Origin of the sequence: Alcanivorax sp. P2S70, from assembly GCF_000475295.1 — a bacterium.
GTDB lineage: Bacteria > Pseudomonadota > Gammaproteobacteria > Pseudomonadales > Alcanivoracaceae > Alcanivorax > Alcanivorax profundi.
The window spans coordinates 115,343-173,013 of the sequence record NZ_AXBZ01000023.1; the positions used below are offsets into that span (position 1 = coordinate 115,343).

50 protein-coding genes and 1 other RNA gene (2 of these 51 running past the window's edge) are annotated in these 57,671 nt (G+C 58.4%); 22 read left to right on the plus strand and 29 right to left on the minus strand.

Annotation, left to right across the window (positions count from 1 at the left end; all coding sequences use genetic code 11):
* The 7 genes from carA to hrcA all read right to left on the minus strand — a co-directional run.
* Positions 1-360, minus strand: the beginning of a protein-coding gene (carA, locus tag Q672_RS25615; protein ID WP_022985325.1) for a glutamine-hydrolyzing carbamoyl-phosphate synthase small subunit. The gene continues 765 nt to the left of window position 1, outside the view; 360 of the gene's 1,125 nt are visible here — the first part of the coding sequence; it begins with the start codon at positions 358-360; the stop codon falls past the left edge of the window.
* A gap of 302 nt (positions 361-662) precedes the next feature.
* Positions 663-1,490 (minus strand): 4-hydroxy-tetrahydrodipicolinate reductase, encoded by an 828-nt coding sequence (gene dapB / locus Q672_RS25620; protein ID WP_031226430.1) that lies wholly within the window; start codon positions 1,488-1,490, stop codon positions 663-665.
* 73 nt (positions 1,491-1,563) lie between these two features.
* Positions 1,564-2,721, minus strand: a complete 1,158-nt coding sequence (locus tag Q672_RS25625) for a hypothetical protein (protein ID WP_022985327.1) — start codon at positions 2,719-2,721, stop codon at positions 1,564-1,566.
* Between the two features lie 242 nt (positions 2,722-2,963).
* Entirely contained in the window at positions 2,964-4,094 is a 1,131-nt protein-coding gene (dnaJ, locus tag Q672_RS25630; RefSeq protein ID WP_022985328.1) for a molecular chaperone DnaJ, read from the minus strand.
* A gap of 86 nt (positions 4,095-4,180) precedes the next feature.
* On the minus strand, positions 4,181-6,106 hold the full coding sequence (dnaK, locus tag Q672_RS25635) for a molecular chaperone DnaK (RefSeq protein WP_022985329.1): 1,926 nt from the start codon (positions 6,104-6,106) through the stop codon (positions 4,181-4,183).
* Positions 6,107-6,243: 137 nt separating this feature from the next.
* Positions 6,244-6,819, minus strand: coding sequence for a nucleotide exchange factor GrpE (grpE, locus tag Q672_RS25640; protein WP_022985330.1), 576 nt, complete (start codon positions 6,817-6,819; stop codon positions 6,244-6,246).
* Between the two features lie 368 nt (positions 6,820-7,187).
* Positions 7,188-8,237 (minus strand): heat-inducible transcriptional repressor HrcA, encoded by a 1,050-nt coding sequence (hrcA, locus tag Q672_RS25645; RefSeq protein ID WP_022985331.1) that lies wholly within the window; start codon positions 8,235-8,237, stop codon positions 7,188-7,190.
* A gap of 139 nt (positions 8,238-8,376) precedes the next feature.
* Here hrcA and recN point away from each other — a divergent pair, with 139 nt between their 5' ends.
* Positions 8,377-10,044, plus strand: a complete 1,668-nt coding sequence (gene recN / locus Q672_RS25650) for a DNA repair protein RecN (RefSeq protein ID WP_022985332.1) — start codon at positions 8,377-8,379, stop codon at positions 10,042-10,044.
* A 467-nt stretch (positions 10,045-10,511) separates the two neighbouring features.
* Here recN and fur read toward each other — a convergent pair whose 3' ends face one another.
* On the minus strand, positions 10,512-10,913 hold the full coding sequence (gene fur / locus Q672_RS25660) for a ferric iron uptake transcriptional regulator (RefSeq protein ID WP_022985334.1): 402 nt from the start codon (positions 10,911-10,913) through the stop codon (positions 10,512-10,514).
* A gap of 109 nt (positions 10,914-11,022) precedes the next feature.
* Between fur and Q672_RS25665 the strand changes: the two genes are divergently transcribed.
* A complete protein-coding gene (locus tag Q672_RS25665) occupies positions 11,023-11,430 on the plus strand; it encodes an outer membrane protein assembly factor BamE (protein ID WP_022985335.1) in 408 nt (135 codons plus the stop codon).
* Between the two features lie 51 nt (positions 11,431-11,481).
* Here Q672_RS25665 and Q672_RS25670 read toward each other — a convergent pair whose 3' ends face one another.
* Both Q672_RS25670 and Q672_RS25675 read right to left on the minus strand, forming a co-directional pair.
* On the minus strand, positions 11,482-11,784 hold the full coding sequence (locus tag Q672_RS25670) for an RnfH family protein (protein WP_022985336.1): 303 nt from the start codon (positions 11,782-11,784) through the stop codon (positions 11,482-11,484).
* Positions 11,784-13,343, minus strand: coding sequence for a sodium-dependent transporter (locus Q672_RS25675; RefSeq protein WP_022985337.1), 1,560 nt, complete (start codon positions 13,341-13,343; stop codon positions 11,784-11,786). Before Q672_RS25675 ends, Q672_RS25670 begins: the two co-directional genes overlap by 1 nt.
* Before the next feature lie 143 nt (positions 13,344-13,486).
* Here Q672_RS25675 and smpB point away from each other — a divergent pair, with 143 nt between their 5' ends.
* Complete coding sequence (gene smpB / locus Q672_RS25680) at positions 13,487-13,966, plus strand: SsrA-binding protein SmpB (RefSeq protein WP_022985338.1); 480 nt, start codon at positions 13,487-13,489, stop codon at positions 13,964-13,966.
* A gap of 79 nt (positions 13,967-14,045) precedes the next feature.
* Here the strand turns inward: smpB and Q672_RS25685 are convergent, their stop codons facing one another.
* Complete coding sequence (locus Q672_RS25685; RefSeq protein ID WP_022985339.1) at positions 14,046-14,324, minus strand: hypothetical protein; 279 nt, start codon at positions 14,322-14,324, stop codon at positions 14,046-14,048.
* A gap of 414 nt (positions 14,325-14,738) precedes the next feature.
* Between Q672_RS25685 and ssrA the strand changes: the two genes are divergently transcribed.
* From ssrA to Q672_RS25700, 4 genes are all read left to right on the plus strand, one after another.
* Positions 14,739-15,095: a transfer-messenger RNA gene (gene ssrA / locus Q672_RS33955) on the plus strand.
* A gap of 213 nt (positions 15,096-15,308) precedes the next feature.
* Complete coding sequence (locus tag Q672_RS25690) at positions 15,309-15,566, plus strand: type II toxin-antitoxin system ParD family antitoxin (protein WP_022985340.1); 258 nt, start codon at positions 15,309-15,311, stop codon at positions 15,564-15,566.
* On the plus strand, positions 15,567-15,875 hold the full coding sequence (locus Q672_RS25695; protein WP_022985341.1) for a type II toxin-antitoxin system RelE/ParE family toxin: 309 nt from the start codon (positions 15,567-15,569) through the stop codon (positions 15,873-15,875).
* 369 nt (positions 15,876-16,244) lie between these two features.
* On the plus strand, positions 16,245-19,319 hold the full coding sequence (locus tag Q672_RS25700) for a DUF3427 domain-containing protein (RefSeq protein ID WP_022985342.1): 3,075 nt from the start codon (positions 16,245-16,247) through the stop codon (positions 19,317-19,319).
* A gap of 1 nt (position 19,320) precedes the next feature.
* On the opposite strand, the gene Q672_RS25705 is transcribed toward Q672_RS25700, so the two are convergent.
* Complete coding sequence (locus tag Q672_RS25705) at positions 19,321-19,614, minus strand: hypothetical protein (RefSeq protein ID WP_022985343.1); 294 nt, start codon at positions 19,612-19,614, stop codon at positions 19,321-19,323.
* Positions 19,615-19,982: 368 nt separating this feature from the next.
* Between Q672_RS25705 and Q672_RS25710 the strand changes: the two genes are divergently transcribed.
* From Q672_RS25710 to Q672_RS25725, 4 genes are all read left to right on the plus strand, one after another.
* A complete protein-coding gene (locus Q672_RS25710; RefSeq protein WP_022985344.1) occupies positions 19,983-20,225 on the plus strand; it encodes a helix-turn-helix domain-containing protein in 243 nt (80 codons plus the stop codon).
* On the plus strand, positions 20,225-21,478 hold the full coding sequence (locus Q672_RS25715; RefSeq protein WP_022985345.1) for a HipA domain-containing protein: 1,254 nt from the start codon (positions 20,225-20,227) through the stop codon (positions 21,476-21,478). The genes Q672_RS25710 and Q672_RS25715 overlap by 1 nt, the downstream gene beginning before the upstream one ends.
* Before the next feature lie 79 nt (positions 21,479-21,557).
* Positions 21,558-21,914 (plus strand): hypothetical protein, encoded by a 357-nt coding sequence (locus tag Q672_RS25720; RefSeq protein WP_022985346.1) that lies wholly within the window; start codon positions 21,558-21,560, stop codon positions 21,912-21,914.
* Between the two features lie 210 nt (positions 21,915-22,124).
* Positions 22,125-23,930, plus strand: a complete 1,806-nt coding sequence (locus tag Q672_RS25725) for a S8 family serine peptidase (protein WP_031226436.1) — start codon at positions 22,125-22,127, stop codon at positions 23,928-23,930.
* 132 nt (positions 23,931-24,062) lie between these two features.
* Here the strand turns inward: Q672_RS25725 and Q672_RS25730 are convergent, their stop codons facing one another.
* The 7 genes from Q672_RS25730 to Q672_RS25755 form a co-directional block, all read right to left on the minus strand.
* A complete protein-coding gene (locus Q672_RS25730; RefSeq protein WP_022985348.1) occupies positions 24,063-25,568 on the minus strand; it encodes an FAD-binding domain-containing protein in 1,506 nt (501 codons plus the stop codon).
* Positions 25,565-26,986: a DASH family cryptochrome gene (locus Q672_RS25735; RefSeq protein ID WP_022985349.1), complete on the minus strand. Its 1,422-nt coding sequence runs from the start codon at positions 26,984-26,986 to the stop codon at positions 25,565-25,567. Before Q672_RS25735 ends, Q672_RS25730 begins: the two co-directional genes overlap by 4 nt.
* The gene (locus Q672_RS34400) at positions 26,983-27,177 is read right to left on the minus strand and encodes a DUF2256 domain-containing protein (RefSeq protein WP_081703636.1); all 195 of its coding nucleotides are present in this window, start codon (positions 27,175-27,177) and stop codon (positions 26,983-26,985) included. Before Q672_RS34400 ends, Q672_RS25735 begins: the two co-directional genes overlap by 4 nt.
* Positions 27,174-28,733, minus strand: a complete 1,560-nt coding sequence (locus Q672_RS25740; protein WP_022985350.1) for a cryptochrome/photolyase family protein — start codon at positions 28,731-28,733, stop codon at positions 27,174-27,176. The genes Q672_RS34400 and Q672_RS25740 overlap by 4 nt, the downstream gene beginning before the upstream one ends.
* Positions 28,734-28,855: 122 nt before the next feature.
* Positions 28,856-30,472, minus strand: coding sequence for an alkyl hydroperoxide reductase subunit F (ahpF, locus tag Q672_RS25745; RefSeq protein ID WP_022985351.1), 1,617 nt, complete (start codon positions 30,470-30,472; stop codon positions 28,856-28,858).
* A 126-nt stretch (positions 30,473-30,598) separates the two neighbouring features.
* Positions 30,599-31,162 (minus strand): alkyl hydroperoxide reductase subunit C, encoded by a 564-nt coding sequence (ahpC, locus tag Q672_RS25750; protein ID WP_022985352.1) that lies wholly within the window; start codon positions 31,160-31,162, stop codon positions 30,599-30,601.
* Between the two features lie 432 nt (positions 31,163-31,594).
* Entirely contained in the window at positions 31,595-34,168 is a 2,574-nt protein-coding gene (locus tag Q672_RS25755; protein WP_022985353.1) for an EAL domain-containing protein, read from the minus strand.
* Between the two features lie 314 nt (positions 34,169-34,482).
* On the opposite strand from Q672_RS25755, the gene mtgA reads away from it, so the two are divergent.
* The 3 genes from mtgA to Q672_RS25770 are packed head-to-tail and all read left to right on the plus strand — an operon-like array spanning position 34,483 to position 37,459.
* Positions 34,483-35,412 (plus strand): monofunctional biosynthetic peptidoglycan transglycosylase, encoded by a 930-nt coding sequence (gene mtgA / locus Q672_RS0117165; RefSeq protein ID WP_233552429.1) that lies wholly within the window; start codon positions 34,483-34,485, stop codon positions 35,410-35,412.
* Positions 35,409-36,752 carry an META domain-containing protein gene (locus Q672_RS25765; protein ID WP_022985356.1) on the plus strand — a complete coding sequence of 448 codons (1,344 nt, stop codon included), beginning with the start codon at positions 35,409-35,411 and terminating at the stop codon, positions 36,750-36,752. Before mtgA ends, Q672_RS25765 begins: the two co-directional genes overlap by 4 nt.
* Before the next feature lie 17 nt (positions 36,753-36,769).
* On the plus strand, positions 36,770-37,459 hold the full coding sequence (locus Q672_RS25770) for a type 1 glutamine amidotransferase (RefSeq protein ID WP_022985357.1): 690 nt from the start codon (positions 36,770-36,772) through the stop codon (positions 37,457-37,459).
* A gap of 225 nt (positions 37,460-37,684) precedes the next feature.
* On the opposite strand, the gene Q672_RS25775 is transcribed toward Q672_RS25770, so the two are convergent.
* The gene (locus tag Q672_RS25775; protein ID WP_022985358.1) at positions 37,685-39,367 is read right to left on the minus strand and encodes a 2-isopropylmalate synthase; all 1,683 of its coding nucleotides are present in this window, start codon (positions 39,365-39,367) and stop codon (positions 37,685-37,687) included.
* Between the two features lie 319 nt (positions 39,368-39,686).
* Between Q672_RS25775 and Q672_RS25780 the strand changes: the two genes are divergently transcribed.
* Positions 39,687-40,181 (plus strand): Lrp/AsnC family transcriptional regulator, encoded by a 495-nt coding sequence (locus tag Q672_RS25780; RefSeq protein WP_031226446.1) that lies wholly within the window; start codon positions 39,687-39,689, stop codon positions 40,179-40,181.
* A 48-nt stretch (positions 40,182-40,229) separates the two neighbouring features.
* The gene (locus tag Q672_RS25785) at positions 40,230-40,691 is read left to right on the plus strand and encodes a flavodoxin family protein (protein ID WP_031226448.1); all 462 of its coding nucleotides are present in this window, start codon (positions 40,230-40,232) and stop codon (positions 40,689-40,691) included.
* Between the two features lie 137 nt (positions 40,692-40,828).
* Here the strand turns inward: Q672_RS25785 and Q672_RS25790 are convergent, their stop codons facing one another.
* Positions 40,829-41,590, minus strand: coding sequence for an enoyl-CoA hydratase-related protein (locus Q672_RS25790; protein ID WP_031226449.1), 762 nt, complete (start codon positions 41,588-41,590; stop codon positions 40,829-40,831).
* A gap of 134 nt (positions 41,591-41,724) precedes the next feature.
* Here Q672_RS25790 and Q672_RS25795 point away from each other — a divergent pair, with 134 nt between their 5' ends.
* Positions 41,725-42,528, plus strand: coding sequence for an ATP-grasp domain-containing protein (locus Q672_RS25795; RefSeq protein ID WP_022985362.1), 804 nt, complete (start codon positions 41,725-41,727; stop codon positions 42,526-42,528).
* On the opposite strand, the gene Q672_RS25800 is transcribed toward Q672_RS25795, so the two are convergent.
* Positions 42,474-43,673, minus strand: a complete 1,200-nt coding sequence (locus tag Q672_RS25800) for a hypothetical protein (RefSeq protein WP_022985363.1) — start codon at positions 43,671-43,673, stop codon at positions 42,474-42,476. The two genes, Q672_RS25795 and Q672_RS25800, sit on opposite strands and share 55 nt — an antisense overlap.
* 237 nt (positions 43,674-43,910) lie before the next feature.
* Between Q672_RS25800 and serB the strand changes: the two genes are divergently transcribed.
* Positions 43,911-45,146, plus strand: a complete 1,236-nt coding sequence (serB, locus tag Q672_RS25805) for a phosphoserine phosphatase SerB (protein WP_022985364.1) — start codon at positions 43,911-43,913, stop codon at positions 45,144-45,146.
* Positions 45,147-45,279: 133 nt separating this feature from the next.
* Here serB and Q672_RS25810 read toward each other — a convergent pair whose 3' ends face one another.
* The 3 genes from Q672_RS25810 to epmB all read right to left on the minus strand — a co-directional run bounded on the left by Q672_RS25810 (position 45,280) and on the right by epmB (position 50,531).
* A complete protein-coding gene (locus Q672_RS25810; RefSeq protein WP_022985365.1) occupies positions 45,280-47,352 on the minus strand; it encodes an EAL domain-containing response regulator in 2,073 nt (690 codons plus the stop codon).
* Positions 47,353-47,544: 192 nt separating this feature from the next.
* Complete coding sequence (locus Q672_RS25815; protein WP_022985366.1) at positions 47,545-49,317, minus strand: hypothetical protein; 1,773 nt, start codon at positions 49,315-49,317, stop codon at positions 47,545-47,547.
* Between the two features lie 206 nt (positions 49,318-49,523).
* The gene (gene epmB / locus Q672_RS25820; RefSeq protein WP_031226451.1) at positions 49,524-50,531 is read right to left on the minus strand and encodes an EF-P beta-lysylation protein EpmB; all 1,008 of its coding nucleotides are present in this window, start codon (positions 50,529-50,531) and stop codon (positions 49,524-49,526) included.
* Positions 50,532-50,576: 45 nt separating this feature from the next.
* Between epmB and efp the strand changes: the two genes are divergently transcribed.
* Positions 50,577-51,146, plus strand: coding sequence for an elongation factor P (gene efp / locus Q672_RS25825; RefSeq protein WP_022985368.1), 570 nt, complete (start codon positions 50,577-50,579; stop codon positions 51,144-51,146).
* A gap of 2 nt (positions 51,147-51,148) precedes the next feature.
* On the plus strand, positions 51,149-52,084 hold the full coding sequence (gene epmA / locus Q672_RS25830; protein WP_022985369.1) for an EF-P lysine aminoacylase EpmA: 936 nt from the start codon (positions 51,149-51,151) through the stop codon (positions 52,082-52,084).
* A 521-nt stretch (positions 52,085-52,605) separates the two neighbouring features.
* On the opposite strand, the gene Q672_RS25835 is transcribed toward epmA, so the two are convergent.
* Positions 52,606-53,523 (minus strand): alpha/beta fold hydrolase, encoded by a 918-nt coding sequence (locus tag Q672_RS25835; RefSeq protein WP_022985370.1) that lies wholly within the window; start codon positions 53,521-53,523, stop codon positions 52,606-52,608.
* A 196-nt stretch (positions 53,524-53,719) separates the two neighbouring features.
* Here Q672_RS25835 and Q672_RS25840 point away from each other — a divergent pair, with 196 nt between their 5' ends.
* Positions 53,720-54,610, plus strand: a complete 891-nt coding sequence (locus Q672_RS25840) for an alpha/beta hydrolase (RefSeq protein ID WP_022985371.1) — start codon at positions 53,720-53,722, stop codon at positions 54,608-54,610.
* Positions 54,611-54,698: 88 nt separating this feature from the next.
* The gene (locus Q672_RS25845) at positions 54,699-55,949 is read left to right on the plus strand and encodes an alpha/beta hydrolase (protein ID WP_022985372.1); all 1,251 of its coding nucleotides are present in this window, start codon (positions 54,699-54,701) and stop codon (positions 55,947-55,949) included.
* Between the two features lie 148 nt (positions 55,950-56,097).
* Here the strand turns inward: Q672_RS25845 and Q672_RS25850 are convergent, their stop codons facing one another.
* The 3 genes from Q672_RS25850 to Q672_RS25860 all read right to left on the minus strand — a co-directional run.
* Positions 56,098-56,733, minus strand: a complete 636-nt coding sequence (locus tag Q672_RS25850) for a DUF502 domain-containing protein (RefSeq protein ID WP_022985373.1) — start codon at positions 56,731-56,733, stop codon at positions 56,098-56,100.
* A gap of 98 nt (positions 56,734-56,831) precedes the next feature.
* Complete coding sequence (greB, locus tag Q672_RS25855; protein WP_022985374.1) at positions 56,832-57,335, minus strand: transcription elongation factor GreB; 504 nt, start codon at positions 57,333-57,335, stop codon at positions 56,832-56,834.
* A 2-nt stretch (positions 57,336-57,337) separates the two neighbouring features.
* On the minus strand, positions 57,338-57,671 hold the 3' portion of the coding sequence (locus tag Q672_RS25860) for a VOC family protein (RefSeq protein WP_022985375.1). The gene runs 89 nt beyond the window's last position; the window shows 334 of its 423 coding nt (coding positions 90-423); the start codon falls outside the window, past its right edge; it ends in the stop codon at positions 57,338-57,340.

The window sequence follows — 57,671 nt, forward strand, 5'->3', positions numbered from 1 at the left end:
GCGGGTCAGGCGGCGGGTATCGATATCGGCGATAGCAACAATGTTGTTTTCACGCAGGTAGTCCGGCAGGGACTTTTCGCTACGCCAGTTGCTGACCGTCATGGCCAGATCGCGAATCACCAGGCCGGCGGCCCAGATTTGGCTGGACTCTTCGTCCTCGGCGGTCACACCGGTGTTGCCGATGTGGGGATAGGTCAGGGTCACAATCTGTTTGGCGTAGGAGGGATCCGTCAGGATCTCCTGGTAGCCGGTCATCGCGGTGTTAAACACCACTTCACCCACGGTTTCACCCGTGGCACCGATAGCAACACCCCGAAAGATGCTTCCGTCTTCGAGAGCGAGAATGGCGGGAACCGTCAACGCAACCTCCAGGCTGGCAGAAATAAAGGGAGATATGCGGCAGGGCACCGTGACCGGATACAGCTTTCCGGTCGCAAAAAAGCGAGATGGATTGCTCCACCTCGCTTTTTCGTGAAATTCTTCATTCGTGTGCCCCGCACGCCCATCACGGGCTGCGCGCTATTTTAGGGCTTTGGAGAACAAATGTCACCCTCAAAGCCGCCAGCACACGACGAGCTGCAGGAAAGGCCTCCGTGGGAGCTTGCCTGCAAGCGATAATTGCCTGCAGGCAAGCTCCCACGATCGATTTTGGCTCGACCCTCTTAGCCCTTGCCCCAGCCCACCGAATCACCGGCAAGACCCAATACGTCCTGCATATCGAACAGCCCCTTGTCCTGACCGCCCAACCAGGCCGCGGCCCGCACCGCACCACGGCCAAAGGCCATGCGGCTGGAAGCTTTGTGGGTAATCTCTACCCGTTCGCCATCGGCAGCGAACAGTACCGTATGATCCCCAACGATATCGCCGGCACGAATGGTCTCGAAACCGATGGTCTGGCGGTCACGCTCGCCGGTGCGACCTTCGCGGCCGTAGACCGCCACCTCCTTGAGGTTACGCCCCAGGGTCTGGGCCACCACTTCGCCCATGCGCAGGGCGGTACCGGAAGGGGCATCGATCTTGTGACGGTGGTGAGCCTCGATCACTTCGATATCCACCTCGTCCTGCAACACCGCAGCCGCCGTTTCCAGCAGCTTGAAGCACAGGTTCACACCAATGGAGTAGTTGGGAGCGTAGCAAATGGCGATCTCTTCGCTGGCCGCACGCAGGCCCGCGATCTGCTCGTCATCCAGGCCCGTGGTACCGATAACCAGCTTGGTACCCGCCGCACGACACACCTCAATATTCTTTACGGTGGCTTCCGGCACGGTGAAATCGATGAACACATCCGCATCGTTAACCACTGCCGCCAGGTCATCCGCCAACGCCACACCCGCATTACCCTGCCCCACCAGCTCTCCGGCATCGGCGCCAATCAGGCTGGACCCGGGCACATCCACCGCTGCCGCCAGAGTGGTATCCGGGTTGGCAAGAGTTGCCTCGATAAGAATACGGCCCATGCGGCCGGCAGCGCCGATAATGCCTACTTTCATGCTGAATTCCTTGAACATCGCACCGGGCAGCAACTGCTCAACCACACAGCCCCGCCAATATTGTGAAAGGCGGCTAGTCTACCAGAAAGGGGGGCTGATTCACTGCGTAGAGGTTGCGATCCTCCTTCTCCATGAACTTGCGGCGCTTGCGGTCAAAGCGCTTGAAACTCATGCCGCTGGCCTGCCAGGCCTGGATTTCCTTCAGGCGCTTGCGAGCATAGGCCCGATCCAGCCATTCCATGGAAAAACGGGCAGGCAACTGCGCCGCCAGCATCAATTGCGCCAGTGCCTGCTGCGCCTGATCGCCCTGGTAGGTGTAAAGCAGACTATTGGCATACTCATAGCGCACAATGGCCAGATCCGGCACCTGCTCCACCGATACTTCGAACGGGCGGATCGCATCCTGACTGTCGGCCGCCAGGGTCAGCCGCCCTGCCGCCTTGCCCACCCGCCGCAGCACATTGGCTTCGAAGGCGGCGCTCAGCGACAACGCCAACGGGTGCTGCGGTTCTACTGCCAGCATCTCTGTGGCCGCATTGATAACCATGGCTGCATAGTTGCGCTGCAGGGTGGCCGGCACCGATTCATCCTCGGCCAACCGCGCGACCGCGTAGCCAAAGCCGAGGCGCATCATGCAGTAATCCGACTGCATGCCCTTATCCCCCGGCAGCACGGGCGCATTGCGGCCGAACCACTCCATCTCGTTAATCACTTCCTGAAGCAATTGCTGCTTCTGGGTGTGGGTCGGCGCCAGATAGGTGGCGTAGACGATTTGCGCCACCACCGCAGGCACCCGGGCATAGCCCCCATAGCGCCGCCCAAGATCCCGGGCGTGACGCAGATCACCGCGAAAAAAGGCCTGCCAGACCTCCAGCACATTGCGACTGTGCTGCTGCCAGTCAGCATCCTGATAGCGCAGATCACGATACAGGGCCGGGAAACGCTGATAGCGGGACTGAAGGTACTCTGCAGACGGATAGGGCAACTGCAACCCACGCATGAAGGTCGCCCAGTGTTCGCGAATCTCGTCGTAGGTATAGGTGTAAGGCGCCTGGTCGAAGGGTACTGACACCCAGACCCCATTAATGACAGCATCCTCCAGCGGCAAGGGGGCTCGCTGGGAAAAGGTTTCCTCCACCCGCTGGTAAGCCTGATCCACAGGCGCCGCCGAAAGAGAAACCGGAAACATCAGGATCGCCCCCAGCATCCATGCCAGTCGCCACGCACCCATAACTGCCTCGATATTTGTTGTTGTTTTTTATGCAGAATATAGCAGCGAACAGAAGCGGGACAATGAACCCGGTCAATTTTCATACTATCGGCTGAGCCCGTACCGGAACGCCTCCACACAGTGGATCGTCCCTGCGGGAGTGATCGTCAGACCACCAAAAGGGCCGCCTCCCCGATTCGTCGGCACAAAAAAGCGGAGCCGGCTGCCCGGCTCCGCTTTACCCGATTCACTGAGCACCACACTTACTTGGTGTCGAAGAACCGTTTCACGCCTTCAAACCAGCTGCTCTTTCGCGGATTATGACGATCGCCACCGTTTTCCAGCGAATCCTGGAACTGACGCAGCAGGTCTTTCTGCTCACTGGACAGCTTCACCGGCGTTTCGATCACCACCTTGCAAAGCAGATCCCCGGGGGCGCCCCCCCGCACAGAGGTCACACCCTTGCCGCGCAGACGGAACATTTTTCCGCTCTGGGTTTCGGCCGGCACTTTCAGCTTTACCTTGCCGTTCAGGGTCGGCACATCCAGCTCACCACCGAGAGTGGCATCCACAAAGCTGACGGGTACCTCGCAATAGAGATTGGTGCCATCGCGCTGGAAGATGTCGTGTTCGCGTACCGCTACCTGAACGTAAAGGTCACCGGACGGCGCACCGTGCATCCCCGCCTCGCCCTCGCCAGCCAGACGAATGCGATCACCGGTATCGACACCGGCCGGAATCTTCACAGAGAGGGTCTTGGTGTTTTGCACCCGGCCCTGGCCACCACAACTGCCGCAAGGGTCCTTGATGATCTGACCTTCGCCCTTACAGGTCGGGCAAGCTTGCTGCACGGTGAAAAAGCCCTGCTGCATGCGCACCTGACCGGCACCACCACAGGTGGTACAGGTCACCGGCTGCGAGCCTTCCTTTGCCCCGGAGCCATGACAGACGCCGCAGCTATCCCAGGTGGGCACACGAATCTTTTCTTCGCAGCCTCGCACCGCCTGTTCCAGCGTCAACTCCAGGGTATAACGCAGATCGGCACCACGGGCCGGGCCACGACGGCCACCGCCGCCGCCACCACCAAAAATATCACCGAAAATATCGCCAAAAATATCGCCAAAGCCGCCAGCACCGCCGCCACCGAAACCGCCAGCGCCGCCCTGACCATTCACACCGGCGTGGCCGAATTGGTCGTAAGCCGCACGTTTCTGCTCATCGGCGAGGACTTCGTAGGCTTCCTTGGCTTCCTTGAATTTGGCCAATGCCTCTTCATCATCCGGATTACGGTCCGGATGGTATTTCATCGCCAGTCGGCGATAAGCTTTTTTCAGATCCTGCTGGCTGACATCCTTGGACACCCCCAGCACTTCGTAATAATCGCGTTTGGACATATACAGGTCCGTATTCTGGGCTCAAACCACGACGCCGGGCAGGGCCCGGCGTCGTTCGTCTGACGTCAACGTCCGACGCCTTTCGCTTACTTCTTCTTGTCGTCGTCGACTTCTTCGAACTCCGCGTCGACAACGTCATCACCCGCCTTTTGCTGACCCGCGTCGGCATCAGCGGCGCCTTCGGCTTGCTGAGCCTGCTCGGCATACAGCTTCTGGGCCAGCGGCGCAGACACTTCAGACAGCGCCTTGATCTTGGCTTCGATGTCGTCCTTGTCGCTGCCCTTGGCGGCTTCTTCCAGTTCGTCACAGGCCTTGGTGATGGACTCTTTCTCTTCGTCCGTGGCCTTGTCGCCTGCTTCGTCGAGGGTCTTGCGAGTCGCGTGCACCAGATGGTCGGCCTGGTTGCGAGTCTGCACCAGCTCTTCGAACTTCTTGTCTTCGTCCGCGTGCGCTTCGGCATCCGCGACCATTTGATCGATCTCTTCATCGGACAGACCGGAAGAGGCCTTGATCTGAATGGACTGCTCTTTGCCAGTGGCCTTGTCTTTCGCGCTTACGTGCAGGATACCGTTGGCATCGATATCGAAGGTCACTTCGATCTGCGGCATGCCACGAGGCGCCGGCGGAATGTCTTCCAGGTTGAACTGACCCAGAGACTTGTTCTGCCCGGCCTGCTTACGCTCACCCTGCAGCACATGCACGGTTACCGCCGTCTGGTTGTCGTCCGCGGTGGAGAACACCTGCGACGCATTGGTCGGGATGGTGGTGTTCTTCTCGATCAGCGGAGTCATCACGCCACCCATGGTTTCGATACCCAGGGTCAGCGGCGTCACGTCCAGCAGCAGTACGTCAGTTACATCGCCGCTCAGTACCGCACCCTGAATGGCCGCACCCATGGCAACCGCTTCATCCGGGTTCACGTCCTTGCGCGGCTCTTTGCCGAAGAACTCGGCCACTTTCTTCTGCACCATCGGCATACGGGTCTGACCACCCACCAGGATCACATCGGTGATCTCGGCACCGCTCACACCGGCGTCTTTCAGCGCGGTCTTGCACGGCTCCAGGGAACGGGTCACCAGATCGCCCACCAGTGACTCGAGCTTGGCGCGGGTCAACTTCACCACCAGGTGCTTGGGACCGGTGGCATCGGCAGTGATATACGGCAGGTTCACTTCCGTCTGCTCACTGGAAGACAGCTCGATCTTGGCTTTCTCGGCGGCTTCTTTCAGGCGCTGCATGGCCAGCGGATCGCCACCCAGATCGATACCGGAATCTTCCTTGAACTGGGCCGCCAGATAGTTGATCACGGCCAGGTCAAAGTCCTCACCACCCAGGAAGGTGTCACCATTGGTGGCCAGCACTTCAAACTGGTGCTCGCCATCCACTTCGGCAATCTCGATGATGGAAATATCGAAGGTACCACCACCCAGGTCGTATACCGCGATGGTGCGGTCGCCGCCCTTCTTGTCCATGCCGTAGGCCAGGGCCGCAGCAGTGGGTTCGTTGATGATACGCTTCACGTCCAGACCGGCGATGCGACCGGCATCCTTGGTGGCCTGACGCTGGGAATCGTTGAAGTAAGCCGGCACGGTGATAACGGCCTCGGTGACGGTCTCACCCAGGTAATCTTCCGCGGTCTTCTTCATCTTTTTCAGCACCTGCGCAGAGATCTGCGGCGGCGCCATCTTTTCGCCCTTCACTTCTACCCAGGCGTCACCGTTGTCGGCCTTGGCAATCTTGTAAGGGACCATCTTGATGTCTTTCTGAACCACATCGTCTTCAAAACGACGACCGATCAGACGCTTCACCGCGTACAGGGTGTTTTCCGGGTTGGTCACGGCCTGACGCTTGGCTGCCTGACCGACCAGGGTTTCCTTGTCGTCGGTGTACGCGATGATGGAAGGCGTCGTACGGGCGCCTTCGCTGTTCTCGATAACCTTGGCCTTGTCGCCTTCCAGTACCGCCACACAGCTGTTGGTCGTACCCAGGTCAATACCGATAATCTTGCCCATGTGTCTCTTTCTCCTTCACACCACCCGAATCCCTTTCGGCGATTCGGTCAGTTGAACTTGTTAACTCGTCTGGCTCCTATATGGCGGTATTTCATACCGTTTCAAGGGGCCTTCACGCATTTATCGCCACCCCTGTGTCAGGGCGCCTTGCTGACCACCACCCGCGCCGGGCGAATCAGACGGCCATTGAGCTGATAGCCTTTCTCCAGCACCTCAATCACCGTGTTCGGATCCACATTGGGTACCGGCACCATGGTCATGGCTTCATGCAATTCCGGATTGAACGGTTCATCGCTGGGGTTGATCTGCTCCAGGTTGTACTTGCCGAACACATCCAGCAGGGACTTGAGGGTCAGCTCGATGCCCTCACGGGCCGGCTTCAGGGCCTCGTCTTGCGCATCCAGCGCCGCCAGCCCACGCTCCAGGTTGTCTGCCACACTCAGCAGATCACCCGCGAATTTTTCCAGCGCGAACTTGTGGGCGTGCTGCACATCACGCTCGGCACGCTTGCGCACGTTCTGCACTTCGGCCTGGGCACGGATATCCGCCTCACCCAGTGCCTTCTTTACCTTCGCCAGTTCGGCTTCCAACTCTGCCAGCGCCTCTTCGGCGGTGGGCTCGGCGGCCTCTGCCTCGGCCTGAGCAGCCTGCTGCTCTTCCACGGTTTCTACCTGCGGCTCGGCGGCCTTCTGGTCTTTTTCCTGCTCACTCATTTGTCACTCCACATCCCTAAACCGGGCTTTTCCAGGAAAGCCGGCAAAGATATGGGAACTGTTGGTGGGGATTCAAGGGAAAGGCAGTGAATAGTTAATAGTGAACAGTTAACAGCGCCGCGAGAGGGGTTGGTGGGTGCCAGGACGGCGCAGGGCGCGTTCAGGCGGCTGTCAGCGCATCCTGTGGGAGCTTGCCTGCAAGCGATGGCCCTCCGCCCCCTGCCCGCGTCAGATCATGCTGTGGGAGCGGTGGTTCCACCGCGATTTTCAGCACCCTGCCGAGGGACCGTGGTCGAACGACCACTCCCACAGAGCTTTCGACTACAGGCAGTTAGCGATCAACTGTCCACTCTCAACTGTCAACTGAATTACAGCTGGGTGAGGGCCGCCGAGAGGATCTTGGCGGTGATATCCACGGTGGGGATCACTTTTTCGTAGTCCATGCGGGTGGGGCCCACCACGGCGAGGACGCCCACCGGGCCGTTCTCGGCACGGTAAGGGGCAGAAATCAGCGAGTAATCCTCGAAGGGACGAAAACCGGATTCCCGACCAATGAAAATCTGCACCCCGTCGGCCTTCATGGAACGCTCCAGCAAGTGCAGGATGTCGCGCTTGTGGTTGAAGGCATCAAACAGATCCCGCAGCTGGCCCAGATTGTCCGCCTCGGCAGACTGAATCAGGTTGGACTCTCCGGAAACCACATAATCAGAATCAGATTGCTCCGTACGCAGGGCCTTGTCGGCCACCGCCACCGCCGTTTGCATCAGGGCATCCATCTGCTGACGGTCCGCATTCATGGTATTGAGCAGGCCATCGCAGATACTGTTCAAGTCGCAACCGGCATAGGTGTGATTGATGTAGTTGGCGGCCTGCCGCAGCTCCACCTCATCGTAATCCCGGTCGGTATGAATGATACGGTTCTGCACCTCAGAGCGGTTCACCACCAGCACCACCAGCACCCGCTTGCCCGACAACGGCAGAAACTCCACCTGCCGCAGGGTGCTCACCTCACGGCGTGGCACCGCCACCAGCCCCGCCATACGCGTCAGCTCCGCCAGCGTCTTTGACGCCTGGGCGATCAACTCTTGCGGCGATTGCTCCGGCGCCAGCAGCTGGTTCAACTCGCGCTTCAGATCCCTGTGATCCGGCCGCTCCATCACACTGGTCGCCAGCAGGGAATCCACATACATGCGGTAACCCAATTCGGTCGGAATCCGCCCGGCAGAGGTATGCGGGCTGGCCAGAATGCCCAGATCCTCGAGCTCCGCCATGATATTGCGGATGGTGGCCGGGCTGACCTTGAGACCACTGCCGGAAGCCAGCGTCTTGGAACCCACCGGCTGGCCATCGCGAATATGGCGCTCCACCAGCGTCATCAGCAGGCGTTGTTTGCGTTCGTTGAGGTCCAGTTTGGTCATGGGAATATATGTACCAGAAAGTCCCGGTCATTATACAGCCCCACAGGGACTTACACTTCCCCGCTGTTTGCCCTAGTATTGGCCTTACTGACCATAAGGACAGCACCTTCATCAGTGCAGGCAAATGCAGGAGAGCCCGATGCTGACCCACCTGAGTGTTCGCCACTTCGCCACCGTCGACCAGCTGGAGCTGGAGCCAGAGAACGGGCTTACCGTCATCAGCGGCGAAACCGGCGCGGGCAAGTCTGTCATTATCGATGCGCTGGGGCTGACCCTGGGCGATCGGGCCGACTCCAGCGTGGTACGGCACGGGCATGACCGGGCTGAGGTGCTCGCCACCTTTGATGTCAGCGACAATCCGGCCGCCCGGCAATGGCTGTCGGAACGGGAACTGGACGACGACAACCAGTGCCTGTTGCGCCGCACCGTGCGCGCCGATGGCCGCTCCCGGGCCTACGTGAATGGCACGCCGACGCCACTGGCAGAAGTCCGCGATCTGGGCGAACGCCTGATCAGCATCCACAGCCAGCATGAACACCAGGCCCTGCTCAAGAAAGAGGCCCACCGGCAACTACTGGACAATTTCGCCGATGCCCGCGATCTGGCCGGCACCGTGCGTGAGAATTGGCGCAGCTGGCAGAAAGCCCGCCGCGCCCATGACGACGCCCTCAACCAGGCCCGTGAGCAAAACGAGCGTGAAGAACTGCTGCGCTTCCAGCTGGAAGAGCTGGACGCGCTCGCCCTGCAGGAAGGCGAATTGCAGGAGCTGGAACAGGAACAGCAGCGTCTGGCCAACGCCGAAGGGCTGATTCGCATCTGCCAGCAATCCCTTGGCGCCTTGTACGAAGGCGACGACGGCACCTGCAACGATCACCTCAGCCAGGTAAGCCACTGGCTCGATGATGCGCGCCGGCAAGATGAAGGCCTGGCCAGTATTGCCGACACAGTGGAATCCGCCCGCCTGCAAGTCGAAGCCGCGGCCGATGACCTGCGCCACTACCTGGAAAAACTTGATCTGGATCCGGAGCGCCTTAGCCAGGTAGAAGAGCGCCTGAGCCAGTGCTACACCCTGGCCCGCAAATACCGCATTCGCCCCGAGGAGCTGGTAGAACACCACCAGGGGCTGCTGTCGGAATCCGAAGCACTGGGCAATGTGGACGCCCACCTCCATGCCCTGGCAGAAGCGGAAAGCGCAGCAGAAAAGCAGTACATGGACAGCGCCCTGACACTGGGCAAGGCCCGCCGCAAGGCTGGCCAATCACTCACCCAGCAAGTCCAGAAACAACTCACCGCACTGGGCATGAAAGCGGCCGTACTGGAAGCGCGCCTGAGCGAATGCAACCCCGGCGCCGACGGGCTCGAGGACGTCGAATTCCTGTTCTCCGCCAATCCTGGCCAACCCCTGAAACCGCTGGGCAAGGTGGCCTCCGGCGGTGAATTGTCGAGGGTCAGCCTGGCCATCCAGGTGATCTGCGCCCGCAACCTCACCGTGCCCAGCCTGGTCTTCGATGAAGTCGACGTGGGCGTCGGCGGCGGTGTCGCCGAAATTGTCGGGCGCCTGCTGCGCGAGCTGGGCAGCCACGCGCAAGTACTGTGTATTACCCACCAGGCCCAGGTCGCCAGCCAGGGCCATCAGCACTGGCAAGTCAGCAAGATTCAGGGCGACGACACCACACACACCCGCATCCACGGGCTCGATAACGCGGCCAGAGTCGAAGAACTGGCCAGAATGCTGGGGGGCGTGGAAATCACCGAATCCACCCGCACCCATGCGAAAGAAATGCTGAACAAGGCACAGGCGGCCTGAAAGGCAGTTAACAGTTAATAGCTGCGCGGGAAGGGTTGGGCGGACTGACATGCCGTGCCCGCGCTCAAACCACTGTCATCAGCCTCCTGTGGCCGCCTGCTTGCAAGAGAAAGGCAGGATTCGGGAAAACACCTCCTGCAGGCATACCCAACATTACACAGAGCCCCCCATAACCCCGACCTTCCTGTGGGAGCGGTGGTTCCACCGCGAGTTTCCCGGCAACGCCGGGATCGTGGCCGAACGACCACTCCCACAGCTCGATATCTCCACACGCCAACATCCAATTCAGTGCCATCGCCGCAGGAGCCCATGCTCGCATGGCGGCAAAAGGCCAACGCATCATCATGCAAGCATGAACGCCTGCAGGGAAAAGAGTGTTCTGGGGGGAACTGGCCGGGAGGGGAGGGGGAACAGCCCACGCAACACCCGGGACTCCCCGCGTGTTGCGTGCCGCTGCGCGAAGCGCCTTACTTCTTGGGCTTCACGTACAGGACCAGCGAGTGGTCCACAATCTCGTAACCGTGCTCTTCTGCAATGGCGTGCTGGCGTTTCTCGATCACCTCGTCCATAAACTCGATAACCTGCCCGGTTTCCATGCACACCATGTGGTCATGATGGTCTTCGTCGGCCAGCTCAAAAACCGCCGAGCCACCTTCAAAATTGTGGCGCAACACCATGCCGGCCTGCTCGAACTGGGTCAGCACCCGGTACACGGTTGCCAGCCCCACGTCTTCGCCCGCTTCCATCAGCGACTTGTAGATGTCTTCCGCGCTCAGGTGACGCTCTTCGGACTTTTCCAGTTGCTGCAGGATTTTCACCCGCGGCAAGGTCACTTTAAGGCCCGCTTTTCTCAGATCCTGATTATCCACTGCGTATGCTCCATCTGCCATTGGGTGGCTATTATGTCGATGTCCGGAAACTTGTACCGCGATTCCAAGTCTGTATTATCGCCCGAACACTCAATGAAGTCGAAAAACCATGCCACGTATTACCGTCACATTGCTTGTCACTGCCCTGCTCGCCCTGTCTGGCTGTAGCAGCCTGCGTTTCCCCGGGGTCTACCGTATCGATATCCCGCAGGGTAATTTCGTGACGGAAGACATGCTCGCCGAACTGAAGCCCGGCATGACCCCGGACCAGGTTCGTTTTGTTCTGGGGGCGCCCACCCTGGTCGACCCCTTCACTCCCGACGTCTGGTTCTACCCCATGACATACCGCCCCGGGAAAGGCGATAACGTCCGCCAGAAGATCACCATTTATTTTGATGGCGGCCAATACAGCCGCTACGAAGGCAAGGTGATCGACGACTTCAAGGCGAAGACCAGCGGCCGCAGCGACCGCCAACTCAACCAACGCGCCGAAGAGCGCAAGGAAGACGCCGAGTAAAAGCCTCCAGCGCTCGCCCGCGTATCCGCCCCGGCACACCGGGGCAGACTCTCAGCCTTTCTCCGCCTTTTCCTGTGCCCGCTTCTTGCGATTGAGCTTCGGGTCCGCTTTGAGCCCACGGTAGATTTCCACCCGCTCCCCCGGCTTCAACGCGTGCGCAGCGGGGTTGGCTACCACCTTGCCAAACACCCCCATGGAGGCCTTTTCCAGGTCCCAGCCTTCGAACTGCTCACTGATCCCCGAGAGCCGCACCGCCTCCAGCATGGTCGTGCCTTCCGGCACGTCCAGCCCGACGAGACGCTGCTTTTCCGGCAAGGCAAACGCCACTTCCACATGAATCAGGGTATCAGCCATTACCGGGCCTCCTGCGCCGCAGGCACATCCGCCGCGGCAGGCGTCTCGGGCAACGACCCCCCTTGCACCTCAGGCAGCTCGGCCACGGGGGGCTGATCTGCCGGCTCGACAGGTGCAGGCTGCTCAGCCACAGGCGCCTCAGCAACCGGCTCATCCCCCTTTTCCGGCGCAAAGGTGCTCCACACGGAGTACACCACCAACACAATCACCGCCACCGGCGAGAAGATGCGCACCAGCGCCCGCCAAACCAGGTATAGCGGGAAGCTCTTCATTGCAAGCTCCTTGCGGGCATGGGTCTCTTTCATCACCCACCCGGCAAAGACCGCGATCAACAATCCGCCCAACGGCAACATGATCGTCGTAGACAGGAACTCCATGTTGTCGAAGAAGGTACCGACCAGGAAGGTCTTGTCCTTCCAGATATTGAACGACAGCACCGACCCCAGCCCCAGCACCCAGGCGCCCAGACCCACAATCACCGACGACATGGCACGGTTAACACCCTTTTCGACCAGCCAGGCCACCACCGGCTCCGCCAGACTGATAGAGGAGCTCCAGGCGGCACACACCACCAGCACGAAAAACAGCGAACCGAACAACAGACCGCCCGGCATCTGACCAAACGCCAGCGGCAAGGTCACAAACATCATGCCCGGTCCCTGCCCTGCCTCCAGCCCACCGGAGAACAGCAACGGGAACATGGCCACACCGCTACCCAGTGCGACCAGCGTGTCCAGCAAGGCAATAATGATCACCGTGGACATGATGGACACCGGCTTCTTCTTGCCAGCCTTACCGGGCACTTGCCGCGGCATATAGGCCCCATAGGCCATGATCGCGCCCATACCCAGACTCAGGGTAAAAAAGGCCTGGCCGACAGCGGTAATCACTGCCTGACCATTGAGCTTGGAAAAGTCGAAGGCAAACAGGAACTCGATACCCTGCATGAAACCCGGCGTCGTGGCGGCGTAGCCCACCAGCACCAGCAACAGCACAAACAGCAGCGGCATCAGGATCTGCACGGCTTTTTCCAGCCCCCCTTTTACGCCACGGCCAACCACCACCATGGTCAGCAGCATGAACAGGGTGTGATACCCCATCATCAGCCAGGGACTGGCCAGCATGTCATCAAAACGGGCACCGGACTGCGCCGCCGTAATCCCCTGGAAGGCACCCTGCACCGCTTCCCACGTATAGTAGAGCGCCCAGCTGGCCACCACGGAATAGAAAGACAAGATCAGGAACGCCGACAGCACCCCCATATACCCGATCCAGGACCAACGCTGGGTGACCTTGCTCTCCGCCGCCAGCTTGCGCATGGTGTTAATCGGGCTCATCCCGCCCTTGCGGCCCAGCATCACTTCCGCCGCCATGATCGGCACACCCACCACCGCGATACACAGCAGGTACAACAAGACAAATGCCCCGCCCCCGTTTTCGCCGGTGATGTAAGGGAAACGCCAGATGTTCCCCAACCCGACCGCAGAACCGGTCGCCGCCAGAATAAAAACCCAACGGCTGGCCCACATGCCGTGAACCGGCTTGCTCTCTTGCTTCATAACATCTGTACCCTAGTTAACGTGGCGCTATTCTCTTATTTTTTGCCATGCAGGCTCAACCCGAAGTAACCACTCACATACAGGCGCTTGCCATAGACAAAGCGCTATTCGGCGCCCCAGCCATGCTCTATAATCGCCCGCCTATGGGAAAAGCCAACAAAAAAGCCAAAGCACCGTCCGCCACCATTGCGCAAAATCGCAAGGCGCGTCACGAATACCATCTGGAAGAGCACTTTGAAGCCGGCCTGGTTCTGGAAGGCTGGGAAGTGAAGTCCATGCGTGCCGGCAAAGCCAACCTCAGCGAAGCCTACATCCTGCTCAAGGATGGCGAGGCCTTCCTGTTTGGTGCCCGCATCGAGCCGCTGAACACGGCCAGCACCCACATCACCCCGGACCCGGTACGCACACGCAAGCTGCTGCTACACCGTCGCGAGCTGGGGCAGGTATTTGGTGGGGTACAGAAAGACGGCTTCACCTGCGTACCGGTGAGCCTGTACTGGAAGAAAGGGTTCGCCAAGTGCGACATTGCGCTGGCCAAGGGCAAACAGAAATTCGACAAGCGCGCCACCGAGAAAGAGCGCGACTGGAACCGGCAGAAGCAGCGCCTCATGCGGCAGGGCTGATCACCAGCCCCGCCCCGGCCCGCCGAGGTTAGCAAACACCACCCCGACCAACCTCAAGACACTGTCTAGAGCCGGCAAATTACGCCGTAGGGCGCTCTACGCTGTCCGCCCGACTGTCGCCGCGCAGCTGCCAGTAAAACTGGAGCCAGGCACGCAGTACCGCCGGCAGAAAGTAGACCGCAAACAGGATCACCGGAATTCGGGCGTCCGGCGTTGCCAGGTCCACCAGGTAGACACCTGCAGCGTAAGCCGCCAGGGCGAATACCAGTTGCAGCGCTCTGTAGAGCAGCGGCTGAGCCTTCAAAGGCGACAGTGCCTTCTCGGAAACTTGCCCTGCTGACCGAAAGATCGTGTTCATCTTCCTTCTCCTTAATGAACGACAATGCTTTGATCAGCGGCCTTCATGAACATCAATCTCAAGGCTCGCTGTAAAGCCATTGTGTGGATACACAATCTCGAACCCCATGCGTCATGGTGGCTTTTGGCTACCCCGCACATGGATTCGACCTTGCCACCGAAGACCTCATCATTTATCGATGACATTATTCCGTGGCACACCGCTATATTGCGCCGGAAAGATGACACAACAAGGGCAAAAGGTCAGATTGTCGGACAACAGATGTGTATTCAGGTAACACTTTTCACAGCCCGGTTACTTTGTGAACTGCCTTCAGCTCAAAATCGATCAAAAAATATGCGAAATCCGTTTTAATCGTCCGACACACTTGTCGATCGACTTCCCCCACCCCATCTCCTACAATAGCCGTTCACAGGGGCCGACCTGGATTCGACGCCGGTATTGAACTCTGTGGTGCATGTCGAGAAGGTCACGAGTCTCGTAAATCATTTGTGGCACATTAAAGTAATCGCAAACGACGATTCTTACGCACTAGCAGCTTAAACCCTGCTTATCGCCAATCGACCCTGCCTGTGGGGAAGAGCGGCGAGCATCGCAACACAGGCTCGCAGCAACGTCCGCCCCGGATCGCGCTGTTAAAACTCTCAGGGGCTCGGCTTTCACGTCCTGCCAATCGGGTTGTGAAGGCTTAAATCAATAGATCTGGCTAAGCATGTAGACCTGCAGATGGATTGCTGACGGACGCGGGTTCGATTCCCGCCGGCTCCACCAAACAGCACCAATAAAAAGGGCCACCCCATCGGGGTGGCCCTTTTTTGTGTTGCTTCGCGGATGCCTTACGCTTAATCGAACCGCCGCAGGAACGTAGCGCAGCGCAGTAACGCACGGGGAAAACCTGCCCGGAAGCCCAAATACAAACATTGACAATCTTTGTGTTTGGCCTAGCATGATCTGTATAAATACCTACCCTTGTTGGAGGTCATCATGCATGTGTCCCTAACTCCCGAGCTGGAGTCTCGCATTAAAGCCAAAGTTGAAAGCGGCCTGTACAACAATGCCAGCGAAGTGATCCGTGAAGCGCTGCGCTTTATGGACACACATGAAGACTGGATCCACGAAGTGAAATTGGCCCGCTTGCGTGAACAGCTGAAAGTTGGCACCGACCAACTAGATCGTGGTGAGGGCATTGCCATTGAATCAAAAAACGCCCTGGATTCGCTGTTCGACGACATCAAAGCTTAAATGCCTGCCCACAAACTCGTTATTGCTCCTGCCGCCAAAGGCGATCTTAAAGACATCTATCAAGGTGGGCTTCGGCAATGGGGGAAAGCCCAATCCGACAGTTACCTGGAAAATTTGAAAGCGCATTTCTGGCTCCTTACCGAGCAGCCACTGATGGGTGTTGAACGCCCTGAACTCCTGACCAAGGCCAGAAGCCTGCCCGTTGCAAGCCACATCCTGTTTTACAGAGTCACTACCGATACAGTAGAAATAATCCGCGTACTACACGGCCGCCAAGACCCACAGCGACATTTCACGCCCCCCGAATAACGCGGCGCATAGTCCGGCTTTCAGAATTACTACCATTCCCGCAGGAAGTGCCATAGACAGGTTTACTCTCTGGTCGAAGCCCCTATTTGCCAAAGCACTCCACCATTGCTCAAACCAGACTGGATAGGCCTGCGGATAACCCACTAACGGACGCGTGTTCGATTCCCGCCGGCCCAAACAGCAAAACGAAACAAGGAGTTTGCCAGCGAGCGATAGCCCCACTTATCACACTTGATCCAAACTGGACGTACGAGGCAAGATCTAGCCCTCAACCCTCGAAGCAAGAGCAGACTCCGAATCTCCCGCAAACCCGCTTCTCAACGCATCAAGCTGCTAGCAAGCATTAGCCTTACCTGGTAAATTTTCTGAATGAAAAAGGGTCTGTACGAAAAAATCATTGATGCGTCGACTAGTGACGAGCTCAGCAAGCTCTCACTATCTAGCCGTAGGGAAAAACTGGATACTGCTGACAGTCACAACATCCTGGCTCAGCACCTCAGCGATATCATCGCATCAACCCTTCACAGACTACCCTCTGCTAATCGTCTTGATCATCAGCGAAACCTTATCAACAAAATCATATCCGTTCTTTCGGAAGCAGATGCCTCACTAAAAGACCAAGCAACTCTGCCCGAAACGCTAGAACGCCTGCTAGAAGTTTCTGACCAAAATAACGCTTTGATCAGGCCAGACACACCGGCCTCAGAGAGCAGCCTGCTTACAGGCACACGCATAGACCCAAGTTTGGTGTCTCAACTAAAGCAAGAAATGGCTAGTGCAGACCGGATCGATATTCTCTGCTCTTTCATTAAATGGAGCGGCATCGCACTACTAAGGGACGCACTTGAAGATTTCACCAGCAGGGACGGCGCCCGACTTCGCGTCATCACTACCAGCTACATGGGAGCCACAGATTTAGTGGCTGTAAAAACATTGGCTGAACTTCCCAACACAGAAGTACGAGTGTCTTATGACTCTCACCGCACAAGACTACATGCTAAAGCTTATTTATTTGAAAGAGATACAGGGTTCAGCACGGCTTATATTGGCTCAGCCAACCTATCTAGACCAGCCCTGACAGAAGGGCTTGAGTGGACAGTCAAGGCCACCCAATACGCCGACAAACCCATTTGGGACAAAGTTCTTGCCACCTTCGACACCTATTGGCAAGACCCCGAATTCGAGCCATTCAACGAAGATTCACTTCGGAAAGCACTACAAAAAGAGAATACAAAAAACCCTCCTAATAGCCATCTAACACTTTTTAATCTCAATCCATATCAATTTCAGCAAGAGGTACTAGATTCCCTAGAGAACGATAGAAAGCTACGCCCCGCCCCACACAGACAGCTCGTTGTCGCCGCCACAGGAACGGGAAAGACAATGATCGCTGCTTTTGATTATCGAAACCAAATCAAAAAGAATAACGGCAGAGCCCCCAAGCTACTCTTTATTGCTCATAGAAGAGAAATACTTGAGCAAGCAATAGCCACATTCAGGGCCGTACTTAGAGATCATAACTTTGGAGATCTACTCGACGGCACTAGCACTCCGGATCAAGATGACCATTTGTTTGCCACCGTACAAACGATCAGTAACCGCAAGCTCACCAAGGTCTGGCAAGCCAGCAAGTTCGAATACGTTTTGATCGACGAAACTCATCGATCCTCCGCCATCAGCTATAAAGGAATCGTGTCCGATCTAAAGCCAAAAATTCTCCTGGGACTAACAGCCACCCCGGAACGCACAGACGGCAACGATATCACAGCCATATTTGACGACCGAATTGTCTGTGAAATCAGGCTCCCTGATGCCATAAACCGAAGACTTGTGGCCCCTTTTCATTACTACGGGGTATCCGACATTGATGAAATTGATTACTCCAAACTCACATGGGAGCGTGGAGGGTTTAGGACTTCCGAACTAGACAACCTTGTAACAGGCAACGACATGCGAGCTCAAAACATTGTTGACCAATGCTGGCGCCGCATACCCAATCTAAAGGATTCCCGAGGCGTTGGATTTTGCGTCAGCATAGCGCACGCAAAATTCATGGCAAACTTCTTCAATAAAAGTGGAATTCCTTCACTTTCACTAACATCTGAATCAACAAAAAACGAAAGAAAATTAGCCAGAAAACACTTAAAAGAAAGAAAAATAAACTTCATTTTTTCCGTAGATTTATTTAATGAGGGAATCGACATTCCAGAGATAGACACCGTGCTATTTCTCCGGCCCACAGAAAGCCTCACAATATTCTTACAGCAGCTCGGGCGCGGGCTTCGCTTATCAGATGAAAAAGACTACCTCACCGTTTTAGATTTCATTGGAAACATGCACAAGAAGTTTCGGTTCGAAAATCGTCTTCGAGCTTTGTCATCAAACCCTTCCAGTGACATAAATGAAGAAATAAACCATGAATTCCCCCACTTACCTGCAGGGTGTGCAATTCAATTAGAAAGGGTCGCAAAGCAAAGAATCCTTCAAAACATCAAAGATGCATCTTTAGACAGGGCTCCCCAGTTAATTCGCAGCATCTCCGACTTATCTTCATCATTCGGTCGCGACGTAACAATTTCTGACTTTTTAAACCATTTCAAAATAATACCGGCAGATATTTATCGAACCGACACATGGAGCGGCCTCTGCATAAAAGCAGGAACACTTGACGCCAGCCCTGAACCTGACAACAAATCACTCCAATCTTGGCTTCGACGAATTTGTCATGCAAACGATACATCCAGACTTTCTCGCTGGAAACAATGGCTCATTGACGGAGAAGGCGATGACCCTCTTGTACACGCCTTCCTCAGCCCGCTGATTACCAGTCGCAGCCAAGTAAACAGTGCAAAAACTGCATGGGCGCTCATCAATAAAAACCAGCACATTTTATCTGAGGCCAAACAGCTTATCGACTGGCTGCTGCAACAGCCGAGCACCTTAGCAGGCAACCCCATAACAGAAACGCTCCTTATTACACCGCACGCCAGCTACACTAGAGATGAAATTTTGATATTAACTGGCGAATGGAACTGGGAAAAGCAGCCTCCATTTCGAGAAGGAGTACGCCACGTACCTAAGCAAAGAGCCGACCTATTCTTAGCCACCATTCAGAAAAGTGAAAAGCACTACAGTCCGACCACACTTTATGCAGACTACGCAATAAGCAGCACCTTATTCCATTGGCAGAGTCAAAGCACAACTAGCGATCAGTCCAACACAGGAAATCGTTACATCAACCACAAAGCACTTGGCTACACACCTTTGCTATTCGTCCGCGAGCAAGCCAAAGTCCGAAACTATGCACAACCCTATCATTTCCTTGGACCTGTCTCGTACCAATACCATGAAGGCAGCCGCCCAATGAGCATAACGTGGAAACTTGACATCCCCATGCCCGCTCGGCATTTGCGTGCATTCAAAACTCTTTCGATTGCGGGCTAAGCTATGAGATAAAGCCTGCAGTCACTGATTTATCCGTTGCGGCAATCTCCTGCACCTCATGTAACCCCAAATCATCACCAGCCTCATCATGATCATCAAAATACGCCGTCGGCCAGCCTAGATCTTCCGGCCGGAAATGCACCACATCTGGCCAAACCTGTAGGTCCGCAAAGCGCCGAAGGATCATTGCCTCAACTTCCTCAACACTTTTGGCGCCGGGTACATCAACGACAACGGATTGGTGCTGCTTGTAATTACACGCATCTCTATAGAGATAGTTCACTTCAAAAATCATGGCACCGCCCTCCTTCCCTTACTTCTACCCAAGCATGAACAGCCCCACAATCCGGCAAGTTGCCTGGATCATGGCCAGGTTGAAAAGCCTGGGATACGGGGCAATACCACGACAAAGCACTGCGCAACTGGCGATAAGTGACGCTGCCTGCTTGTCTCCACCCCCCAAGCCGACTGAAAACCCACGGACGGCTTCCCGAACTGCATGCATTCAGCCCCAACCAGTAAACACCACCCGGCATTCCCGATCGGGAATATTTATAAGAGTTCAATCCACTCTCCCCAGTTTATTCCCGAACGGGATTAAAAACTGGATGCCGCATAAAAACCATGCAATCATTCCCGTTCGGGAATAAATGAGCAGCCTCCATGAAACAAGACTCTGGCAGCATTCTTGTACGCTCTGCGGCGGATTTCGGTCAGCAGATTCGCCTTGCACGAAAAGCCCAGGGGCTGACGCAGGCTGAGCTTGCCGCCATTGCCGGGGTGGGCACGCGCTTTGTCTCCGAGCTGGAACGCGGCAAGGAAAGCGCCCAGCTGGGGCTGGCGCTGGAACTGGCACGGCTGGTCGGGGTCGACCTGACGGCCAGACCCCGGCGGGGGCAAGCGTGATGAGCGAGGCGCTGGTGGTATGGCATCAGCAACAGCGTGTCGGGCGCTTGATTGTGAATGGCGCGCGGCAGATGGCGTTTGTGTATGACGGCGAGTGGCTGCTGAATGGCTGGCCGATTTCATGCTCACTGCCGTTGAATGAAACCGGGGATTTCCTGCCCCCGGATCTGCGGGGCCATCATTTTTTTGGCAACCTGCTGCCTGAAGGAGGCGCCCGGGATCGGCTGGTGCGCCGGCTGGGGGTGGCGGACGATGACTTCCTGTTGCTGGAGAAGCTGGGGGGCGATTGTGCGGGTGCTCTGCAGCTTCTTCCCGACGGGGAAACTCCTGCTGCTGAAGCTGAAAACTACGCCCCTATTGACGCGGGGACGTTGGAGGAGGCGATCCTCACAGGCCGAGGCCAGTGGCTACAGGGAGAGGCACCACCACGACTGTCGCTGGCTGGCGCTCAGGACAAGATTGCGGTTCGCGCAGAATTACACGATGAAGGCTGGCAATTTTTCCTTCCGGAGGACTGCGCTGCATCCACGCACATCCTCAAGCTGCCGGTACAGGATCTGCGACATGTTCCACTCTTTGAAGCCTACACCACCTACTTGGCGAACCAGCTTGCGCTTCCTGTTGCACCGGTACAGCCAATCCCGCTGGGAGATCATCTTCTCTCCCTGAGCCAGCGCTTTGATCGCCACAATCAGGATGGTGCCATTCAGCGCTTGCACCAGGAAGATCTGTGCCAGGCACAGGGGCTTTCCCGCACTGACAAATACACTAGCTCACCTGAGGCCTTTACCAAGGTCGCAGAGTTGCTGCGTGAACATTCGCTTCAACCCGCCCGGGATATTCAGGCGCTGGTAAATTGGCAGGTGTTCAACGCGCTGGCCGGAAATGCCGATGGTCACCTCAAGAACCTTGCCCTGCTTGCGGTGGGTAGCGGCTGGCAGCTGGCCCCGTTCTATGATCTGGTATGCACTCTGGCGATCCCCCATGTCAGCCATCGACTTGCCTTACCGGTGGGCAGCAAGGACGATCCGCAAAATCTGCATCGCACCCATTGGGACAAATTTGCTCATCAGCTGGGTGTAGCTCCCCGGCTGGTAAAACGCACAATTCAGTCGCAGGCAACCCGGCTCCGCGACGATGCGGATAACTGGCTCAACCGTTTCCGTGAGCAGCATGGCGAACTACCTGCGCTGGACCGCATCCAGGCCATTGTTTGCAAGCAAGCAGTCAAGGCGCTGCGCGACTGGGTATGAGTAACGTTTGTCTGCCCGCCGTTGCCGGTCCGCCAGTACATCCCTAAGCTGACTTAAAGCCCACGGACGGATAACAACAATGAAGCTCGCTACCCTCACCCCGCCACTGAAAGACCTGCACGCCTCCTCGGAAGACATCCTGTTGGTTGCCCTGATCAGCAACGATGGGCTGCCGGTAGTGCACTTTGGGGAGGGGCTGGATTATGACGAGCAGAACGCCCTGTTCTTCGAGATGAAGAAGGCCTGTGACCGGGTACTGGCCAGCCTGAAGCTGGGACACAGTGAGGAGGTGTTTATTCGCTGTCGCGAAGGCTGCATCAGCATTTGGCCGGTGAACGACATGGTGTTTGCCTGCCTGGCGAGGCCTGCGATCAATTCACAGCGGATGCAGATGCTGGTGTGGAAGACCCGGGCGCAACTGGAAAAGCGGTTATAGCGGGGGTTGCTTGCTGGCCGCCAATCGTGCACGGCGACCACGAGCTCACGCATTGTTCACGACCAGTTCACGTTTCTGCCAAACCCTCTTGATACAAGGGCTTTCCGCGCCTAAGCGCTTTTTTTGACAACAAAAACACTACACCCAACCCATGGAGAGATACACGGCGTTTCCATAGCGTTCTGATACTCACGTACTGGAGGGAACGCAATGCCGCGATCGACATTCAACGCCGCTATGCTGGCGGCTATTCTTGGGGGAAGCGTGCTGTCACCCGCATGGGCAGACAGCGCCACAGATTCTGCGCCCGTAGCAGGCGATATCATTGAGAACCAATATATTGTCACTTTGGCCCCCAACATTACTGACTTGCTGGGCGTCAATGACCTGACCACCGCGATCCGCACCCTGCTCGCGGGCATTGGTGGCGGCGATGTCCTTTTTACCTACCAGCACGCCCTCACAGGGATGACCGTCCAGCTGACAGACTTGCAGGCCTCACTGCTCGGCATACTGCCCGGGGTGCTGGCCATTGAACCAGATCGCACTGTGGCCGCCATTGCCACACAAAACAACGCGACCTGGGGATTGGATCGCGTAGACCAGCCTCTGCTTCCCCTGGATAACCGTTATCAGTACCCCAACAGTGGCGGTCAGGATGTCACCGTCTATGTGGTCGACACGGGCTTGCGCTCCACCCACAGCGATTTTACCGGCCGCGTCTCGCCAGGCCGCAACTTTGTCAGCTCGGGCGGTTTCCTGTTCGGCGGGGGCTCGGTCGACCCTGCGGATACCGAAGATTGTAATGGCCACGGCACCCATGTGGCCGGCACGGCGGTGGGCACCACGTGGGGTGTCGCCAAGCAGGCCAACATTGCCCCGGTTCGCGTGCTGGGATGTAACGGCAGTGGCAGTAATTCCGGTGTCATTGCCGGGGTTGACTGGGTAGCCGGCAATCACCGCAAACCCGCCGTAGCCAATATGTCGCTTGGGGGCACTAACTCAACCGCGCTGGATACGGCTGTCCGCAATGCCGTCAATGCGGGGGTCACCATGGTGGTGGCGGCGGGCAACGACAACGTGAATGCCTGCAACGGCTCACCTAACCGTGTAGCGGAAGCGTTGACCGTCGGCGCGACAACTCGTGAAGACCGGCGCTCGTCGTTCTCCAATTACGGTGCCTGTGTGGACCTGTTTGCTCCGGGCAGCGATATCACCTCGGCCTGGTATCAATCTGATACCCAGACCGCAAGTCTGAACGGCACCTCCATGGCCGCCCCTCATGCGGCCGGGGCCGCGGCACTCTACCTGGCGGCCAACCCCAGTGCGTCACCATCGGCGGTCAACCTGGCCCTGGTCAACGATGCCGTCACCGGGGTGATTGGCAACGCGGGCAGCCAGTCCCCGAATCGTCTGCTGCAAATCACTCAACAGGATGGCTCTGGCATTGACCGGCTACCGACCGCGGCGTTTAGCGCGGATTGTCAGGGCACGGTGTGTTCACTGGATGCCAGTGGCTCCACCGATGACGTGGCGGTAGCCGCCTGGGACTGGACCCTGGGTGATGGCAACGTGGCCAGTGGCGAGCAAATCAGCCATGACTACGGGGCGGATGGGGAATTCACCATTACCCTGACCGTGACAGATACCGCCAACCAGACCGGCTCCACGGAGCAAACCGTGACGGTGGGTAGCGAGACCTCTCCCTGTCCGGACTGCACTCGCTACGAAGGCCAACTGAATGGCGGGAGCAGCGTAGTGCTGCCGTCCAATGGCTTCAGCTACGCCGGCGGTCCCATTGACGGCTGGCTGCAAAGCCCTGCCGGCGCCACCTTTACCGTGACCCTGCAAAGCCAGAGCTGCTTCCTGTTCTTCTGCAGCTGGAACAATGTGGCCTCCGCCAGCCCGCAAGGGGGCATGGCCGAAATCCACACCAATGTGGGCAGCGGCGTGTATCGCTGGCAGGTTAGCGCGCAAGGTGGTTCCGGCACATACACCCTGCTGACCAATCCTTGAGGAGCGCCATCGTTCCTTGACCGTTTCTGCCTAAGCATTGCCGGCGTTATCCTCCTGGTGCGCCGGCTTTTTTGTGTCACCAGAAAAGCGCTTGTGACTTTGGGTCACGCGACATGCACGCGGGTCTGACCTTCAGAACAACGGCAACTGATCATCGTCAGCGCGGCGTGATGGCCTTGTGCGCCGGCGTCTACTGCCGTGGCGGTGGTTCACCGCACGGCTCTGCTCGCGAAAGCCGGCCTGCTGGCGGGCTTCAGCCAAGCGAGCTCTGGCGTGACGCACCGCAACGTCAAAATCCACCAACGGGGCCGGATAGTGCTCACCAATGCGAACCCCGCTGTGTTGTTGCTGGCGTGCGCCCATCCGCCATGGCTGGTGAATCCAGCTGGTCGACACCTCTCTGAGTTCAGGCACCCAACGGCGGATAAATCGTCCTTGGGGGTCGAGTTTTTGAGCCTGAAGCGTGGGGTTGTACATTCGCAAGGCATTGATGCCCGTCACCCCTGCTTGCATCTGCACTTGGGGATAGTGAATACCGGGTTCGTAATCGACAAACAGCCGGGCCAGATGCAGGGCGGGTTGCCGCCAGTCCAGCCACAGGGGATAGCACGCCATGGACACCAACATGGCGCGCATGCGGAAGTTGATCCAGCCGTGGTGGTGCAGGTAGCGCATGGCGGCATCCACCAGCGGCCAACCGGTTTGCCCCTGCTGCCAGGCCAGTAACCAGCCCGGATTGCCGGGCACCTCGCGCAGGTTACGCAGCGCCGGATGCAGGCTTTGGTGCTCCATCTCCACCTGATCTTCGAGCTTCTGGATAAAGTGGCAATGCCACCACAAGCGAGACTCGAATGCCGCAAGGCCAGCAGATAGTGAACCAGACGGAGCAGCGTCCTGCGCCTCCCACAACTGTTGCACAACCTGACGCAAACTCAGACACCCCCACGCCAGATAAGGACTGATACGTGAGCCACTGTGCTCGGCCCGGTGAGGGGCGCTGACACCTCCACGATAGCCTTTGGCCCGGTGCTCCAGGAAACTGGCCCAGACCGACTCAGCCGTCTCTGCGCCGCCACATTGACGCCCGGGGCAAGGGTCACGGCCCACGCCTCGCGGGGCATTCAACGATGGCCACGACGGCGATGGCGCGGCGGCCTGGATTGCGGTTGGCAAAGGGGCCTGAGGCGAGGTCATGAACGCTTGCCAGTGACTTCCCCACAGGTCGCGATCGAGGCATGGGCGCATTACACCAAAGGGCGGCGTTTCCTCCCATTCCACTCTCTGCTGCTGACACCATTGTTTGATCTGTCGGTCGCGGCGATAGGTCCATGCCACGCCATATTCCTGATGACTGTGCAGGGCGATGCCCGCAAACCGTTTGTGCAGCCCGCTCAACACGGCTTGCGCATCCCCCTCCACCACCCACAGAGGCAAACCCAGGGTGGCCAGCTGATTGCGCAGCTCGCGTAGACTTTCAGCAATAAACGCCCATTGCCGGGCACTGCTATCGGGTTGCTGCCAGTACGCGGGCTCAATAATGTACAGCGGCAATACCGGCCCAGCCCGACAGGCATTAGCCAAAGGCCAGTGATCACGGATGCGCAGATCGCGTTTGAACCAGACCACTTGCACGGTCATGACACAACCCGGTCAGAATCCGGCAGGGAAATGACCGGCGCGGGATACGCCAGCTCATGATACTGATCCACGGAACGAAAATGGCATTCCAGACAGGCTGCCCGGCTTAGCCCTGCCAGTTCTGGCAACCAGTAATACAGGTAGCTCGCATCCGGGTCATGACGCCACCACTCGCGGGTCGGACTGAAACGCCGACCGCCACGGGCATCATGCCCATACCCCGCGATATAAGCCCAGTTCCCCCAGTTTGACGCCACATCATGATCCACCAGGTGGCGCTCAAACCAGCGGGCCCCCAGGCGCCAGTCCAACCCCAAATCCTGTACCAGAAAACTGGCCAATACCTGACGTCCCCGATTGGACACATATCCCGTCGCCAGCAACTCCCTCAGACTGGCATCGATGAAGGGCAACCCTGTGGTGGCGGACTGCCAGGCCAGCCAGCGTCGCTGCGCAAGCGAGTCCAGGCAGGGGGGCTCAGCCTGGCGGTCTGAGAGGCCGGTAAAGCAAAAACTCTGCACGCCGTGCTCACGCAGGGACCAGTGAAAGAATTCACGCCATAGCAGTTCAAATCGCAGCCAATAGCTGTGGCTGTTCGCTCCATAGTGCTGTTCATACTCGAGGATCGCGTGCCAGATCTGCCGTACCGACAGGCAGCCCCAGGCCAGCGCGGCACTGAGCCGACTGGAGTAGCCCTCGCCGATCAGCTGATTGCGTGTCTGCTTGTAATGGGCAATGTGCCGCGCGTCAAAGAGATAGCGTTGCAGCCACTGCCGGGCGCTCTGCTCTCCCCCGGGCAGGGAGAAATAGTCTTTATCGCAACGCTGCCAGCCGGCACGCCGTTGTGCCAGCACGGGAGCCACCCCCTTTGTCCCTGCTGGCACGGGGGGCGCGAGGGCAGAGCCCAGCGCGGGAGGCTTCCCCTCCGGCCTGTCGACGAAGGGGCCCGAATGACGCTCAACCTGACGACGAAAACGGCTGAAGGTGGCAGGAAACGTGCCTTGCCAAGGCAACGCTGTGGCGGCCAGCAATGTCCGCGAACCGACCTCGTGAACCGTTAGCCCCCGGGCCCGCAACGACGCAATGGCCTGCGCTTCCTCCGGGGCATCCGCTTCAGCCGTGACCACCTGTAGGGGTTCGCGCTGATGCCAATCGTCAAGCAGCGTCACAGGCGACGCAACCACGGTAACCAGCGCTAACCCGAGGGCCTCCAGCGACAGGGACAAATCCGCAAGGCACTCCTCCAGAAATGCCGACTTGGGCGCCCCAAGCCGGTCTTCACCTTCCGGCCCGGGGACTGTCCAGTGAGCAGGCAACACATACAAGGGAACCACCGGCGCCCCCAGTGCCGCCGCCCGATGCAGCAAGGGCTGATCATGGACGCGCAGGTCCTGACGAAACCACACTACCGTGATCATGGTGTTTCAATCTGCCGGTGTACGCGAGCGCCGCGCCCGCGACGACACCGTTGGCTGCAATAAACCACCTCGTGCCAGTGCTTTTCCCATTTTTTTCGCCACTGGAACGGGCGATGACAGACCGGGCAGATCTTGCTGGGCAAGGCGACCTTGTTACCTTTCCATTTCGCACTTGCGGTCCTGGCGGTCATAACAGGTCCGGGTTGGCCAGCAAGGATTCCGCTCGCGTCAGCATGGCATTCACCTTGTCGCTGTCCATGCGATCAAGATTGCGGTAAATCATTTTCATCCGGTGGTTAGTGGAAAATTGTCCACGATGCCGGTGAATAAAATGCCAGTACAGGCTATTAAAAGGACAACTGTCTGACTCGCTAGCGGTTTTGACATCGTACTGGCAGTGCTTGCAATAATCCGACATGCGATTGATGTAACTGCCCGAGGCGGCGTAGGGCTTGCTCCCCAGGTAGCCGCCATCGGCATGCATCACCATGCCAAGGGTGTTGGGCAATTCCACCCAGTCAAACGCATCGGCATAGACCTCCAGATACCACTGGCAGATCGCATCGGGCAGCACACCCAACAACAACGCGAAGTTACCGGTGACCATAAGTCGCTGAATATGATGAGCGTAGGCATGCTCAAGCGTATTGCGAAAGCACTCCGCCATGCAGTGCATTTTGGTCTCGCCGGTCCAATAGTACGACGGCAGAGGCCGGTGATTACCCAGCCGGTTTTCCTTTGCGTAATCCGGCATCAACAGCCAGTAGATTCCGCGCACATATTCCCGCCAGCCAAGGATTTGGCGAATGAACCCTTCCACCGCATTGAGTGGCGCATCGCCATCATAATAGGCCTGCTCTGCGGCCTGGCAGACGGCCATGGGATCAAGCAGACCAAGATTAAGGTAAGGGGACAGCAAGCTATGAAACAGGGTGTCCTCGCCGGTGACCATGGCATCCTGGTAGTCGCCAAAGCACGGCAACCGGTGTTCGATAAAATGCGCCAGCGCCTGCTGCGCCTGCCGGGTAGTGGTGCCCCACTGGAAATGCTGCAGTGAACCGGGGTGATCGGCGAAATGCTCCGCCACCAGCGCCAGCACCTGCTCGTCTATCGCATCGCGTGTAAAGGTCAGGACAGGTGGCAGTGGCGTCTTGCCCTTGTAGGGTTGGCGGTTGCTGCTGTCGTAATTCCACTTGCCGCCGACCGGCTCGCTTCCTTCCATCAGCAGGGAGGTATGGCGGCGCATTTCGCGGTAAAAGAATTCCATGCGCAGCTGTTTCTTGCCCGCCGCCCAGCGCGGGAAAAAGCCGGGGGCACACAGAAAACGTGTGTCATCGAGGCAAGTCACCTCTACCCCGCAGGACGCAGACCACTGTTGATCGATGCGTTGCTGCAAGCGGTACTCACCACAATGGGTGACCACGATGCCTTGCGCCTCTCGATAATGGTCGGCCAGCAAGGACTCGAAGTCGCGGTGACTGTGCTCGCCGTACGAGTAGTAATCCACCTGCCAGCCCTGCTGCTGCAGGTCGGTGGCGAAGTGGCGCATGGCACTGAAGATCAGGGCGATCTTCTGCTTGTGATGCTTTACATAAGTCGCTTCATCGGCCAGCTCGGCCATGACCACCCTGTCCCGCTGTTTATCGAGGTGCGCGAGGGTTGGCAAGCTCAGGCTGAGCTGATCACCAAGAATGATACCGATTTTCACCCATGCCCCCTGCGGATATTCACCTTTACGGGGCATCATGGAAGACAGCCTGTACAGGAAAGGTGAAGACCTCTACGCCTGCACTGACGACTCTGCACATAAACCCAAAAGCCACCGCAATGCGGTGGCTTTTGGGTGTTCCGCGGGTGAGCGCCTGCGGGTCAGGCGACGGCAGATTCCTTCTGCTCGTCCTTGCCCTTCTCGTACAGGGCTTCGAGTCGATCGCCCTGGGTCATCAGGTATTCAAAGGCGGCCAGTGAAGCCTTGGCGCCTTCACCCATGCTGATCACGATCTGCTTGTACGGCACGGTGGTGACGTCGCCAGCTGCGTAAATGCCTTCCTCGGAGGTCTGGCATTTTTCGTTGATCTCGATCTCACCAAAGCGGGTGCGGGCCACCACATCGCCCAGGAACTCGCTGTTGGGCACCAGACCGATCTGCACGAACACACCTTCCAATGGCAGCTCTTTCACTTCTTCGGTCGCGCGATCCACAAACTCGATAGCGCTGACCTTGCCATTGGTCGCCTTGATTTCACGGGTGGCCACATTCTTGTGAATGGTGACGTTGGCTTTTTCTTCTGCCTTGTCGACCAGCACCTTGTCGGCCTTCAGCTCCGGCATGAATTCGAACACGGTCACCGACTTCACGATGCCGGCCAGATCCAGGGCCGCTTCGATACCAGAGTTACCGCCACCGATCACCGCCACATCCTTGCCTTTGAAGAAGGGCCCATCACAGTGCGGGCAGTAGGCCACGCCGTTGCCCACGTTCTCTTTCTCGCCGGGCACACCCAGCTCGCGCCATTTGGCGCCGGTGGCGACGATAAGGGTCTTGGTGTCGATCTCTTCACCGGAAGACAGCACGACCTTTTTGATTTCCCCTTTTTCAACGCGTGCCACCTTCAGGTGCTCTTTCACGGTGACATCGTATTCGTTCATGTGCGCTTGCAGGGCGCCAGACAATTCCGGACCGGTAGTCTTCTTCACCGAGATCAGGTTCTCGATGTCCATGGTGTCTTTCACCTGGCCGCCAATACGGTCGGCAATCAGGGTCACTTTCAGGCCTTTACGGGCACTGTAAATCGCAGAGGCGACACCCGCCGGGCCACCCCCAATGACGGTCACGTCCTGCAGCGGCAGTTTTTCGCCCGCGCCCGCCTGGGCGAGGGTCGGGTCGTGCGCCATGAGCTTGTCGATCAGCTCGGCAGCGGTCACCTTGCCATTGGCGAACAGTTCGCCATTCAGGTAGACACTGGGCACACCTTGAATATCACGCTCGCTTACCACGTCCTGATACAGGCCGCCGTCGATCATCTCTGCCGTGATATTCGGATTAAGCAGTGCAAACTGGTTCAACGCCTGGACCACATCCGGGCAGTTGTGACAGCTGAGACTGATGAACACTTCAAAGTTCAGCTCGCCTTTAGCGCCTGCCACCATACGCTGGAGGCTGTCATCCAGTTTGATATCGGTCCCGGATGCCTGCAAAAAAGCCAGCACCAGGGAATTGAATTCGTGGCCTGCGGGAATACCGGAGAAACGGATACCGGTGTCTTCACCGTCGGCTTCCAGCAGGAAACTGATCGGGCTGCGCAGTGTGTCACCCAGATCTCGTTCTTCAAACGCCAGGTTGTCACTGACACCGGCAATATCAGAAAGGAAGCTGGCCAGTTCGTCGCGCTTGTCATGGGATCCGCTTTGCAGCACGAAAGTGACTTTCTTCTGCATGTTGGCGGCGTAGCCCTTGAGAGCCTGCAAAATTTCATTCGTGAGCATGTGTATTCCCTTAACGTGATTCAGTATTCAGTGACATGAAGGCAAACCCTCCCCCTGCCCCTCCCCCATGACAGGGGAGAGGAGCCTCCATACATGGAGGAAAATCAGGGAGTGGGTGAGGCCGGTTTAGATCTTGCCGACCAGGTCGAGAGACGGGGCCAGAGTAGCTTCGCCTTCTTTCCATTTGGCCGGGCACACTTCGCCGGGATGGTTACGGACGTACTGGGCCGCTTTCACTTTGCGCAGCAGGTCGTCCGCGTCACGGCCGATACCTTCGGCAGTAATTTCCATGGCCTGGATGATGCCATCCGGATCGACCAGGAAGGTCGCACGATCTGCCAGGCCCTGGCCTTCACGCATCACTTCAAAGTTGTTGGTGATGGTGCCGGTCTGGTCGCCAACCATGTAGTAGTTGATCTTGCCGATGGTGTCAGACGTGTCGTGCCACGCTTTGTGGGTGAAGTGGGTGTCGGTGGAGACAGAGAACACTTCCACGCCCATCTTCTGCAGCTCTTCGTACTTGTCAGCCACGTCGCCCAGCTCGGTGGGGCAAACGAAAGTGAAGTCGGCCGGGTAGAAGAAGAAGATCGCCCACTTGCCTTTTACGTCTGCTTCAGAGATCTCAACGAATTCGCCCTGCTTGAATGCGGTGGCGTTGAACGGTTTGATCTCACTGTTGATAAGTGCCATGTGTCTAAGACTCCCTAGGTGTTGGTCATTAAGTCGTTTAGGCCAGAGACAGGATGCGTAATTCTTGGAAATTGGTAAATTCAAAAGCATTTATGGCATCCATAGGAATTACCTAACAGAGCATGTCCCGCGCTCATGCCTCGTGTTATCAGATGCCGCCGGCGCGGGTACTTTTCAAGCATGCCGGGTACGCCCCGCTGTAACGGGCTTTGCCGAACCACAGGCAGGGGCCCGGCGGGCAGATCCTCGAATGCGGCTCAGGGAGAGGGTCAGATCGAGCACCGTTTCAGGACGGCAGGGTGGAGGGGAAAGCGCGACGTCACCGTCATTCGCGCTGACGTATGCAGAGACCCTCCCCTGCCCAACGGGCGGCGGGTAAACACGGAAGAAGGTGGCGGCAACTACTCAAAGATGGCACAGCACCAGCCCGTATTATGAGGATCGGGGTGACGCCATTGCCCTGTTTTTCGGCTGATCCGGCTGCGCCGGTTTGGAAAGTTGCTCCAGCAAGTAATCCAGCGGCTGTGGGCGCCCGATCGCGTAGCCCTGAACGTAGTCCACACCGGCTTTCTGTAACACCGGTATCAGGGCGTCGTCCTCCACATATTCGGCAACGGTCTTCACTCCCAAACGGTGCGCCACCTCATTAATCGATTCCACAATGGTGTGATCGACACTGGAGAACATCAGGTTGCGGACAAAGCTGCCATCAATCTTGATGAAATCTACCGGAAAATGCTTGAGGTAATTGAAAGAACTGAAACCACTGCCAAAATCATCCAGTGCGACCTTACAGCCCTGCTCGCGCAATCGGCTCAGAACCTCACTGGCGGTAGAGAGCTGGTTCACCACCGTCGTCTCGGTAATTTCAAAGGTGAGCCGCTGGGGCGGCACCGGTGTTGCCGCCAGCAACTCATCCAGGAAGGGAATAAACGAGGGATCATCCAGGGAGGTCGCCGACAAGTTGATTGCGAGATTCAACTTTGGATACGCCAGCAGCTGCTCACCGAGTTTGACCAGCAATTGAGTGAGTACCCAGCGGTCGATGTGCGGCATCATCTGGTAGCGCTCTGCCGCCGGGATAAAGGCACCGGGATTCAGAATGTCACCATTCCTGTCACGCAGTCGCAGCAGGATTTCGTAATGCCCGGGGCAATCGGGATTGGCAATCGGCCGTATCTCCTGGGCAAACAACAGGAACCGGTTCGCTTCCAACGATTCCCGCAAGCCAGCGGCCATCTGTAACTCAACATGCCGGCGAGAGGCTTCACTGTCATCCGGTGTGTACACTGACACCTGCCCTCGGCCACGGTGCTTGGCCGCATAACAGGCCACGTCTGCCCGGCTCATCGCCTCTTCCACGGTGGCAACATTTTCATCCAGTTGCACCAGACCAACACTGCCGCCAATATCGTAGAGCGAGTCCTTCCAGGCAAAGCGCATCTCATCAAGCGCCTGTATCAACCGTTCGGCAATCTGCACCGCCTGATCGGCAGGACAACCGCGTAACAGCAGCCCGAACTCATCCCCACCGAGCCTGGCCAGTACATCGCCGTCCCGGATCTGACGCGCGATAACCCGGGCGCACTCACGCAGCAACGCATCCCCGGCCACATGCCCCGCCGTATCATTGACCACTTTGAAACGGTCCAGGTCAATAAAGCAGAGCATGCCCTGCTCTTTCTCTCGCTCATCGAGTGTGAGCTGGAGGATATTCTCGAATTCCCGCCGGTTGGTAAGCCCGGTGAGAGAATCATGGGTTGCGTGATAGCGGAGTTTTTTCTGCATGGCACGCCGGGTGGTCACATCCCTGAATACCATGACGGCGCCAGTCACCACACCGGCATTGTCTTTAAGGGGCGCGGCAGAATCCTGGATTTCGTAACGGCTACCGTCACGACTCAGAAGGAATGACCCTTCTCTCAGAAAACAAACATCGCCCCCATTCAGGGCCACACTGACAGGGCTGATTTTGGGCCCCCGTCGCTCTTCCGTGGACAACACCAGGACACTGTCCACATGCTGACCACAAGCCTCTTTTTCTCGCCAGCCGGTCAGGGATTCAGCAATCGGGTTCATGAAGGTAATTATGCCGTTGTGGTCGGTAGCGATGACCGCATCGGCAATGGAACTCAGCGTGACTCTGAGCTGTTCCTTCTCTCGGGCAAGCGAAGCCTGCATGGCCTGCTCGGCGGTGATATCCCAGTTGGTTCCGAGCACCATGCCATCTCCGTCGCCAGGAAGATAAACCGCCTTGGCACGGATAAAACAACGCTCTCCATCTGGCCGAAAAACCCGAAAGCCAATATCCAGCTCGCCCTGCTCATCAATGGCTTTTGCCAGCGCCTCGTTTGCCGCCGGAAGATCGTCTGGATGTACCCGGTCGCTCCACATGGCCAGGGTTCCCTCGGTTTCCCCGCCGGGTGTGACACCGTACAACTCGTACATCTTGTCGTCCCACAGCAGCTCATCGCGTCCCAGATGGTATTGCCAGATTCCAACACCGCCAGCGGTTACCGCCAGCTCCAACCGGCGACGGTTCTCCTGCAAGGCCTTCTCGGCATCCTTGGTCGCCTGGATCGGGTCAATCTGAATGAGGTACAGCTGCGGCTCAATCAGCGACAGGGTGAGCCGGGCCCACCTGATGCTGCCCTCAGGCCCGGCAAAACGCAGCTCCTCGACAAAGGGTTGGCCACCAATATTGAAGCGGGATAAATCCGGCAAGCACGGCATGTCATCCGGATAAACCAGAGAAACAAGGCTCCTGCCCTTCAGCCGAGAACGATCAATTCCAAGAAAGGAGAGAAACGAGGGGTTAGCATGTACCCACTTACCCGAAGAGTCTAAAAACGCCATTCCGGTGGCCGCCTGCTCCACCAGCAATCGGGACCGATGTTCCAGGGCGGCCATTCGCTGCCCATGACGTTTCTTCAACAGCCACGAAAACCCCATCAGCCCCAGTAGAACCCCGGAGATCATTGCTGCCCCGATCAGCAGTAGCGACATTATTTGCATCCAGCAGAATTATTCTTTTGATTACTATTTGAACTGCCTTGGGACAGCTTACCACCATGACCTGACAAAAATGGAACTTTCACCGACAATTGGGGGCCTGTAACAACGAAAGCCTCTGAATCACGCCTTGCCAGCCCAGTCTTTCAGACTGCCCCGAGGCCCCGAGCGCCCATCTGCTGCGCCTTGTCTCCGGGTCATGCTGAACCCGCAAGACCTGATTCAGAAGCTCCTGAAGCATCAGGCCATGGCGTTCGTGCCAAGCCTGCCCCCAGATCAAGGGAGACTGCTGCCCCACCGGGCTGACCATGAGGCTGAGAAGACGATTCGGACAACTGCTTGCACTACTGGCCATGGGCCTGGGGCTTTACGTGCTCTGGTATACCGGGCTGGTCATGCGCTTACAGCACCATAACCCAACCCAGAGCGCCTATATGGAGCGCGCCGAGGCCCAAGGGAAGGTGCAGCAGTCCTGGCGCGACTATGATCAGATCAGCGACTACCTGAAGCGCGCCGTGTTGATTTCCGAGGATGCCCGCTTTACCGAGCACACCGGCTTCGACTGGGACGGCATTCGCTATGCCATCAAACGCAACATGGAAGCCGGCAAGCCCGTTGCCGGGGGGTCCACCATTACCCAGCAGCTCGCCAAGAACCTGTATCTCTCCGGCAAGCGCTCCTATCTGCGCAAAGCCCAGGAAGCCATGATTGCCGTACTGCTGGAGATCTGCCTGAGCAAACGCCGGATTCTGGAGCTGTATCTGAATATGGCCCAGTGGGGCCACCAGATTTATGGTGCCGAGGCTGCGGCCCGCCACCATTTCCAGGTGAGCGCAGCACAGTTGAGTCCATTTCAGGCCGCCCAGCTCGCCGCCATGCTACCGCGCCCAAACTACTACGATTTCAAAGGCCCAACCGACCATCTCAATCAGCGCGCCAACTGGATTCTGGAGCAAATGCAGCTGGTGCGTATCCCGGACCCGGCGCTCAATGTGTGGCCTGCCAGCCCAGCTCCTGAGCCTGCTGAAAAAAGCGACACGGACACGCAAGCACCGGTGCCGGCTCCCTCGGTGTCTACCGACACCCCAGCACAACCGGGCTCGACACCAGAGGCCGCTCCTGTTGAGCAACCGGCCAACCCTGGCCGCAATACGCTCCCGGTACAATCCATCGACACCACCAACGACCCGGCTCAAGACACGAGCACCGAAGGCACCCTTGAAGGAACCTCTCAATGAAGCAGTATGCCCTGTTTTTTTTAGGCGCCCTGGCGCTGACAGGCTGTGATGACAATGCACCCTCCTCACCCGCCAGCCAGCCGGCGACGGTAGACACCGGCAACCCGGTGGCAGGGGTCTGGCAACAGGAAGAACAGATTCTGGTATTGGAAAACAATGGCGACCTTTACCTGCCCAATGATGCCAATCGCCAGGGGCTGCACTGGGACAACAATGACGGTCAGTTCTCGCTGCAATTCCTGGATTCTGAAGCCATGACCGTGGAGCGGGTCTCACGAGAGGGCCTGCAACAGGGCGACACGCTTACACTGAACCCGAGCCCAGCATCGGCAACGCAAGACACAGACAGCAACACACCGGCTAGCGAACCACAGTTCAGCGGCACCTACACGCGCAGCAATGCGGCGGTCGGTCACTTGAGTGGTGAGATCCAGCTGCCACCAGACAGCGAACTGCCGGATCAGGCATTCCTGACCGTATCCCTGTTGACCGATAGCGACATCGTCGTGAAACGGGTCATCCCGCTCGACGCCGGCGAGCCCGTCCCGCCGTTCCGGTTGTACTTCCCCTCCGGGGCCCTGGACGCAGATAGCGAGTACCAACTGTTTGCCCAGGTGCTGGCCAGCGGCGGCATCTATTACCGCTCCGAGCCACTGACCGTGACCTATAAGACCAACGGTTTCGATCCCGCCGTGCTGGCGCTCAGCGCCGTCATGACGGACAGCGAGACACTGGCCGGCACCCTGGTATGGCAAGCCGGCCGAACGGTTTTTATCCCCTGCAACACCGACCGGCGTCTGCTGCTGACTGGCCCGCAGCAGGAAGCGATTCTGGAAGATTTTCAGGATAGCGCGGAGTACCCGCACCAACCCCGTCAGGCGACTATCAGCGGCCTGGTGCGCAAGGTGCCGGGGCAGCAAGCAGGTAGCACTGAAGCTGCCCTCAGCGTGGAAAGCTATGCGTTTGAGGCCCTGAAAAGCGCCTGCGAACAACCCACTGCCGAGTTTGCCAATACCCATTGGCAGCTGACCCACCTGGGCGACAACGCCGTGAGCACTGCCGATCAAGAGCGCCCACCACACCTGGTGTTCGGCAACGACAGCAGTGTCCGCGGCCTGGCAGGCTGTAACACCTTGCAAGGCCAGTACGAACAACAGGGTGACAACCTGGCGCTATCGCAGCTGGGGCTGACCCGCAAGGCTTGCCCGGACATGAACACCGAATCCGGGATGATGGATGCCCTGAAACATACCCGGCGTTATCGTGTTGAAGGTGAGTTACTGACGTTGTTCGACGCCGAAGACCAGGCGGTGGCCAGCTTTCAGGCCATCTATTTCTGATCCGACCAGGAGCGGCCATGCGCATTCATTACCTGTCCCATGTTCCCTTTGAACAACTTGGCACCATGGCCGACTGGTTCCGGGAGCGGGATGCCAGCATCAGCCACTCCCTGCTCTACCAGGGCGACCCGCTTCCCGGGGTGGATGACTTCGATGTACTGATTGTCATGGGGGGCCCCATGGGCGCCGATGACGAAAGCGATCACCCCTGGATGGCGGCCGAAAAGGCCCTGATTCGGGAAAGCATCGCGGCCGGAAAAAAGGTACTGGGGGTCTGCCTCGGGGCACAACTGATTGCCCGGGTGCTGGGCGCCGCTGTCACCGCCAACCCGGACAAAGAGGTGGGCTGGTTTGCCGTGCGCCCCACCCGTCAGGGCGTTACGGACAGCATCGGCAAACTGTTTGCCAGCCAACCCCAGGTACTGCATTGGCATGGTGACACCTTTGCTATTCCGCAGGGTGCTGTACCGCTACTGGAAAGCGACGGCTGCGCGAACCAGGCGTTTCGTTACGGGGATAATGTGCTGGCGCTGCAGTTCCATCTGGAGCTGGCACAAGAGAATGCCGAGGCGCTTTGCGAGGCGTGCCCAGACGATCTCTCACCTGGCCAGTGGGTAGAACCGCGCGACACGCTGCTGGGCAAGACACCGCGCTTCGATCAGGCTCGCCTGTTACTGGGCCGGGTGCTGACCACGTTTCTCGGCTGACCCTCTCAATCGGCAGGGCAGTCAAGTGGGAGCGGTCGCCCGACCGCGACGGCTCTCGCCCAGGTCTTTATTCGCGGAGGAACCACCGCGAGAAGAGAGCAGGAAAGGCTGGCAGGGAAACAACCTGCAGGAGCGTGCCTGCAAGCGATCCGCCCACGATCAGCACACTCTCGCAGACGAGTTCCCACTACAAACACCGCCCCATCAAGGCGGTGTTGTGTTCCCTCAGGCGTCGACGACGTCGCGAACCTCGGCGGCAGCCTGCACGCGCCCCACAGCAGACAGGATCGCCTGCAAGGCCGCAGCGGTCGTGTCGGCCGCGGTGGCCACCGCGCTCTGCACGGTCTCCCCCACCTGCACCCGCACACAAGCCATGGCGTTGGCTTCGGTGTTGTCGCCCAACGAATACTCGTCGAACGACACCACTTTGACGTCACCACCAATGCGACGGTTCAGGGCATCCACCAACGCTGACATGGCACCGTCTCCGCGGCCGGACAACAAGGTCACCGGCTGGCTGTTATCGCCAATACTGATCTGTGCCTGCACCTGATCGTTGCTGCGATTCAGATCGTAGGAACGCAACACCCACCCCATTGGCACACTCAGGTAGTCGCTGTTGAAACGACGGTGCACGCGCTCGCTGGTAATTTCGCCACCGTCTTCCTCGGCGTCCTGCTGTACCACCTTGGCCAGCTCCTGCTGCAACCAGCGCGGCAAGTCGATGCCGAAATCCCGCTCCAGCACGTGGGCCACGCCCCCCTTGCCGGACTGGGAATTAATGCGCACCACTTCTTCGTAGCGGCGTCCCACATCCGCAGGATCGATAGGCAGATAGGCCACGTTCCAGATATCGCCTTCCTGATACCGGGCCAGGCATTTGCGAATGGCATCCTGATGGCTGCCGGAGAAGGCGCTGAACACCAGATCCCCTGCGTAGGGATGGCGCGGGTGTGTCTGGATGTCGGTAATCTCTTCCACCAACGCGACGATTTCCTTCATTCGCGAGAAGTCGATCTGCGGGTCGATCCCCTGGCTGTACAGGTTCATACCGGCGGTCACCAGATCCATGTTGCCGGTGCGTTCACCGTTACCCAGCAAGGTGCCTTCCACCCGGTCAGCGCCAGCCATCACCGCCATTTCAGCCGCAGCCACACCGCAGCCCCGGTCATCGTGGGTATGCACGCTGATGATCACATCATCGCGGTACTGAATCTTTTCGTGGACCAGCTCCACCTGATCAGCAAACACATTGGGGGTGCTCACCTCGACAGTGGCCGGCAAGTTGATGATCACCCGCTGGCCCTGGTCCGGGCGCCATACCGCGTTCACCGCATCGATCACTTCGATGGCGAAATCGGTCTCGGTGGCACTGAAGGTTTCCGGGGAATACTGGAAGCTCCAGTGGGTATCGGGCTGCTGCGCGGCGAAGTCACGCACCCATTCGGCCGCCCGCACGGCAATGGTCTTGCAGCCTGCCTTGTCCACATTGAACACCTGCTCACGGAAGGTGGGCGAGGTGGCATTGTAGATATGCACGATGGCGTTTTTTGCACCCTTCAACGATTCAAAGGTCCGCGCGATCAGGTCTTCCCGGGCCTGGGTCAGTACCTGAATGTGCACGTCATCGGGCACCAGATCCTCTTCGATCAAGGCACGGCAAAAGTCGAAATCGATCTGGCTGGCAGACGGGAAACCCACCTCGATTTCCTTGAAACCGAGCTCCACCAGCATCTGGAAGAAGGTGCGTTTCTGGGCCACGGACATGGGCTTGATCAGCGCCTGGTTACCGTCACGCAGGTCCACCGCCGCCCACAGGGGGGCTTTCTCGATCCGCTGGCTCGGCCAACGTCGGTCGGGCTTGTCGATAACAGGAAATGGCTGGTATTTGGTGTGATCAAAGCTCATGTCGAATCCTCAAAGTAAAAAGGGGCAGACTCTGCCCCCCAGAATGTCTAACCGGCTCTCCCAGGGATACTGCTTGATGCGGCCAACAATCATGTCGTGATCTTAAGGAGCCTCTGAATAACTCCTTAGTTGTCGATCAGGGCGCCGGTAGGCACCGGTAGCGGCAAAGAGAGGCGCCTGGCTTGTGGCCGTCTGCGTCATCACCCTACGAGAGATACTTTACGGCGCAACGCGCGCAATGTGCTTGCTTTATCAGCCCGATTTCGGCTTTATTGGCAATATTATTGCCAAAAATCGCAGATCACGAGAGAAACCACACATGAAGACGTCAGAACTGGCAAAACTGGATCGCACCGACCTGCGCATTCTTGAAGCGCTGCAGGGCAATGGCGGCCTGAGCAACCAGCAGCTGGCGGAAGCCGTGGGCCTGTCGCCCTCGCCCTGCTCACGGCGGGTACAGAAGCTGGAAGCGGCCGGCATCATCATCAAACGGGAAACCGTGCTGGATGCCCGCAAGCTGGGGCTGGATCTGACCGTGGTGATCCAGATCAGCATGGATCGCCATACCCCGGAGCGCTTCGCCAACTTCGAGGACAAGGTGGCCAGCTTTCCGGAGGTCCAGCAGTGCTATCTGGTTACCGGACAGGATGCGGATTACCTGCTGAAAGTGGTGGTACCGGATATCGACGCCTACCAACATTTTCTGCTCAACCAGATCACCCGCATTGAAGGCGTCAGCGGGGTGCATTCCAGCTTTGTCATGCGGCGGGTGGTGGATACGGCGGCGCTGCCGTTGAACTATGTTGAGGCGTGAGGAGCAGCTGATATGCTGCCTCCATCGACCGCGTTGAATATTCGGATCATGAAACATCTACTGATTGTCGCCCACGCCCCCTCACCCAATACGCTCAAGCTGCGCGAGGCTGCGGCCCGCGGGGCCGGGCATGAGGATATCGAGAACGTCTGCGTGACGGTGAAGGCACCACTGGAGGCGGGACCGGAGGATGTTCGGACCTGTGATGCCATTCTGCTCGGCACCACCGAAAACCTGGGCTACATGAGCGGAGCTCTCAAGGATTTCTTTGACCGCAGCTACTATCCAGTGCTGGAAGAAAAACAGGGGTTGCCCTGTGCGATCTACATCCGCGCCGGCCACGACGGCACCGGCACCCGGCGTGCAGTGGAGACCATCGTCACAGGATTACGCTGGAACTGGGTGCAGGATCCACTGGTGCTACGCGGCGACTGGCAAGATGCGTTTGAAGCCAAGGTGGAGGAGCTGGGGATGTATCTGGCAGCGGGGCTGGATGCGGGGATTATTTGAGTTGAACGTTCAAAGTTGAAAAGCGCCTGGTAAATCGGCAGCAGGTCAGGTGTCGCTCCCGCGACCAAGCCCCTGAATCGCGGGCACGGCGAGGCAAACCCCGCCGAGCCATACCGCGTTTAAACTTTCAACGGCTCTTAGCCTTTACTCTTGCTCAGCATGGCCGCGATAACGGCCTTGGCTTCGTCGCCCTGCAGCAGGTCACCGAACAAGGCAAGATCTTCCTTCACCACTTCGTAAAGGGGCTTGTTGATGGACTCGCGCATCAGGCGCTTGCTCTCGCGCAGAGCGCGGGGCGGTTTCTTCGCCAGTGCCACGGCCCAGTTGCGTGCGGTGGCCTCCAGCTCTTCACGTTTCACCACCTTGGCCACCAGCCCGGTTTCGTAGGCTTCCTGTGCCAGCATCGGCTCACACAACAGCAGCAGGCGAGCGGCCCGCTGATAACCCAGCCAGGCAGGAATCAGCTTGGCAGAGCCGGCTTCTGGCACCGCGCCCAAATCCGCAAAAGGAGTGATGAACTTGGCGTCTTCGGAGGCCACCACCAGATCCATGTGCAGCAGCATGGTGGTCCCCACGCCGACTGCATTCCCCTGCACAGCGGCCACTACCACCTTGGGGAAATCATGGATAGCTTCGATAAATGCGGCAGCAGCCGGGGCTTCGCCGGGCGCAGCATTGAGGAAATCCACCAGGTCGTTACCGGCACTGAAGGACTTGCCCTCACCACTGAACAACACCACACGGATATCATCGCTCTCTTCCGCTGCCTTGAGCAGCTTGACCAGATCCCAGTACATGACACTGCTCAGGGCATTGAGCTTGTCCGGGCGGTTCAGGGTAATTTCCATTACAGATTCGGTGTTTTTCACCAGAATCAGATCACTTTCCAATGTCGGCATGGTCACGACGACTCTCCCAAAGTATTTTGTCGAGCAAGGCTAGCCGCAGCGCCCTCCCCTGCCAAGGGCGAATCACGACAGATAATGATTGACCCGCCAGTCAAAGCTGATTAAAAAAGCGCACCTTACCTGAGATGCCATCCGTGAAGCTGGTTACCTTTGACCCTTTTCGCACCCTGGGCCTGCCCGGCGTCCGTTATATCAAGCCTGAACACATGCAGCAGCACCGTGAAGAGCTGGCAGCGGCTGACTGGTTGCTATTTCCCGGGTATTGGCAGATACATAGCCTTCACTACGTTCTGAAACGGCGCATTTTTCCCAGTATGAGCAGCTACCACCTTGGCCATGACAAGGTGGAAATGACCCGTGCCCTGCAAACCGCTTGCCCCGATCACATACCGGCAACGCTGATCACCAGCGCGGACAGCTACGGCCTGAGCCAGATTCTGGATCAATGGTCATTTCCGTTTGTCGCCAAATCGGTCCGCTCCAGTCAGGGAATGGGCGTGTGGATGATCGAAAACCGTCAGCAACTGTATGAGTATGCCGAACGCGAATCCGTACTTTACGTGCAGACACTGCTGCCGATCGTCCGCGATCTGAGGATTGTGGTTGTCGGTGAAGAGATCGTGGCCAGCTACTGGCGGGAAGGGTCCGGCTTTCTCAATAACGTCAGCCAGGGCGGCCGCGTTCGCACCGACCTCCCTGTGCCAGAAGCGGCATTATCACTGGTGTCGGGACTGGCACGGTATCTGGACATCAACCACGCGGGTTTTGATGTAGCCATGGTGGATGGCCACCCCTATATCCTGGAATTCAACCGGCTGTTCGGCAATACCGGCATTCCAGACCTGTCAACGCGTGTCTCCGAGGCCATGCAGCGCTATTTGCTGGGCCCGGTGGCCTCCCCGGCCTCGGATACCAGCGTCTCCGCCTGAGTCCGTAACAACATCTGGTACCGGTGCGCCAACTGCTCCACAGGCTGCAGGCGCACGCGATGATCCCCGGCGATAACCACTTGCGCTTTCTCTGGCTGATACAGTGCTTTCACATCCAGCTCTGTGCTGGACAATTGTGTTTCTGGTACATGCAAACGACCAGGCACACCCGCGACACACAAAGACCAGGCCTCATCTTGATCGTTGTCCGTGGTCATCAGCGCCTTGAATTCCAGGGTCATCTGGCCGGCCTCCTTTCGCTGTGCCGCCAGCAGCCGCACGACACGCAGAAACAGCAGACCGGAACATAATGCGGCAAAGCCAGCCTGGGAAGGCGGCTGCTGAGTGAACACAACCGCCGCCTGCTTACCTACAGGAACACTGACCTGACCACCGTATATTCCAGCCGCCCGAACCAGAATCTGCTGATAATCCGCCAGCACATCGTCAAGCGCATCCTGCGTGAAACGCTGGCGAATAGATTCGAAATTCACAATGCTGATCCGCAACTGTGCCGAGACATCCTCAGAGTTGGGCAACGCCAGGCCTGCCACTCCCCCTTCCTGTCGGTAAAGCGCAGGGTCCGCATTCGACTCGTTGCAAGGTATAGCCTGCGACTCTGGCACAGCGAGTGGCACCGGAGGCACAAGGCGCTCACGCGCCACAGTGAATGCCAGGCGCAACAGCAACACACACAGCACGGCAAGCACAAAACCCGCCTCAATCTGTTGACGCGGGATAAGCGTATCATCGCCGAGCAAAGTCAGACTTCCCGCCAACTCTCCATCAGGCAAGGCCACCGGCACCGATACCCTGAGGGTCGACTCACTCAACCCCGCCAGTCCGACCTGAACTTCTGCCGGATTCTGGAAGCGGATTCCGGCCACAGGCTCCAGCGCCACGGTCTCACGCCCGATCAGGTTAATGCTGATGGAATCTTCACTGGCCAGCGCTTCGGCGGCCCGTTTGGCGGTCTGCTCTGCCAGCGCCAACAGTTGCACTTCGCGCTCCTCTTCCAGGCGCGCGGAAAAGTGTTCGAGAAAGTAAATCCCCACCACCAGCATCGCCAGCAGCATCAGGATCAATTCGCGCAGCAGCGTGTGTTGACGACCGATCCATGATCGCCATTGCTCCCAAAGGGACATAGGGGTTTCCATCCGGTTTTGTCTGGCCCGGAGTATACCCTGACCGGACGACTTTGCGTTGACCGGGATGACAACACCGCTCCTGACGGAACCGGGCACTGCAAGCTGACATAACACCTACGCGGGTCTGCTGGGTGTTGGCGTATGTCAGGCGGCAGATATCTGCTACTCTTACGCGGTTTTTACCGGGAGCGGTCTGCTTCCCTTCGTTTGAGTTCAGCCACTGGAGCCCCCTGCGTGCGCGAGATCATTCTGATTCAGGTATCCGGCAGTGACCGCCCCGGCCTGACTGCCGCCTTCACCCGGATTCTGGCCCGTTACCGGCTCAACATTCTGGATATTGGCCAGGCAGTGATCCACGACACCCTGTCACTGGGCATGCTGGTGGAAACCCCCAAGGACGCAGATTCCTCTGCGGTACTCAAAGATGTGCTCTTCGAGGCCCACAAACTGAACATCAATGTGCGCTTCCGCCCCATCGACGAGGACCGCTACGAAGAGTGGGTGGCTGGACAAGGTAAAGATCGCCATATCATCACGCTGCTGGCCCGCAAGATTACCGCCGAGCAGCTGGCCGCGGTGACCGCGACCGTGGCTGACAACGACCTGAATATCGACAGCATTACCCGGTTATCCGGGCGCGTGCATCTGGAAGGCGAATCCCTGAACGAAGACAACCGGGCCTGCATTGAGATTTCGGTGCGTGGCGAGCCCAGGGACGCCTCCGCCATGCGTGCCGCCTTCCTGGGGATCGCCAACGAACAGAACATGGATATCGCGTTCCAGCGCGACAATGCCTACCGCCGCAATCGCCGACTGGTAGTCTTCGATATGGACTCCACCCTGATTCGCTCTGAAGTGATTGATGAACTTGCCGTGGAAGCAGGAGTAGGCGATCAGGTGGCAGAAATTACTGAGCGCGCCATGCGCGGAGAACTGGACTTCAATGAGAGCTTCTCTGCCCGTGTCGCCCTGCTTAAAGGTCTGGATGAAGGCGCCCTGGAACGGGTGCGCGAGCGCATCCAGCTCACCGAAGGCGCCCAACGCCTGGTGAGCACACTGCGCGCGCTGGGTTATCGTACTGCCATCCTCTCTGGCGGCTTTACCTGGTTCGGGCACTGGTTACAGGATTTGCTGGGCATTGATTATGTCCACGCCAACGAACTGGAAATCGAAGACGGCAAGGTTACCGGCCGGGTGGTCGGCCAGATCGTCAACGGCCAACGCAAAGCCGAGCTGCTGCGGGAAATCGCCGCCCAGGAAGGTATCAGCCTGGAACAGGCGATCGCCGTCGGCGACGGCGCCAACGACCTGCCCATGCTTGGCGAAGCCGGCCTGGGCATCGCCTTCCGCGCAAAACCCCTGGTCAAACAAAACGCCGAACAAGCCATCTCCACCCTGGGACTGGACGGTATCCTGTATTTGATCGGCGTGCGGGACAAGGACCAGGCTGAGCTACTCAAGAGCAGTTGACAGCTGCGCGACGAAACGTGGCATTAACCTGAAACGAAAGAGGCCGCGCCCATGGTTTGGGCGCGGCCTCTTTGCTTCTACCAACAGACAACCTCGCCCGCGTCGCTGTTAACTGTTAACTGTTAACTGCCTTTTACGCTGTTTCCGGGATCTGCAAGCTATCCATCGGCGCTTGCAGATAGAACCCTTGCAGGTAATCCACCCCGCCCAGAGTCCACAGGGCCTGCATCTGGGCCGCGGATTCCACAAACCCGATGACGGTTTTGCGATGCCCTTCTTTGACCTGTTTGACGATCTCGGCGAGACGTTGACGGCCTTCTGCCTTGGACAGCTCCTGGGTAAAGGAACCCTCGAATTTCACCATGGTAGCCGGAATGTGCTGGAACAGCTTGAACGGATCCAGCCCCCCACCGAAACGGCTGATTGACACCCCACAGCCTGCACTCTTTACCTTTTGCGCGAAGACGCCTGCCTGTTTGAGGTAGGTTGTTGCATCCCCTTCCGTCAGCTGGAAAACCAGTGAGCCGCCATCCATCTTTGCTGCTTTCATGGCCTTGAGCAGCCAATCAACCAGAGAGGCATCTGCCAGGGAACTGCCATTGATATTGAAGACCAGTTTGACTGGAACCGTCATTGCCGCCGCGGCCCGCATGGCATTCAGAACAACCCAACGATCCACCGTCCCCGCAAGCCCCTGTTCCGACGCGACAGGCATGAAGTCCTTCGCTTGCAGCACATCGCCCTGTTTCTGGGGCAGACTTACGAACACCTCGAACATATGCTCGCCATCATCTTCAAGGCTCATCAGGGGCTGGTAGTGCAGCTTGAACCCACCCTGCTCAAGCGCCTGACGAAGCTGCATGGCAATGGCCTCCGAAGAACCTGCCGCCACTTCATCCATGGGGTCATGCACCTTGACGCTGTTGCCTTTGCCCTCGTTATCTCTCTGCGCCTGATTACAACACTTGAGAGCAGTAGTCAGGGTATCCTGACTGCTGCGCGCATCTTCGCGCACGAATGACACCCCCACACTGGCAGTGATCTGCACGGTGCGGGCGGACACTTCCGGCATCAAGGTTTCAACCCCGGTTCGCAGTCTTTCCGCAAGCTCAGCCGCTTGGTCGGTATCTTCCACCGGCAACAACACGGCAAAATCCTCGCCGTCGACTCTCGCCAGACAGGCCTCCGCGATTTCCGAGGGCAACCACTGCGCCACCGCACGTAAAATATCGTCCGCACCATCGATCCCAAGCGATGATTGATGGTGTTCAAAATCATCAAGACGCAGGTAGAGCACCGCCGCCAGTTGGCTATCACGGGCCGCTGCAGCAACGGCATCATCAAGCTGGTCGACAAACCAGGATCGGCTGAACAGCCCCGTGACCTGGTCTTTCTGACTCATCTCCTGAAGACGCTCTTCCAGATCATTTTGATCCACACCAGAAGTACGAATCACAATCTGGGTGCAAGTCTCTCCGTCATAGGTACTGGGGGAAAAGGTGAAAGTGGCATCAAACTCTTCACCATTGGTGTTCACCCCCTTGCACTCCAACTCCTGGGTCTGGTTTTCATCCTGAGCGCGGCTGCGGAGAAACTTCTTCAACTTGTCATGATCTGCGGCCGACACCATGTCCATGATCGGGACACCGGCCAAATCGTCAGGATTCTCGTAGCCAAACATGCCGACATAGTTATCGTTGGCGTGGATATGCATGCCGTCCAGCACATAGGCAATGGCATCGCGGCTTTGATCCATCAGCAGGGAAAGGCGCTTCTCGGCATCGTGCAGGGCGATCTCGGAATGCTGCAGCTCTTTGCGGACACGCACATATTCGATAACACGATCGACCATAAGAGCCAGCAACTCACGGTCACCTGCTGGCGCAACACTACGGGCGCCCATTTCCAGGCCCGCCTTGAGGGTCTTGGCGGAAAAATCATCTTCAAGCAGGATAACGGGGATCGCCTTCCCCAACCGATTGAGGTGCCCCATGGCACTCTCGAAGGTGCCATCACCAAAGGTAGGGCGGCACAGCATTAACTCCCATGCGCCGGCTTTAAGTGCCCGCAGCAGGTCATCTTCTCCCAGAGCCAACTGCGCCCGGGTGGCCCTGCCCGCATTCCGGAGCATATTGATCAACTGCTCCGCCTCGTCCTGTGAATCATGGGCGATCAGCAAACGCAGGTTGTCCAGGGCATAGCTCATGGGTCAGTCACCACTTCTGTCTGCCATACCGTCGAACAATCCTGTTATGGCAACTTCCGAACAGCCGAAGCATGGAAACCCATACACCCAGCACAAGGGAAGCACCTGACCCATGGCAGAACAACTTCAGTTGCCGCATCCTCACGGCAAATTCAGTATTCAGGTGCCGGTATCCGCCACCCTCTTTTATTATTATAGGCTGGACCAGATAGAATCCAGTTCATCGTCCTCACCGTCCTCGGAAGGCGGCTTCGGTGGGGGAGTCGCAGGCGCCGCCAAATCCCGAAACGGATACTGACTGAACCCTGATGCCCCCTGCACGCGTCGCAGCAACTGTACGCGACTGGGCTCACCTTGCTCAACCAATTCCACCTTCACCCCCTCATTAAAACCTACGGTAGGGAGCAACAAGGTGGCAGGTTGCCCTACCGCCGACAATTCTGGCAACAGGATGGCGCGCATGTAATCACTTTCCTGTCCCTGTTTGCGCAGCGCCCGGGCCGCCACAGGCCGCCCGCCTGGCGCCAGCAGCTCCACACCAAAACGGGCACCGTGGTTTGGCAACTGCGTCACCCAGCGAACCACCGCCAGCATCCACTGGCTATGCGTACTGTCGCGAAGCGCCAGTAATTCTCCGGTGCGAAGCAGACTGGGGGTATTCCCCTGCCAGGAGAGGCAGTAGCCTCCCGGACTGGCATTGACCTTTTGACAGTGATAGCTCTCAGGCAATCGCACTTCTGCCGCTTTACTGCCGGTAGAGCTATCCATCTCAATGGTTTCACCGACGAAGTCAGACTGATACGCCGACGCCCAAGGGTCTGACTTATGCTGCTTTTCCTTGGAGGTCATCTTGATGTTCAGCAGGAAAGGGTTATTTTCTTCCTCTTCGCCCAGCACCGAAAGATTGCCTCGTTCGACGATAGCCTCAAAGGGCACCTTGCCAGAAAGAAAGTAGTGCACCCCCACCAGCCCGAAGCAAAGCTCGACTTCACCATTCTCCGGCATCCGCTTGAATGCGCGTTCGGTAAGTGCGCCCCAGACCTGTTGCAGGTGATCCATCAATCCTTCTTCCAGCCCCTTCGGTACCGCCAGGGTCTCCTCATCCGGATCACTGCGCCAGGCCAACATAGCTTCGGTCAGTTTCGCAGAATCGATGTAACGCCAGCTTTCAGAAGCCTGCGATGCATGGGTCCGGTAAACCGGTGGACGGTCGGCTTGCAGGTCAAACACAAACAAGTCGTCGTCGCTGCTGGCCTCACGGATGGAGACCAGTGACGCCCAGCTGTATGCCCCTTGATACACTAACGCCAGCTCCTGCTGGCGCAATTGATTGGGTTTGCTTGTTGCCAGCAGCAAACAGCGCGCATACGCCGCTTGAATCGTAGACTCGCCCCCCACATCTTCAACCGGACTATCGGCAATACCGTGAAGCTCTGCCAACAAGAACAGCTGATGCAACTCCAGCCAGAGGTTACGAGGGCTGGGGAAATACAACTGATAACAGCGCAGCAAAGTGTCGCCAAGCGCAGAAATCGCTCGGTGAATCGAAATAGTGATGGATTTACGGGCGGCCTTGTCGCCAAAACGACGCACCGCCCGGACAGAAACCAGCTTATAGCCGTTGGCGAGATGCCCTTGCAACGCCTGAGCCAGGCTCGCCACCCGGCGAGCCTTCTCCGGTAGCACCAGAGCCTGGTTCAGGTAATGTTTCTGGAGGGACTGGCAGACGTGCAGAATAGAAGGGCGGACAATTTCCAGTAACTGGAAGCGCACCTTGGAATCCAGCGGCAAGCGATTTAGCTCCTGAATGAACTGGTACAGCTGCTTGGCCGTTTCCCCCATGTTCATTACCGGCAGAGCGTCTACCCACTGCTGCAATTTTTTTGGCTGGTCAGCGCCTAGCGTCAGGTGCGGCAAGTCCTGCTCGGGCAGTTTCAACCGTACCGTCTGGGCTGGTTGCTCCATGAAGATAGTCCTTATCTCGGCGGCATCCAGGCTACCTGCGGGTTCTTGTTGAGAAACCCTTTGCGTAGCACCTATTCCCCCTGCGGGCCAGAAGCCAGCGCATGCGAGGCGCCAAACCGGGTTCCTTATTATGAGTCCTGTGTCACATGACTTTACGACACAGTTACATGACTGTAAATGTCGCAAGTTCTTGCTATTTCAGGCTTTCAGCCAGCGAGCACCGTTTTGGCCGCCTCACCCGGCTCTTCCCTGGACAACCGCGGAACCAGAAAGCCCGGCAAACGACCGCGCAACTGGTGATGCAGGCCCCTTGCCTGATCATCCGACACGGCAAAATGGGCCGCCCCCTGAACCTTGTCCAGAAGGTGCAGGTAATACGGCATAATCCCCCCCTCATGGAGACGCTCAGACAGTCTCACCAGCGTCTCAAGGTCGTCGTTGACCCCCGCCAGTAACACGCTCTGATTCAGCAGCGTGATGCCAGCCCGCTGCCACTGCCGGGTACGCTCCAGCAGCGACGGCGACAGCTCCCGGGGATGATTGGCGTGCAACACCAGTACCGATCGCCAGCGCGGGTCGGCCATCAGCGCCAGCAGTCCGTCGTCCAGGCGCTCCGGAATCACCACCGGGGTCCGGCTGTGAACCCGCAACCGCACCAGATGCGGGAGTGCGGCGAGCCCCTCCAGCAACTGCCCGAGGCGACGGTTGTTGAGCGTCAGAGGGTCACCGCCACTGAGAATCACCTCGTTGATATCCGGCCGCTCTGACAACCATGCCAGAGCCTGCTCCCAGCGCTTGCCGCTCAGATGGGTCTGGTAAGGGAAATGCCGGCGGAAGCAGTAGCGGCAGTGCACCGCACAGGCGCCCGTCACCACCAGCAGGGCGCGACCGTGATACTTGTGCAGCAGGCCAGGCACCGGGGTGTGATCGGACTCGTCCAACGGGTCGGCGGTGTACCCCGGCTGCTCCAGCAGCTCTTCCGGCACGCTCATGACCTGCCGCAACAGGGGATCATCCGGGTCACCGGGCGTCATCAACGCCGCATAGGCACGGGGCACCCGCAGCGGGAAATCCCGGGCCGCCGCCAGCTGTTCGGGCAATGCATCCGCTGCCAATCCCAGCATTGACAGCAGCTCCGCCGGATCCGTGATCAGATCGGCCTGCTGACGCCGCCAGTCGGGTAACTCCCAACCGGGCGCGTCCTGCGTTATCATTGCCAGCCTTTCCAATGCCATACATCAACCTTTGGAACATTATTTATGGCCAACTATTCTACCAGTGAATTCAAGTCTGGCTTGAAAGTCATGCTCGACGGCGACCCCTGCGCCATCATCGAGAACGAATTTGTGAAGCCCGGCAAGGGCCAGGCCTTCAATCGCGTCAAGCTGCGCAACCTGAAATCCGGCAAGGTCTGGGAGCGCACCTTCAAGTCTGGCGACTCTCTGGAAGGTGCCGATGTCATGGACGTGTCCATGCAGTATCTGTACGCCGATGGCGAGTTCTGGCACTTCATGGACCAGACCACCTTCGAACAGAAAGCCGCCGATGAGGCCGCCGTGGGCGATGCCAAGCTGTGGCTCAAAGAAGAGGACGTGTGCGAGATCACCCTCTACAACGGCGAGCCGCTGTCCGTTTCCCCCCCCAATTTCGTGGAACTGGAAATCGTGGAAACCGACCCGGGCCTGAAGGGCGACACCGCGGGCACTGGCGGCAAGCCTGCCACCCTGACCACCGGTGCAGTGGTCCGTGTTCCGCTGTTTGTTCAGACCGGAGAAATCGTCAAGGTCGACACCCGTACCGGTGACTACGTGGGCCGCATCAAGAGCTAGGCGTGAGCGACTGGCTCCCCACCGCCTCCCTCGAGGCCATCAAGGCGCGCGCCGAGCTGCTAGGCACGGTGCGCGCCTTTTTTGATGCCCGCAAAGTGCTGGAAGTGGACACCCCACAACTGGCGCACTTCGGCGTCAGCGACCCCCACATCCAGTGCATACCGGTACCCGGCTACGGCTATTTGCAGAGCTCCCCCGAGTATCACATGAAGCGCCTGCTGGCCGCCGGCAGTGGACCGATCTACCAGACCTGCAAGGCATTCAGAGATGGCGAAGCCGGAGGGAGACACAACCCGGAATTCACCATGCTGGAGTGGTACCGCCCCGGCTTTGCGCTCAAGGAGCTGATCGACGAGTGCCTGGCGCTGCTGGCCGAGCTGTTTCCGGATGCCTGCCGTCAGCACTATCGCTTCCGCTCCCTCTTCCTGCAGGCCACCGGCCTGGACCCCCTGACCGCCACAGACGAAGCCTTGAGAAAATGCGCCGAGCACCATGGCGCCCCGGCAGGTCTGGAAAAAACCGCGGCAGTGGATTACTTGATGGCGACACAGGTCGAAACCACCCTGCCTGTCGACCAGCTCTCGGTGGTCAGTGACTTCCCCGGCTGGGCCGCCGCGCTGGCACAAACCCATGAGGACAGTGACGGCGCACTGGTCGCAAGACGCTTCGAGATCTATTACCGCGGGCTGGAGCTGGCCAACGGCTACCAGGAGCTCACCGACCCGCAGGAGCAATCGCGCCGCTTTCAGCAGGACAACGCCGTGCGAAAACAGCAGGGATTCCCCCCCATGGCTCCGGACACTCACCTGCTCGCGGCCATGAATCACGGCCTCCCAGACTGCAGCGGCGTGGCCATGGGGGTAGAAAGATTGCTCATGGCACAACAAAAGGCCGGCCGCATCGATCAGGTCATCAGCTTCCCCATGGATCGAGCCTAAGCTCCACCCCAGTAACGCCCCCAAAAACAAAAGGCACATCGCGGATTAACGGGAATCGCCCATAGAGAACAGCCGTCTTTCCTCAGTACCCTTTGTGCCCTCTGTGGTGAAAATGCTTTTGATCCTGGTCCGGGATCGCGCCACCAGCGAGCGTAGCGAAGGAACGCCCGCAAGGTGAGCGAGCGAAGATCCGACTCTCCTTGCAGGGTGTTTTCTATTTCTGTGTGGGAGCCTGCCTGCAGGCGATGGGGGAGAGAATCGCTTGCAGGCAAGCTCCCACAGGTGGCATCACCAGGGTACAGAGCGCGGATCGGTTTCTTTGTAGGAGCGTCGCTGGCGGCGCGATTTTGGGCGTTGGGAATCGCGCCGCCAGCGACGCTCCTACGGCAAAGGAGGATTAAATCAGGCTTTCCCGGAAATCCGCGATAAGCCAAACAAAAGGCCGCCCCCTCTGACAGGGGCGGCCTCATCCCTTCCAGCAAAAACAGCCCGCCACCGCGCGCTGTTCACTGTTCACTCTCTCATGCCACCGCTGGCTGTCCCACCGAATTGGCACGCCCCGCGGTTTCGGCAATCAGCTCACCCATACGCTGCAGCAAGGACGGCGGGAAGTCGTGCCCCATGCCCGGCAGGATCGCCAACTTGGCGCCGCGAATATGACGGGCAGAAGCTTTGCCGCCTGCAGGGCGAATCAGCGGGTCCGCGCCACCGTGAATAACGGTGGTCGGGCAGGTGATTTTCTTCAGCCAGGGTGTCAGGGCACCGGTAGCGACAATCCCCAGGAACTGGTTACGAATCCCCAACGGGTTGATGCCGCGCGCCCAGCACTGGCGATAAATGTCTGCCAGCTCGTCCCGCCCCTGGGGCAGAGTGCCCGCCAGCTTGCCCATCATCTCAAGACCGAACGCCACAAACTGGTCTTCTGTTTCAATTTTCACCCGCGGCGCCACCAGCGCCTTCAGGGCCTCCGGCTTCGGCGGCGGCACCAGACGGCTGTTGTTGCTCGACATGATGGAGCTAAGTGACAACACCCGCTCGGGGTATTTACCCGCCATCAGCTGGCTGATCATGCCGCCCATGGATGCCCCAACCAAGTGGGCCTTGTCGATGCCAAGCGCATCCAGCAGGCCCACGGTATCGTCCACCATGTCATGAAGCGTGTAGGGGGCATCGACAGACAGACCGATATAACCCCGCATGATGGCCGTGAGCGGACCATGCTTGAGACGCCGACGAATACGCGACGACTTGCCCACGTCCCGGTTATCAAAGCGGATCACCCGGTAGCCCCGCTCAACCAGACTGTCGAGCAACGATTCCGGCCAGAACACCATCTGGGCAGACAGCCCCATAACGAACACAATCGCTTCCCCATTCTCGGGGCCGCGGCTTTCGTAGAAAAGCTCAATACCATTGCTGGCGACTGTTCCTGACTGCATGACCTGCCTCAATGTCGTAAAAACCACACTGCAACATAGGCAAGCCGCCCGCATACCACAAGCTCGATCAACCCGATTGGCCTGTTATGCCGCAAACCTGACCCCAAGCGACTGTTTACTGGCCTCTTCACCCCTGCCATTCAGACGGAACGGCCATTAAGGTAGATGCCCTGAATAACAACACAGCGGATTCCCCATGAGTCTTCAGGCGACCCTCGTTAAAGCCGTAACCCGGCGCACCATCAAACGTTCAGGACTGAGTGATGAGCAGGTGGTTCGCCACCTTCGCAAGGTGTTCAACAGCACCCCCAGCCTGACCCTGATGCCTTTCGGGGTAAAACTCAGCCAGGTGGATCAGCCCCAGTTTCGTGGCGAACGCCTGAGTGTGGCGAACCCCGCCGTCACCGTGCTGTACCTGCATGGTGGCGCCTATGTTGGCGGCGTCACCCGCACCTACCACAACCTTGCCGGTCGTCTGGCCAAAAAACTGAAAGGCGAGGTGTATCTGGCCACCTACCCGTTTGCCCCCGAGCACCCCTACCCGGAGGCGGTCAATCGGGTCATGGAGGCCTATGAATACCTGCTGGGCCTTGGCAAACAGCCACAGGACATTGTGATCGCTGGCGACTCCGCTGGCGGCGGGCTCACCCTTGCCACCCTGCTGCATATCCGTGACAAGGGTCTGCCACAACCGCGCTGTGCGGTCCTGCTGTCGCCGGGCAGCAACGCCACTCCGGACGACCGCGTGCTGGATGCGCTGGATGCCAGTGACGCCATGCTGTCAGCCGACATTGTACGCTCGGCCATCAACCTCTATATCCCCAATGAAAATGACCGCGACCATCCCTATGCATCGCCCTGCAAGGGCAACTATGAAGGCATCTGCCCACTACTGATCACGGTCACCCCGGACGAAGTGCTCTATTCAGACAGCAAGCTGGTACGCCGGGCGGCCGAACAGGCGGGAGTGAAGGTGGAATGGATCGAGCGACCCGGCCTGTTCCATGTCTGGCCGATCATGGTGCCGCTACTGCCGGAAGCCCGCCAGGATCTGAAACGCATTGTCGGTTTCATCAAAAGCCTCTGACCGCCTACCCTGCGACAGATTCGGTCATTGCAGCACTCTTTCCTGCAGCGTCTACTGAGACATCGCAGAATAACGACGGGAGCAGGCCATGACCGAACTGCCGCGCATCCGGCCGGAGGACTATTGTGATGATGATCTTCCCCGGCTGACCCAACCCTGGTGGCAAACCCTGCCACGCGGGTTTCACGCCATGCCAGACCACTTCCTGGCCGACAACGACACGCGCTGGCGCATCGATTACACCGCCGGCGTCGACACCCTGGCCCGCACCGGGCTGGCGTGCATGGCCGGCGCCGCCGCGTTGCCCGCCAGCCTGAATGTGCGCCAGCAAAAAGAAGAGCGCGACCTGGTGGCGTTTTATCGCCAGTATCTGGACAGCGGTGACCCGCAACACTTTTTCCGCCCGCCCACCGTGCGCCCCAGAATCCAGCGAGGCCCGGTGGCCCGCTACCACTTCCAGCCGGAAGACGGCCAGGCCCACACCCTGCAGTTTCGTTCCCCGTTCGACACCGTGAACCCGGCCCTGAGCGAACGTTACCAGGCACACCGTCGCAACCGCATTGCCTGCGCCCAACACTGGAAGCACCACGGCGAACCGCGCCCGACCCTGGTCATGATTCATGGCTTTGTGGCCGATCCGTACTGGCTGAACACCCGCTGGCTGGCCCTGCCCTGGTTCTACAAACAAGGGTTTGATGTGTTGCTCTACACCCTGCCCTTCCATGGCCGTCGCAAGGGCGCGCTGGCACCGTTCAGTGGCGCGCAGTTCTTCAGCCAGGGCATGGCCATGCTGAACGAGACCTTTGCCCAGGCGATTCATGACCTGCGCATTTTTCTCGACATGTTGCGCGACGAGGGCAGCCCGGCCATCGGCGCCACCGGCATTTCGCTGGGGGGCTACACCACCGGCTTGCTGTCCTCACTGGAAAAAGACCTGTCCTTCGCCATTCCCAATGTACCGCTGGTCAGCATCATGGACCTGATGAAAAGCTGGTTCCCGGTGAACCTGCAGTTCCCGCTGTTCCACAAAGTATACGACACGGATCTGGCCGGCTTGCGCCAACTCACGGCGCTACACTCGCCGCTCACCTGGCCCTGCCAGGTACCCCACAAGGGCCGCATGATCATCGGCGGTGCCGGCGATCGTTTTGCGCCTCCCAAGCACAGTTTCCTGTTGAAACAACACTGGCAGGACTGCGATATCCACTGGTTCCCGGGCAACCACATGCTGCATCTGGATCAGGGGCGTTATCTGAAAGCCATGCGGGATTTCATGCACGATGCGCTGGCAGAGAAATCGGTGGAGTTGAGTGCGGAGAGAATGTCGGACGAGTTTTGAGTTTCGAAGATCAAGACCTGGGCCTTCAAACGCCACAAACTTGTTGCCTTTCGAAACTCGCTTTTCGTGACTCGATTGTGAGGCCCTTTTAACTCCGCGCTGCCGCCCGGTTTTCCGGACTCCTGCAGCGGCTTCAGCGCGGAGCAGGTTACGGTTTTTTCGGGGAGTCTGTCTTGAACAACGATGCGGTGCCGGCGCCGCAGGCGACCACGGTTTTCATCATGTTTTCCACACCGATTTCCGGGTGCAGTTCCACCAGCGTTTCATCCACATGATAGATAAAGCCACTGGTGGGATTGGGGCCGGTAGGCACGAACACCGTAACGTGGCCATCGGCATGGCGGGATGTGACCAGGGCAGTGACCGACACATCCACGTTGCGCCCATACAGCCAGACCCGCGCCACCTCACCGCGGCTGAACGGGCTGTCGCTGCTGTTGCCCATCAGCTGCGCAATCACTTCCCGCACTGTGGTATAGCCGGGCAACCGGGTCATGACATTCTCTTCCCACTGCTGCCACAGCCAGCTGCCCAACCGGGTTGCCACCAGGGTACCAACCAGAAAACACAACACCATGACCGCCAGCACCGCCAGCCAGTCGGCTACAAATTTGGGCAGTCCAAAGGCATTGATGAACACCGAGGTAAACGGGGAAATCATGTCCGTCACCGTCTGGTAGATCCAGCGGAAAAAGAACACGATGATGGAGATGGGCAACAGAATGGTCAGCCCGCCCAGCAGGGATTTCCGGATAAAAAACCAGACGCGTCGGTTGGCGCTCATGGGCGAATAATTCCTCTGTTCGCAGGGTGGAAATTGTCTCGGCAATCTCCGCTGACAATGGCGGGGATGGGCTCACGCCTATTTCCGCCCTTCGGTGGTTACGCTTTCACGTACCAGATACGATTGATGAACAGACAACGCTCCCCCGCCGGGGTTCGCACTTCTACCTCGTCATCTACCTGTTTTTTCAGCAAGGCCCGTGCCAACGGCGCATCAATACTGATATAGCTACGCTCGGCATCAGTCTCGTCCGGTCCCACCAGACGATAGGTCTCAAGATCACCGTGCTCGTTTTCCAGCTCAACCCAGGCACCAAAAAACACCCGACTCTGGTCTTCCGGAAGCCGCTCTACCACCGTCATGTCATCCAGTCGTTTGCTGAGAAAGCGCACTCGCCGATCGATTTCCCGCAGCTGCTTCTTGCCGTAAATATATTCCGCATTTTCCGAACGATCCCCCTGAGCGGCAGCCTCCTGCACGGCCTGGGTCACCTCGGGACGCTTGACCTTCCACAGATACTGCAGCTCATCGTTCAGTTTGCGGTAGCCTTCCGCGGTAATGTACTTGGAGGCGGGCTTGCCCTTCGGTCGCCAGCGGCCCATGGCTACACCTCAAAAATCCGTTCCAGCTCGCGCAGCCCCTTGAATTCCAGGGTGTTCCCGGAGGGATCCTGCACGAAGAATGTGCCTTGCTCGGCAGGCTGCCCCATAAACCGCTCGCGAGGCTTGAGCAGAAACGGCCACTGGTGTTCATGGATCCGCGCCGCCAGGGTTTCCCAGCTCGCAAAATCCAGCACCACCCCAAAGTGAGGCATGGGAACAGGATGACCATCCACCTCGCTGTAGCCCTGGATCGGGGTGAGACCCTCACCCTTGTGCAACGATAACTGGTGGCCGTGCAGATCGATATCGATCCAGTTCGGGGCATCGCGACCACGG

Coding starts and splice junctions, on each gene's coding strand:
- dnaK (WP_022985329.1), bottom strand. CDS start 6,106: ATGGGCAAGATTATCGGTATTGACCTGGGTACGACCAACAGCTGTGTG.
- Q672_RS25735 (WP_022985349.1), bottom strand. CDS start 26,986: ATGATCACGGTAGTGTGGTTTCGTCAGGACCTGCGCGTCCATGATCAG.
- Q672_RS25665 (WP_022985335.1), top strand. CDS start 11,023: ATGCCACGTATTACCGTCACATTGCTTGTCACTGCCCTGCTCGCCCTG.
- Q672_RS25795 (WP_022985362.1), top strand. CDS start 41,725: ATGCCATCCGTGAAGCTGGTTACCTTTGACCCTTTTCGCACCCTGGGC.
- Q672_RS25690 (WP_022985340.1), top strand. CDS start 15,309: ATGCATGTGTCCCTAACTCCCGAGCTGGAGTCTCGCATTAAAGCCAAA.
- Q672_RS25815 (WP_022985366.1), bottom strand. CDS start 49,317: ATGGAGCAACCAGCCCAGACGGTACGGTTGAAACTGCCCGAGCAGGAC.
- ahpF (WP_022985351.1), bottom strand. CDS start 30,472: ATGCTCACGAATGAAATTTTGCAGGCTCTCAAGGGCTACGCCGCCAAC.
- Q672_RS25670 (WP_022985336.1), bottom strand. CDS start 11,784: ATGGCTGATACCCTGATTCATGTGGAAGTGGCGTTTGCCTTGCCGGAA.
- Q672_RS25785 (WP_031226448.1), top strand. CDS start 40,230: ATGAAACATCTACTGATTGTCGCCCACGCCCCCTCACCCAATACGCTC.
- grpE (WP_022985330.1), bottom strand. CDS start 6,819: ATGAGTGAGCAGGAAAAAGACCAGAAGGCCGCCGAGCCGCAGGTAGAA.
- Q672_RS25720 (WP_022985346.1), top strand. CDS start 21,558: ATGAAGCTCGCTACCCTCACCCCGCCACTGAAAGACCTGCACGCCTCC.
- Q672_RS25730 (WP_022985348.1), bottom strand. CDS start 25,568: ATGACCGTGCAAGTGGTCTGGTTCAAACGCGATCTGCGCATCCGTGAT.
- Q672_RS25740 (WP_022985350.1), bottom strand. CDS start 28,733: ATGATGCCCCGTAAAGGTGAATATCCGCAGGGGGCATGGGTGAAAATC.
- Q672_RS25685 (WP_022985339.1), bottom strand. CDS start 14,324: ATGAACACGATCTTTCGGTCAGCAGGGCAAGTTTCCGAGAAGGCACTG.
- recN (WP_022985332.1), top strand. CDS start 8,377: ATGCTGACCCACCTGAGTGTTCGCCACTTCGCCACCGTCGACCAGCTG.
- smpB (WP_022985338.1), top strand. CDS start 13,487: ATGGGAAAAGCCAACAAAAAAGCCAAAGCACCGTCCGCCACCATTGCG.
- Q672_RS25695 (WP_022985341.1), top strand. CDS start 15,567: ATGCCTGCCCACAAACTCGTTATTGCTCCTGCCGCCAAAGGCGATCTT.
- Q672_RS25800 (WP_022985363.1), bottom strand. CDS start 43,673: ATGTCCCTTTGGGAGCAATGGCGATCATGGATCGGTCGTCAACACACG.
- epmB (WP_031226451.1), bottom strand. CDS start 50,531: ATGATAACGCAGGACGCGCCCGGTTGGGAGTTACCCGACTGGCGGCGT.
- Q672_RS25850 (WP_022985373.1), bottom strand. CDS start 56,733: ATGAGCGCCAACCGACGCGTCTGGTTTTTTATCCGGAAATCCCTGCTG.
- Q672_RS25790 (WP_031226449.1), bottom strand. CDS start 41,590: ATGCCGACATTGGAAAGTGATCTGATTCTGGTGAAAAACACCGAATCT.
- Q672_RS25775 (WP_022985358.1), bottom strand. CDS start 39,367: ATGAGCTTTGATCACACCAAATACCAGCCATTTCCTGTTATCGACAAG.
- Q672_RS25845 (WP_022985372.1), top strand. CDS start 54,699: ATGACCGAACTGCCGCGCATCCGGCCGGAGGACTATTGTGATGATGAT.
- Q672_RS34400 (WP_081703636.1), bottom strand. CDS start 27,177: ATGACCGCCAGGACCGCAAGTGCGAAATGGAAAGGTAACAAGGTCGCC.
- mtgA (WP_233552429.1), top strand. CDS start 34,483: ATGAGGCTGAGAAGACGATTCGGACAACTGCTTGCACTACTGGCCATG.
- efp (WP_022985368.1), top strand. CDS start 50,577: ATGGCCAACTATTCTACCAGTGAATTCAAGTCTGGCTTGAAAGTCATG.
- Q672_RS25755 (WP_022985353.1), bottom strand. CDS start 34,168: ATGTCGCTACTGCTGATCGGGGCAGCAATGATCTCCGGGGTTCTACTG.
- hrcA (WP_022985331.1), bottom strand. CDS start 8,237: ATGACCAAACTGGACCTCAACGAACGCAAACAACGCCTGCTGATGACG.
- Q672_RS25770 (WP_022985357.1), top strand. CDS start 36,770: ATGCGCATTCATTACCTGTCCCATGTTCCCTTTGAACAACTTGGCACC.
- Q672_RS25840 (WP_022985371.1), top strand. CDS start 53,720: ATGAGTCTTCAGGCGACCCTCGTTAAAGCCGTAACCCGGCGCACCATC.
- Q672_RS25705 (WP_022985343.1), bottom strand. CDS start 19,614: ATGATTTTTGAAGTGAACTATCTCTATAGAGATGCGTGTAATTACAAG.
- Q672_RS25835 (WP_022985370.1), bottom strand. CDS start 53,523: ATGCAGTCAGGAACAGTCGCCAGCAATGGTATTGAGCTTTTCTACGAA.
- dnaJ (WP_022985328.1), bottom strand. CDS start 4,094: ATGTCCAAACGCGATTATTACGAAGTGCTGGGGGTGTCCAAGGATGTC.
- greB (WP_022985374.1), bottom strand. CDS start 57,335: ATGGGCCGCTGGCGACCGAAGGGCAAGCCCGCCTCCAAGTACATTACC.
- dapB (WP_031226430.1), bottom strand. CDS start 1,490: ATGAAAGTAGGCATTATCGGCGCTGCCGGCCGCATGGGCCGTATTCTT.
- Q672_RS25765 (WP_022985356.1), top strand. CDS start 35,409: ATGAAGCAGTATGCCCTGTTTTTTTTAGGCGCCCTGGCGCTGACAGGC.
- Q672_RS25780 (WP_031226446.1), top strand. CDS start 39,687: ATGAAGACGTCAGAACTGGCAAAACTGGATCGCACCGACCTGCGCATT.
- Q672_RS25715 (WP_022985345.1), top strand. CDS start 20,225: ATGAGCGAGGCGCTGGTGGTATGGCATCAGCAACAGCGTGTCGGGCGC.
- Q672_RS25810 (WP_022985365.1), bottom strand. CDS start 47,352: ATGAGCTATGCCCTGGACAACCTGCGTTTGCTGATCGCCCATGATTCA.
- Q672_RS25725 (WP_031226436.1), top strand. CDS start 22,125: ATGCCGCGATCGACATTCAACGCCGCTATGCTGGCGGCTATTCTTGGG.
- Q672_RS25700 (WP_022985342.1), top strand. CDS start 16,245: ATGAAAAAGGGTCTGTACGAAAAAATCATTGATGCGTCGACTAGTGAC.
- Q672_RS25625 (WP_022985327.1), bottom strand. CDS start 2,721: ATGGGTGCGTGGCGACTGGCATGGATGCTGGGGGCGATCCTGATGTTT.
- Q672_RS25675 (WP_022985337.1), bottom strand. CDS start 13,343: ATGAAGCAAGAGAGCAAGCCGGTTCACGGCATGTGGGCCAGCCGTTGG.
- ahpC (WP_022985352.1), bottom strand. CDS start 31,162: ATGGCACTTATCAACAGTGAGATCAAACCGTTCAACGCCACCGCATTC.
- Q672_RS25710 (WP_022985344.1), top strand. CDS start 19,983: ATGAAACAAGACTCTGGCAGCATTCTTGTACGCTCTGCGGCGGATTTC.